This is a genomic window from Brevibacillus sp. NPDC003359, assembly GCF_042878995.1.
Taxonomy (GTDB): Bacteria; Bacillota; Bacilli; order Brevibacillales; family Brevibacillaceae; genus Brevibacillus.
Map to the genome: position 1 here is coordinate 287678 of NZ_JBIAOR010000001.1, position 56774 is coordinate 344451.

At 47.4% G+C, this 56774-nt stretch carries 66 protein-coding genes, 1 tRNA gene and 1 other annotated feature (2 of these 68 running past the window's edge); of the genes, 57 read left to right on the forward strand and 10 right to left on the reverse strand.

Annotated elements, in window-relative coordinates; all coding sequences use genetic code 11:
- The 3 genes in view from ACFYU8_RS01290 to ACFYU8_RS01300 are tightly spaced (at most 14 nt apart) and all read left to right on the forward strand, a layout consistent with a single transcriptional unit that may run on beyond the window.
- Window positions 1-117: the final stretch of a response regulator transcription factor gene (locus ACFYU8_RS01290; protein ID WP_012686105.1), read on the forward strand. It extends 600 nt beyond the left edge of the window; the window shows 117 of its 717 coding nt (coding positions 601-717); its start codon lies beyond the left edge, outside the window; the stop codon is at window positions 115-117.
- A 1-nt stretch (window position 118) separates the two neighbouring features.
- Window positions 119-1903, forward strand: coding sequence for an ATP-binding protein (locus tag ACFYU8_RS01295; RefSeq protein WP_390296551.1), 1785 nt, complete (start codon window positions 119-121; stop codon window positions 1901-1903).
- Between the two features lie 14 nt (window positions 1904-1917).
- Window positions 1918-3045 carry an HAD family hydrolase gene (locus tag ACFYU8_RS01300; RefSeq protein WP_390296549.1) on the forward strand — a complete coding sequence of 376 codons (1128 nt, stop codon included), beginning with the start codon at window positions 1918-1920 and terminating at the stop codon, window positions 3043-3045.
- Window positions 3046-3085: 40 nt separating this feature from the next.
- Here the strand turns inward: ACFYU8_RS01300 and ACFYU8_RS01305 are convergent, their stop codons facing one another.
- The 6 genes from ACFYU8_RS01305 to ACFYU8_RS01330 form a co-directional block, all read right to left on the reverse strand.
- Window positions 3086-3361: a hypothetical protein gene (locus ACFYU8_RS01305; protein ID WP_390296547.1), complete on the reverse strand. Its 276-nt coding sequence runs from the start codon at window positions 3359-3361 to the stop codon at window positions 3086-3088.
- A gap of 12 nt (window positions 3362-3373) precedes the next feature.
- Window positions 3374-4657: an ArsB/NhaD family transporter gene (locus ACFYU8_RS01310; protein ID WP_390296545.1), complete on the reverse strand. Its 1284-nt coding sequence runs from the start codon at window positions 4655-4657 to the stop codon at window positions 3374-3376.
- A 118-nt stretch (window positions 4658-4775) separates the two neighbouring features.
- The gene (gene serA, locus ACFYU8_RS01315) at window positions 4776-6359 is read right to left on the reverse strand and encodes a phosphoglycerate dehydrogenase (RefSeq protein WP_390296543.1); all 1584 of its coding nucleotides are present in this window, start codon (window positions 6357-6359) and stop codon (window positions 4776-4778) included.
- Window positions 6352-7506, reverse strand: coding sequence for a pyridoxal-phosphate-dependent aminotransferase family protein (locus ACFYU8_RS01320; RefSeq protein WP_390296541.1), 1155 nt, complete (start codon window positions 7504-7506; stop codon window positions 6352-6354). Before ACFYU8_RS01320 ends, serA begins: the two co-directional genes overlap by 8 nt.
- A gap of 70 nt (window positions 7507-7576) precedes the next feature.
- Window positions 7577-7825 (reverse strand) — a binding site (T-box leader).
- A 372-nt stretch (window positions 7826-8197) separates the two neighbouring features.
- Window positions 8198-8404: a ferredoxin gene (locus ACFYU8_RS01325; protein WP_007724004.1), complete on the reverse strand. Its 207-nt coding sequence runs from the start codon at window positions 8402-8404 to the stop codon at window positions 8198-8200.
- A 103-nt stretch (window positions 8405-8507) separates the two neighbouring features.
- The gene (locus ACFYU8_RS01330) at window positions 8508-9419 is read right to left on the reverse strand and encodes a hypothetical protein (protein WP_390296539.1); all 912 of its coding nucleotides are present in this window, start codon (window positions 9417-9419) and stop codon (window positions 8508-8510) included.
- 81 nt (window positions 9420-9500) lie between these two features.
- Between ACFYU8_RS01330 and ACFYU8_RS01335 the strand changes: the two genes are divergently transcribed.
- The 6 genes from ACFYU8_RS01335 (at window position 9501) to ACFYU8_RS01360 (ending at window position 15328) form a co-directional block, all read left to right on the forward strand.
- Window positions 9501-10616: a YpbB family protein gene (locus ACFYU8_RS01335; protein ID WP_390296537.1), complete on the forward strand. Its 1116-nt coding sequence runs from the start codon at window positions 9501-9503 to the stop codon at window positions 10614-10616.
- Window positions 10613-12124 (forward strand): RecQ family ATP-dependent DNA helicase, encoded by a 1512-nt coding sequence (locus ACFYU8_RS01340; RefSeq protein WP_390296535.1) that lies wholly within the window; start codon window positions 10613-10615, stop codon window positions 12122-12124. Before ACFYU8_RS01335 ends, ACFYU8_RS01340 begins: the two co-directional genes overlap by 4 nt.
- A gap of 16 nt (window positions 12125-12140) precedes the next feature.
- Window positions 12141-12719 (forward strand): CPBP family intramembrane glutamic endopeptidase, encoded by a 579-nt coding sequence (locus tag ACFYU8_RS01345; protein ID WP_390296533.1) that lies wholly within the window; start codon window positions 12141-12143, stop codon window positions 12717-12719.
- Window positions 12716-13390 carry a LysM peptidoglycan-binding domain-containing protein gene (locus tag ACFYU8_RS01350; protein WP_390296531.1) on the forward strand — a complete coding sequence of 225 codons (675 nt, stop codon included), beginning with the start codon at window positions 12716-12718 and terminating at the stop codon, window positions 13388-13390. The genes ACFYU8_RS01345 and ACFYU8_RS01350 overlap by 4 nt, the downstream gene beginning before the upstream one ends.
- Window positions 13391-13440: 50 nt before the next feature.
- Window positions 13441-14355: an NAD(P)/FAD-dependent oxidoreductase gene (locus tag ACFYU8_RS01355; protein WP_390296529.1), complete on the forward strand. Its 915-nt coding sequence runs from the start codon at window positions 13441-13443 to the stop codon at window positions 14353-14355.
- A gap of 373 nt (window positions 14356-14728) precedes the next feature.
- The gene (locus ACFYU8_RS01360) at window positions 14729-15328 is read left to right on the forward strand and encodes a genetic competence negative regulator (RefSeq protein WP_007723994.1); all 600 of its coding nucleotides are present in this window, start codon (window positions 14729-14731) and stop codon (window positions 15326-15328) included.
- A 72-nt stretch (window positions 15329-15400) separates the two neighbouring features.
- Here ACFYU8_RS01360 and ACFYU8_RS01365 read toward each other — a convergent pair whose 3' ends face one another.
- A complete protein-coding gene (locus ACFYU8_RS01365) occupies window positions 15401-16144 on the reverse strand; it encodes a PIG-L deacetylase family protein (RefSeq protein WP_390296527.1) in 744 nt (247 codons plus the stop codon).
- Between the two features lie 311 nt (window positions 16145-16455).
- Here ACFYU8_RS01365 and ACFYU8_RS01370 point away from each other — a divergent pair, with 311 nt between their 5' ends.
- Window positions 16456-17745: a Glu/Leu/Phe/Val family dehydrogenase gene (locus tag ACFYU8_RS01370; RefSeq protein ID WP_390296525.1), complete on the forward strand. Its 1290-nt coding sequence runs from the start codon at window positions 16456-16458 to the stop codon at window positions 17743-17745.
- Between the two features lie 639 nt (window positions 17746-18384).
- Here the strand turns inward: ACFYU8_RS01370 and ACFYU8_RS01375 are convergent.
- Window positions 18385-19356 (reverse strand): asparaginase, encoded by a 972-nt coding sequence (locus ACFYU8_RS01375; protein WP_390296523.1) that lies wholly within the window; start codon window positions 19354-19356, stop codon window positions 18385-18387.
- Window positions 19357-19438: 82 nt separating this feature from the next.
- Between ACFYU8_RS01375 and prsW the strand changes: the two genes are divergently transcribed.
- The 17 genes from prsW (at window position 19439) to ACFYU8_RS01460 (ending at window position 32563) form a co-directional block, all read left to right on the forward strand.
- The gene (prsW, locus tag ACFYU8_RS01380; RefSeq protein ID WP_390296521.1) at window positions 19439-20113 is read left to right on the forward strand and encodes a glutamic-type intramembrane protease PrsW; all 675 of its coding nucleotides are present in this window, start codon (window positions 19439-19441) and stop codon (window positions 20111-20113) included.
- A 20-nt stretch (window positions 20114-20133) separates the two neighbouring features.
- Window positions 20134-20292, forward strand: coding sequence for a hypothetical protein (locus ACFYU8_RS01385; RefSeq protein ID WP_390296519.1), 159 nt, complete (start codon window positions 20134-20136; stop codon window positions 20290-20292).
- Window positions 20293-20447: 155 nt separating this feature from the next.
- Entirely contained in the window at window positions 20448-20978 is a 531-nt protein-coding gene (locus ACFYU8_RS01390) for a cell wall hydrolase (protein WP_390296517.1), read from the forward strand.
- Window positions 20979-21010: 32 nt separating this feature from the next.
- Window positions 21011-22378, forward strand: coding sequence for a germination protein YpeB (gene ypeB / locus ACFYU8_RS01395; protein ID WP_390296515.1), 1368 nt, complete (start codon window positions 21011-21013; stop codon window positions 22376-22378).
- Window positions 22379-22491: 113 nt separating this feature from the next.
- The gene (locus tag ACFYU8_RS01400) at window positions 22492-23175 is read left to right on the forward strand and encodes a flagellar brake protein (RefSeq protein ID WP_390296513.1); all 684 of its coding nucleotides are present in this window, start codon (window positions 22492-22494) and stop codon (window positions 23173-23175) included.
- 16 nt (window positions 23176-23191) lie between these two features.
- Complete coding sequence (locus tag ACFYU8_RS01405) at window positions 23192-23383, forward strand: hypothetical protein (RefSeq protein ID WP_391365106.1); 192 nt, start codon at window positions 23192-23194, stop codon at window positions 23381-23383.
- A gap of 208 nt (window positions 23384-23591) precedes the next feature.
- Entirely contained in the window at window positions 23592-24263 is a 672-nt protein-coding gene (cmk, locus tag ACFYU8_RS01410; RefSeq protein ID WP_390296509.1) for a (d)CMP kinase, read from the forward strand.
- Complete coding sequence (locus ACFYU8_RS01415) at window positions 24260-24853, forward strand: lysophospholipid acyltransferase family protein (protein WP_390296507.1); 594 nt, start codon at window positions 24260-24262, stop codon at window positions 24851-24853. The genes cmk and ACFYU8_RS01415 overlap by 4 nt, the downstream gene beginning before the upstream one ends.
- Before the next feature lie 196 nt (window positions 24854-25049).
- Window positions 25050-26222, forward strand: a complete 1173-nt coding sequence (rpsA, locus tag ACFYU8_RS01420; RefSeq protein ID WP_390296505.1) for a 30S ribosomal protein S1 — start codon at window positions 25050-25052, stop codon at window positions 26220-26222.
- A gap of 76 nt (window positions 26223-26298) precedes the next feature.
- The gene (gene fni, locus ACFYU8_RS01425; protein WP_390296503.1) at window positions 26299-27351 is read left to right on the forward strand and encodes a type 2 isopentenyl-diphosphate Delta-isomerase; all 1053 of its coding nucleotides are present in this window, start codon (window positions 26299-26301) and stop codon (window positions 27349-27351) included.
- 85 nt (window positions 27352-27436) lie between these two features.
- Window positions 27437-28072, forward strand: a complete 636-nt coding sequence (locus ACFYU8_RS01430) for a YphA family membrane protein (protein ID WP_390296501.1) — start codon at window positions 27437-27439, stop codon at window positions 28070-28072.
- 7 nt (window positions 28073-28079) lie between these two features.
- Window positions 28080-28985, forward strand: coding sequence for a YIEGIA family protein (locus ACFYU8_RS01435; RefSeq protein ID WP_390296499.1), 906 nt, complete (start codon window positions 28080-28082; stop codon window positions 28983-28985).
- A 3-nt stretch (window positions 28986-28988) separates the two neighbouring features.
- A complete protein-coding gene (locus ACFYU8_RS01440) occupies window positions 28989-29171 on the forward strand; it encodes a capping complex subunit for YIEGIA (RefSeq protein ID WP_007716498.1) in 183 nt (60 codons plus the stop codon).
- Between the two features lie 54 nt (window positions 29172-29225).
- The gene (gene der / locus ACFYU8_RS01445; protein WP_390297373.1) at window positions 29226-30539 is read left to right on the forward strand and encodes a ribosome biogenesis GTPase Der; all 1314 of its coding nucleotides are present in this window, start codon (window positions 29226-29228) and stop codon (window positions 30537-30539) included.
- A 15-nt stretch (window positions 30540-30554) separates the two neighbouring features.
- Window positions 30555-31157, forward strand: a complete 603-nt coding sequence (gene plsY, locus ACFYU8_RS01450) for a glycerol-3-phosphate 1-O-acyltransferase PlsY (RefSeq protein ID WP_390296497.1) — start codon at window positions 30555-30557, stop codon at window positions 31155-31157.
- Between the two features lie 32 nt (window positions 31158-31189).
- Complete coding sequence (locus ACFYU8_RS01455; protein WP_390296495.1) at window positions 31190-32218, forward strand: NAD(P)H-dependent glycerol-3-phosphate dehydrogenase; 1029 nt, start codon at window positions 31190-31192, stop codon at window positions 32216-32218.
- A gap of 78 nt (window positions 32219-32296) precedes the next feature.
- Window positions 32297-32563: a stage VI sporulation protein F gene (locus tag ACFYU8_RS01460; RefSeq protein ID WP_390296493.1), complete on the forward strand. Its 267-nt coding sequence runs from the start codon at window positions 32297-32299 to the stop codon at window positions 32561-32563.
- 120 nt (window positions 32564-32683) lie between these two features.
- On the opposite strand, the gene ACFYU8_RS01465 is transcribed toward ACFYU8_RS01460, so the two are convergent.
- Complete coding sequence (locus ACFYU8_RS01465) at window positions 32684-33157, reverse strand: hypothetical protein (protein ID WP_390296491.1); 474 nt, start codon at window positions 33155-33157, stop codon at window positions 32684-32686.
- A gap of 134 nt (window positions 33158-33291) precedes the next feature.
- On the opposite strand from ACFYU8_RS01465, the gene ACFYU8_RS01470 reads away from it, so the two are divergent.
- The 7 genes from ACFYU8_RS01470 to folE all read left to right on the forward strand — a co-directional run bounded on the left by ACFYU8_RS01470 (window position 33292) and on the right by folE (window position 37871).
- Window positions 33292-33480: a DUF2768 family protein gene (locus ACFYU8_RS01470; RefSeq protein ID WP_106837536.1), complete on the forward strand. Its 189-nt coding sequence runs from the start codon at window positions 33292-33294 to the stop codon at window positions 33478-33480.
- A 12-nt stretch (window positions 33481-33492) separates the two neighbouring features.
- Entirely contained in the window at window positions 33493-33789 is a 297-nt protein-coding gene (locus tag ACFYU8_RS01475) for a 2Fe-2S iron-sulfur cluster-binding protein (RefSeq protein WP_390296489.1), read from the forward strand.
- Between the two features lie 16 nt (window positions 33790-33805).
- Window positions 33806-34153: a 2Fe-2S iron-sulfur cluster-binding protein gene (locus ACFYU8_RS01480; RefSeq protein ID WP_390296487.1), complete on the forward strand. Its 348-nt coding sequence runs from the start codon at window positions 33806-33808 to the stop codon at window positions 34151-34153.
- A gap of 16 nt (window positions 34154-34169) precedes the next feature.
- Complete coding sequence (locus ACFYU8_RS01485; protein ID WP_390296485.1) at window positions 34170-34898, forward strand: hypothetical protein; 729 nt, start codon at window positions 34170-34172, stop codon at window positions 34896-34898.
- A gap of 181 nt (window positions 34899-35079) precedes the next feature.
- On the forward strand, window positions 35080-36558 hold the full coding sequence (spoIVA, locus tag ACFYU8_RS01490) for a stage IV sporulation protein A (RefSeq protein WP_106837772.1): 1479 nt from the start codon (window positions 35080-35082) through the stop codon (window positions 36556-36558).
- A gap of 237 nt (window positions 36559-36795) precedes the next feature.
- On the forward strand, window positions 36796-37068 hold the full coding sequence (locus ACFYU8_RS01495; protein WP_005831316.1) for an HU family DNA-binding protein: 273 nt from the start codon (window positions 36796-36798) through the stop codon (window positions 37066-37068).
- Between the two features lie 236 nt (window positions 37069-37304).
- Window positions 37305-37871, forward strand: a complete 567-nt coding sequence (folE, locus tag ACFYU8_RS01500) for a GTP cyclohydrolase I FolE (RefSeq protein ID WP_390297370.1) — start codon at window positions 37305-37307, stop codon at window positions 37869-37871.
- Between the two features lie 33 nt (window positions 37872-37904).
- Here folE and ACFYU8_RS01505 read toward each other — a convergent pair whose 3' ends face one another.
- A complete protein-coding gene (locus ACFYU8_RS01505; RefSeq protein ID WP_390296483.1) occupies window positions 37905-38372 on the reverse strand; it encodes a hypothetical protein in 468 nt (155 codons plus the stop codon).
- Window positions 38373-38662: 290 nt separating this feature from the next.
- Here ACFYU8_RS01505 and ACFYU8_RS01510 point away from each other — a divergent pair.
- From ACFYU8_RS01510 to hisC, 23 genes are all read left to right on the forward strand, one after another.
- Window positions 38663-38739: transfer RNA gene (locus ACFYU8_RS01510), tRNA-Pro, on the forward strand.
- Between the two features lie 152 nt (window positions 38740-38891).
- Window positions 38892-39563 carry a lytic transglycosylase domain-containing protein gene (locus ACFYU8_RS01515; RefSeq protein WP_390296481.1) on the forward strand — a complete coding sequence of 224 codons (672 nt, stop codon included), beginning with the start codon at window positions 38892-38894 and terminating at the stop codon, window positions 39561-39563.
- 37 nt (window positions 39564-39600) lie between these two features.
- Window positions 39601-39831 carry a trp RNA-binding attenuation protein MtrB gene (gene mtrB, locus ACFYU8_RS01520; RefSeq protein WP_390296479.1) on the forward strand — a complete coding sequence of 77 codons (231 nt, stop codon included), beginning with the start codon at window positions 39601-39603 and terminating at the stop codon, window positions 39829-39831.
- A gap of 76 nt (window positions 39832-39907) precedes the next feature.
- Window positions 39908-40423, forward strand: a complete 516-nt coding sequence (locus ACFYU8_RS01525) for a hypothetical protein (RefSeq protein ID WP_390296477.1) — start codon at window positions 39908-39910, stop codon at window positions 40421-40423.
- Between the two features lie 125 nt (window positions 40424-40548).
- Window positions 40549-41385 (forward strand): heptaprenyl diphosphate synthase component 1, encoded by an 837-nt coding sequence (locus ACFYU8_RS01530; protein WP_390296475.1) that lies wholly within the window; start codon window positions 40549-40551, stop codon window positions 41383-41385.
- A 4-nt stretch (window positions 41386-41389) separates the two neighbouring features.
- Entirely contained in the window at window positions 41390-42109 is a 720-nt protein-coding gene (locus ACFYU8_RS01535) for a demethylmenaquinone methyltransferase (protein ID WP_390296473.1), read from the forward strand.
- Between the two features lie 78 nt (window positions 42110-42187).
- Window positions 42188-43057, forward strand: a complete 870-nt coding sequence (locus tag ACFYU8_RS01540; RefSeq protein WP_390296471.1) for a UbiA-like polyprenyltransferase — start codon at window positions 42188-42190, stop codon at window positions 43055-43057.
- Complete coding sequence (locus ACFYU8_RS01545; RefSeq protein ID WP_017248115.1) at window positions 43054-43650, forward strand: UbiX family flavin prenyltransferase; 597 nt, start codon at window positions 43054-43056, stop codon at window positions 43648-43650. The genes ACFYU8_RS01540 and ACFYU8_RS01545 overlap by 4 nt, the downstream gene beginning before the upstream one ends.
- A 4-nt stretch (window positions 43651-43654) precedes the next feature.
- Window positions 43655-44518: a menaquinone biosynthesis protein gene (locus ACFYU8_RS01550; RefSeq protein ID WP_390296469.1), complete on the forward strand. Its 864-nt coding sequence runs from the start codon at window positions 43655-43657 to the stop codon at window positions 44516-44518.
- Window positions 44519-44527: 9 nt separating this feature from the next.
- Entirely contained in the window at window positions 44528-45493 is a 966-nt protein-coding gene (locus ACFYU8_RS01555; protein WP_390296467.1) for a polyprenyl synthetase family protein, read from the forward strand.
- Window positions 45494-45597: 104 nt separating this feature from the next.
- Window positions 45598-46041 carry a nucleoside-diphosphate kinase gene (gene ndk / locus ACFYU8_RS01560; RefSeq protein WP_144616049.1) on the forward strand — a complete coding sequence of 148 codons (444 nt, stop codon included), beginning with the start codon at window positions 45598-45600 and terminating at the stop codon, window positions 46039-46041.
- A gap of 128 nt (window positions 46042-46169) precedes the next feature.
- The gene (locus ACFYU8_RS01565; RefSeq protein ID WP_390296465.1) at window positions 46170-46943 is read left to right on the forward strand and encodes a CheR family methyltransferase; all 774 of its coding nucleotides are present in this window, start codon (window positions 46170-46172) and stop codon (window positions 46941-46943) included.
- A 76-nt stretch (window positions 46944-47019) separates the two neighbouring features.
- Complete coding sequence (locus ACFYU8_RS01570) at window positions 47020-47178, forward strand: hypothetical protein (protein ID WP_173609508.1); 159 nt, start codon at window positions 47020-47022, stop codon at window positions 47176-47178.
- A 228-nt stretch (window positions 47179-47406) separates the two neighbouring features.
- Window positions 47407-48570, forward strand: a complete 1164-nt coding sequence (aroC, locus tag ACFYU8_RS01575; RefSeq protein ID WP_390296463.1) for a chorismate synthase — start codon at window positions 47407-47409, stop codon at window positions 48568-48570.
- Window positions 48570-49670, forward strand: coding sequence for a 3-dehydroquinate synthase (gene aroB / locus ACFYU8_RS01580; RefSeq protein WP_390296461.1), 1101 nt, complete (start codon window positions 48570-48572; stop codon window positions 49668-49670). The genes aroC and aroB overlap by 1 nt, the downstream gene beginning before the upstream one ends.
- Window positions 49671-49672: 2 nt before the next feature.
- Entirely contained in the window at window positions 49673-50050 is a 378-nt protein-coding gene (aroH, locus tag ACFYU8_RS01585) for a chorismate mutase (RefSeq protein WP_106837520.1), read from the forward strand.
- A gap of 288 nt (window positions 50051-50338) precedes the next feature.
- Window positions 50339-51853: an anthranilate synthase component I gene (trpE, locus tag ACFYU8_RS01590; RefSeq protein ID WP_390296459.1), complete on the forward strand. Its 1515-nt coding sequence runs from the start codon at window positions 50339-50341 to the stop codon at window positions 51851-51853.
- Entirely contained in the window at window positions 51847-52872 is a 1026-nt protein-coding gene (trpD, locus tag ACFYU8_RS01595; RefSeq protein WP_390296457.1) for an anthranilate phosphoribosyltransferase, read from the forward strand. Before trpE ends, trpD begins: the two co-directional genes overlap by 7 nt.
- Window positions 52862-53662: an indole-3-glycerol phosphate synthase TrpC gene (gene trpC / locus ACFYU8_RS01600; RefSeq protein ID WP_390296455.1), complete on the forward strand. Its 801-nt coding sequence runs from the start codon at window positions 52862-52864 to the stop codon at window positions 53660-53662. Before trpD ends, trpC begins: the two co-directional genes overlap by 11 nt.
- On the forward strand, window positions 53659-54327 hold the full coding sequence (locus ACFYU8_RS01605) for a phosphoribosylanthranilate isomerase (protein ID WP_390296453.1): 669 nt from the start codon (window positions 53659-53661) through the stop codon (window positions 54325-54327). The genes trpC and ACFYU8_RS01605 overlap by 4 nt, the downstream gene beginning before the upstream one ends.
- Entirely contained in the window at window positions 54290-55510 is a 1221-nt protein-coding gene (gene trpB, locus ACFYU8_RS01610; RefSeq protein ID WP_390296451.1) for a tryptophan synthase subunit beta, read from the forward strand. Before ACFYU8_RS01605 ends, trpB begins: the two co-directional genes overlap by 38 nt.
- A 2-nt stretch (window positions 55511-55512) precedes the next feature.
- The gene (gene trpA / locus ACFYU8_RS01615; RefSeq protein ID WP_390296449.1) at window positions 55513-56331 is read left to right on the forward strand and encodes a tryptophan synthase subunit alpha; all 819 of its coding nucleotides are present in this window, start codon (window positions 55513-55515) and stop codon (window positions 56329-56331) included.
- Window positions 56332-56360: 29 nt separating this feature from the next.
- Window positions 56361-56774: the 5' portion of a histidinol-phosphate transaminase gene (gene hisC, locus ACFYU8_RS01620; protein ID WP_390296447.1), read on the forward strand. Its footprint extends 681 nt past the window's final position; 414 of the gene's 1095 nt are visible here — the first part of the coding sequence; it begins with the start codon at window positions 56361-56363; its stop codon lies beyond the right edge, outside the window.

Consider the following 56774-nt stretch of genomic DNA (forward strand, 5'->3'; position numbering starts at 1 on the left):
ACGGTGGACACGCATATCAAGCGTCTCCGCGAAAAATTGAACCGCGTTTCTCCGCAAGCTGCCAATATGATCGCCACGGTTTGGGGCGTCGGATACAAGCTAGAGGTGCCTAAGTAAAGTGGACGTTATTTTTCGCAGTGTAGTCGGAAAGCTTTGGATGACCATTATTGCCTTATTTGCTCTCGTCTTGACGATATTCAGTTTGTTGCTCGTTCAATCCTTTGACAGCTTTTATAGCAATCGGCAGTCCAAGAATTTGCACGATCTGGCAGATGGTATCGCAATCGGTTTGGCGCAGAGTCCGGATATGACAGCAGCGATGGAGATGGCTTCTAGATTTGGCTTGGTCCATCATACGGGTATGGTCATTCTAGATGAAAAAGGCAAACAAGTCGGTATGAGCGAGGGAGCTGGTCTCCCTCGTATTCCAGTAGAGCAATTGCTCCAAAATCCTGCGTTGCGTTTGCCTGATGCGCTGGCAGGTAAGCATCCTGCACCCAAAACGATTTATATTGATGTGAAGAATTCCGCTGATCAGAAGAACAACAAGCATGAACTGCTTGCGGTCGCTGTGCCTTTAGAAATAGCAGCAGGGAAAACGGGCGCAGTGGTCATGTACCAGGCGATTGAAGATTTTGATGATACGGTTAGTGAAGTCAGATTTTTAATCTTTGTGGTTGGCGTCATCGGATTCGTCTCTACCACTGTATTCGCCTTTTTCCTCTCATCGCGTATAACGATTCCATTACGTCAGATGAAAGAAACGGCGCATCGCATTGCGGAAGGGGACTTTCATGCTGAAATCCCGATCAGGACCCAAGACGAGACAGGTGAACTGGCTGCTTCTTTTAACACGATGGCAAGCAAGCTCAATCAATTAGTAGATGCACTGTCCAAAGAGAAGGAGCAGCTAGCGAGCGTCCTGAGAAGCATGGTAGATGGTGTTGTGATGATAGATGTGAGCGGCAAGCTGGCCGTAACGAATCCTCCAGCAGAACGATTCTTGCGAGATTGGAATTTCGAGCATTCAGAGGAGCCTGTGCCGCTGTTCTCGTTCTATCAGCAGGTATTGCAAACCGGACAGGAAGTAACAGAGGATGTCCCTGTTCAAGGGCGGATATGGTCTGTTGTCATGGCACCTTTGAATGATCGCGATCAAATCCGTGGAGCTGTCGCAGTTCTTCGGGACATCACGCAGGAGCGCAAGCTGGATAAGATGCGGAATGATTTTGTGGCAAACGTATCCCACGAGCTGCGAACACCTCTGTCCATGTTGCAAGGGTACAGTGAAGCGATTGTGGATGATATCGTGGCTACTCCGGAAGAGCATAAAGAATTGGCGCAGATCATCTATGACGAGTCTGCGCGTATGACCAAGCTGGTGAATGAATTGCTCAGTTTGGCGCGGATGGAAGCGGGGCATGTTGAATTGTTCCAGGAGGCGTTGGAGTTGCGTCCATATTTAGAGCGCATTCAACGCAAATTCACCAATTTGGCAAGGGAACGCGAAATCCATCTCTTCCTTGAAATATCGACGACGCATACGCATGTGCTCATTGATCCTGATCGCATGGAGCAAGTGCTAACGAACTTGATCGATAATGCGCTGCAGCATACGCCAAGTGGGGGAAGTGTCACCATTCGGGCGCGCGGGGATAAAACGTTGCTGGTTGAAATAAGCGATACGGGCAGTGGCATCCCGCAAGAAGATTTGCCGTTTGTTTTTGAGAGATTCTACAAAGCTGACAAGGCTCGCACACGTGGGCGTTTAGGCGGAACTGGTCTTGGACTAGCCATTGCGAAAAACCTTGTCGAGGCACATAGTGGTACCATCAGTGTGCAAAGCAAACTGGGTGAGGGCACGACTTTTACAATCGCCATGATGCTGCATAAAAACAAATAGGAGTGTAGAGAGAAATGATCAAAACGATCTTATTTGATGTTGACGGGGTTATGTTGAGTGAAGAGCGTTACTTTGATGCTTCTGCATTGACAGTGTGGGAATTTTTGTACAGCCAGCAGTATGTGGGGCTTGCAGGGGAGGAATTCACACCTGCTCCAGAAGAAGCGCAAATCAGACGAGTGCGCGAGCAAGTTTTCGCTCATGATGAAGTGCTGAATTTCATCAAGTCACGTGGAATCAACTCCAACTGGGACATGGTTTTCCTCGCGTTTTCCTATCAGTTGATTCGTTTGATTGAAGCGGTTAAAACGCAAGTGCCAGAAGCAACGAGCCTTCTCAGCGGACAAATTGATCGACCGCAACTGGCAAAAGTGAAAGAGTGGGCATCCACTTATCCTGATTTCCAAGTAGACTACGCAGCGTTCACCGCTGATTTTGCCAAAGGTTCCGCACAAAAAGCAGAAATGCTGCTCTACTTGAATCAGATTGCGAAAGAGCGTTGCGGTGTTTCAACAGAAATGTTCTCTCGCAATAGTGATCTATGGCAGTTGATTCAAAAGACGTTTCAAGAATGGTATCTCGGTGATGAGCGCGTGGCCGCATCGATTGGACGTGAAACCATGCAGCCAGGCAAGAAGGGCTTCTTGACAGACGAGATTCCGATTGTACCGCCAGCAGAAATGGTCGAGTTGTTCCGCACGTTAAAAGAAAGAGGATATACACTGGGAATTGGAACAGGACGTCCTACCATCGAGACACATGTTCCCCTCAGTGAGATGAATATACTGGAATGGTTCGATCCAAACCGTGTCGTAACTGCCTCTCACGTACTCGATGCGGAAGAAGCATTTCCTAGCTTTGCGCCGATGTCCAAGCCACATCCTTATTCCTATGTGAAAGGGTTGCTCGGACTCGATGCACCGATTAGCGATGCCGTCCATTTTTCATTGCCAATCGAAAATGGAGAAGAAGTGCTGATTGTCGGAGATTCGCTCGCAGATTTTCTAGCGGCTCGCTCGATCGGTTGCAAGTTTGCAGCGACATTGACTGGGCTGTCTGGTCAAGATGCGCGCAGCAAGTTTGAAGAGGAAAAAGCAGATTTTATTCTGGATGATGTTCGCGATATCCTTTCCATCTTGTAAACAAAGAAACACCGCCGTATGTAGAAACGGCGGTGTTTTTTTATTCCCAACAAATCGATTGCAAGCATTTGAAGCGAAAGGCATGAATCAAAAAGGATTCAATCATGTTTGTCCTAACAATTACTTCGAAAGCACCGTCTTCACGAGAAAAAAACATGACATCTGTATAGTCTTTGTTCCCTTCAAAATAACGGCGAACCTCTTTCATGCGCCCTCGCATCGATTCGGTTTTGACGATGATCTCGAAAGTAGCGCCCTGCTCAGAAACATTTTCCTTTATCTCGATTTCCTTTTCATCATAGGTGTAATGGAACAAAGGTATTCCTCCTCACCAAATAAAATAACGCAGGTAAACGTAGACATGAGCAATCATGATAGAGAGGATCATTAACGGGAAGGCGACCTTCATAAAGCTGAAAAAGCCGATATGATATCCTTCCTTTGAAGCCAAGCCAGCAACAATCACGTTGGCGCTGGCCCCAATCAAGGTACCGTTCCCTCCTAAACACGCCCCAAGTGCAAGGCTCCACCAAAGCGGCTCCAAATTGGTGATCCCGAGGGCTCCCATTTCCTTGATCATCGGAATCATGGTGGCAACGAACGGGATATTGTCAACAAAGGCAGAGGCGATAGCGCTCAACCAGAGGATCAACAGGGAGGTCTTCAGTGAATCTCCACCCGTCAGATTTATCGCTTCACTTGCGAGCTTTTTGATCACGCCTGTTTCCACTAAACCAGAGACGAGAACAAACAGGCCGATGAAGAAGAAAATTGTATTCCACTCCACTTTACTGATCGCGTCTTCTAAATAATGCTCTCCAGTAATCAGGAGCAAAAGAAAAGCGCCAGTTAAAGCGATAGTTGCTGATTCCAAATGAAGGGCCCCATGGAGCATGAATCCAATAATGGTTAACCCCATCACAGTCAAAGACTTTTTCAATAAACGGCTGTCGGTAATTTCATCGCGTTCATTGAGCTGCATGATTTTTGCGCTCAACTCAGGTGACGTTGTTAACTGCTTTCGGTAAATCAAGACCAAGCAAACAACGGTTACAGCCATAATCACGATGATAACTGGGCTCAGATTCACGAGAAACTTCATAAAATCAAGCTCGGGTACAGAACTACCAATCATGATATTCGGTGGGTCACCGATCAACGTAGCTGTTCCTCCGGCATTGGAAGCGATAATTTCGCTGATTAAAAAAGGAATCGGATTCAGCTCGAGCTGGCGAGCGATGCTAAACGTCACAGGTACGATGAGAAGTACAGTGGTAACGTTGTCCAGAAAGGCGGAAGCAAAGGCCGTAATCAAGCTCAGGTAGACGAGGATACGAATCGGTTTGCCTTTTGCGACCTTTGCCGCACGGATGGCTACATACTTGAATACGCCGGTCTGCGCCGTAATGGCAACTAAGATCATCATCCCGATAAGTAGGCCAAGCGTGTTAAAGTCGATATGGTGAATCGCTTGTTCCTGTGTGACGATCCCGACCAAGACCATGAGAATTCCGCCAGACATGGCGACGATGGTTCGATGTAACTTTTCGCTAATAATAAATGCATAGGTAACTAAAAAGATAGCAATAGCGAATAATGCCTGGTTCGTCATAAGAAGCTCCTTCCTAGGTGTGTAGAATTATCTTGTCCCATTATAGCTCTAACCAAAATAAGGGTAAAGAAAAAGACCCGGCATTTGGCCAGGTCTGTTCTCGTGTGGAAGGGAGAACCTACAGCTCGATTTGTGTAACGCTTTTCACTTCCGCCAACTCGCCCATCGTATCGAGAAGCTCAGGCGTCAATGGTTTGTCGACAGAGAGCATCATGATCGCGTCTCCACCGATATCACGGCGTCCTACCTGCATCGTTGCGATGTTCACGCTGTTTTCACCCAAGATGGAGCCAACACGTCCGATCACACCAGGACGGTCATTATGGTGAATGTAGAGGAGGTAGCCCTCAGGTGCTACGTCAATCGCAAAGTCGTCAATTTTTACGATACGCGCACCGTAACCATTGAGTCGCGTTCCAGCCACAATACGTGTCTCTTGCGTCGTTTTTAAGCTAACGGTCAGTAAATTCGTAAAGCCTTTGTTTTGCGCTGCCTTTTGCTCAGTTACGGTGATGTCACGTACTTTTGCCAAAATCGGGGCGTTCACATAGTTGACTTCCTCGCCCAAGCGGAAGGACAGCACGCCTTTGAGGACTGTGCGAGTCAGTGGGGACGTGTCTACATCCGTCAGCTCACCGCTATATTTAATCGAAATCTCCGAAATGGAACCTACCGTCACTTGGGCAAGGAAATGTCCGAGCTTTTCACCCAGCGTAAAGTACGGCTGAACTTTTTCCATCACGTGTGCGGGGATCGAAGGTAGATTCACGGCGTTTTTGAATGGTTCGTCACGAAGAACCTTCAGGATTTCTTCCGATACGTCTACGGCCACGTTTTCCTGTGCTTCAATCGTCGATGCTCCTAGATGTGGTGTCGTTACCACTTGTGGCAGACCGACGAGAGGGTTGTCTACAGGTGGTTCTTCTTCGTAAACGTCCAGAGCTGCCCCAGCGACTTTTCCAGTGGTAATCGCCTCATAGAGAGCCTTCTCGTCAATGATTCCCCCGCGAGCGCAGTTGATCAAACGAACGCCATTTTTCATTTTCGCAAATTCACGCGAGCTGATAATATGGTGGGTTTCCTTTGTCAGCGGAGTATGGACGGTAATAAAATCTGCTTTGCGGCAAATTTCATCCACAGTTGCGTTGGTTACCCCCATCTTTTGTGCACGTTCCTCGGTCATGAAAGGATCGAAGCCCAGGACGGTCATGCCAAATGCTTTCGCGCGCTTCGCAACCTCTGAACCGATACGGCCCATACCGATAACTCCCAGTACTTTGTTGTTCAACTCAACCCCTTGGAAGCTTTTACGATCCCATGTACCGTCTACTAGCTTCTTGTGAGCTTGAGGGATGTTGCGAGCGACAGCCATCAGCATCGCAAACGAATGCTCTGCAGTAGAGATCGTGTTGCCGTCTGGAGCGTTGATGACGGGAATACCTGCTTGAGTTGCAGCGTTGATATCAATGTTATCGACCCCAACACCCGCGCGACCGACTGCCTTCAGCTTTTTGCCGGCAGTGAGTACCTCTGCTGTCACTTGTGTTTGGCTGCGCACGAGCAGTGCATCGTAGTCACCAATTACATCGATCAGTTCGGCAGGGGAGAGGTTTGTCTGACGAACTACCTCTACATCAGAAGCGTCCAAGAGTTGTTGGATTCCAAATTCGCTAAGTGGGTCAGTAATGAGTACTTTATACATGTGCAATGAGCACCTCCTGAGCAGCTTTTACACCAGCACCCAATTCAACTGGGGCACCGATTTGGTGAAGCGACATTTCGATAGCAGAAATGACTTGCAGGACATCCAGTGGCTCACAATAGCCCATATGACCGATACGGAAGATCTTGCCTTTTAAGTGCTGCTGACCGCCAGCAATCGTGATGTTGAATTGCTGCGTTAACATTTTGCGGAGAGCTTCTGCATGAAAGACACCAGCAGGGTCGCAAGATGTAACTGTCGTCGATGCGTATTTATCTTCCGCCATCAGTTTTATGTTTAATGCTTTCATCGCTGCGCGAGTCATGTCTCTCATCAGCTCATGACGCTTTACGATAGCTGGCAAGCCTTCTTCCTCCAACATATCCAATACCTCGGCGAGACCGAAAATGAGGGATACAGCAGGCGTATACGGTGTTGTTTGTTCAGCTAAGCTCTTGCGGTATGCTTTCAGGTCCAAATAGAAGGCGAGCGATTTGTTTTGCTCAATCACGTTCCAGGCCCGTTCACTTGCAGCGAGGAAGGCAAGGCCTGTCGGCAGCATGAAAGCTTTTTGCGAGCCGGTTACCACGATATCGACACCCCAAGCGTCCATTTCGCATGGAACCGCGCCGAGGTTGCTTACCGCATCTACAATGAAGAGGGCGTCCGAATGAGTGCGGATTGTTTTCGCCAAGTCTGCAATCGGATTTTCAACGCCAGTGGATGTTTCACAGTAGGTGGCGAATACGGCTTTTACTTGAGGCTTTTTTTGCAGGAATGCTTCAACCAGCTCTGGCGTTATGGCTTCGCCCCAAGGCACTTCCAATCGATGGGCGATTACACCGTAACGCTCGCAAATTTTTGCAAAGCGCTCACCAAATGCACCGCTGATGAGAATGGCAGCTTCATCGCCTGGTTGGAGCGTGTTTACGACACCCATCTCCAGCGCACTCGTTCCGCTACCTGCCAAGATGTATACGTCCTGCTTCGTGCCAAAGTAAGGCTTCAGTCTTTCAGCAGTACGGGCGAAAAGAGCGGAAAATTTGCCGCTGCGGTGTCCAATCATCGGTTGGTTCATCGCCGATTGGACACGTGGTGGAATGGGGGTAGGGCCAGGGATTCTCAAAATCATTTTGTCTGTAAACATGGGTTCTCTCCTCCTATATATGTGCATATCAAAAAACCTCCCGTTCTCACACTGCTCCTATTACAGAACAGTGAGGGACGAGAGGCTTTGCTTCGCGGTGCCACCCTCATTCGCTCTTTTTTTCTCAAAAAAGAGCCTTGGTAGGTACATGACCTATAAGAGATAACGGATCTACCGTTTGCGTCTACTGGGATAGTAAATCCACTTTTCAACGCAGCAGCTCAGAAGTGCTTAACCGTGGGAGAAACCGCCGATTTGCAGCAACCATCGGCTCTCTGGGGATTTCTCATTCACAGCGTTTCTTCGTCGTCGCTGTTGTTTTATAAGGTGTTTCGTAAGATTTGTACTTACGATATCACGTCAAAATATCACCGTCAAGAAGAAAAACAAGAAAAAATGAACATTATTTATTTTATATCAGTTATCGTTCGTGAATAATAGTTAATTTTATGGTTGAAAGTCCTTGGAAACGACCAAAACACGAACGTTAAGATATCAACCTCACAAAAAATGGGAAAAACGCATTTTAATGTTCGGTTTTTGCTGTTGTTTTTATCTTACCGAAAAATCACAAAAGAAGAAACGGAAAGTTATTGATCATTCGTTCAGTGGAGGAGGGGAGGGTAAAATAAAAAACCTCTTACATACCGAAGTACGTAAGAGGTTTCTTTTTCCATTAGTAGATGGAATACTATTCCACTTTAATAGAGTCGGTCGGGCATCCTTCAGCAGCATCACGAACATCGTCATGCAGGATATCCGGGATTTCAACACTGTTAGCGTTGTCATCCAACTTGTTGAACGCAAGGCCCTCATCGTCGTAATCAAAGACGTCAGGAGCCGTGGCGCCACAAGCACCGCAAGCAATACAAGTATCTTTATCTACCCATGTAGTCATCGTGGTTTCACCTCCCATACCGAAGTGGTACGTCCACTATCATAGACCATTGTATGCTCTTGTTGACAAGATTTCAAGATTGAATCAGTCTAAAAATGTACGACTACTTATAAAGAGGGATTTCAGGCGCCTTCAACACGGAGTAGAGCTGCGTATTCAAGCGTTTAAAATCTCCCGCAGATACTGCATCTGTCGCATTCAAAACCTTCACAGCAGCGGTCAAATCCTTGATACCCAGACCTTGAACTTCATTAGAGGCGATGAGCAAATCAAGTCTTGCAGTCAGGTCCTCAGGATTATAGCTGCTCCACTGGGTGCTTGCTGACATAGCAACAGCCGCGAGATAGGTGCGGTAATGAAACGGATACTGCTTCCACTGCGAGGTGTTAACGGTTCCAGGTACTTGCTTTGGCATCGGTTGCTTCACCACATAAGCTGATTCCCAAGAAGCGATGGAGTGATACACCATTTCCTGTGCCGTTAGCCAGTTATTTTGGAAAAGAGTCAGATTCGCTCCGATAGAGGCAGGCGTAGCATTATTTTGATCGGAACGAATCTGCTCCATACTATCCAAATACGCCCGTACACTGTTCGTAAAAGTGGCGTGAGCTTGTCTTAACATGGGTGACGTCGGCAATGGAACGTTTTTCTCCAGCTCTTTCTTTGTCTGGTCAGCTACTTTGCCGAGCTGCTTCAAGCCATCCTTCCGTTCACTTTCGTTCATTTGATTCCATTTATCCATCGTATTAAAATGCGCTTGCTTCAGATCAAGCATCGGTGCATAAACGGCATAGTAAAATCGGATAAAGTCCTGTTCGTTGTACAGCTTTTGCTCACGTAGCAGTTTTTCTTTTTCGGCTTCCTTTTTCTCAGCTTCGAGTACGGCGGCTTGTTCCGACTCCAATTGTGTCTTCATATAATGGGCCCCGAAAAAAAATCCACCAACCGTGCATGCAAGTGTTATGATGATCATATACGCCATCATAAATTCAGTTTTTTTCAATCGTTTTGTCATACCATCCTCCAAATCCAATGATGCAGTTTACTTCGCTTACTTTAAAGCTTTGCAAAATATAGAATGATGTAAGGAGTACCAATGAACAGTCGGAACAGTGCGGCAGAGGAGCAGGACCTTTTATGTGCGGTCGCCTTGAATGCCATGTTACCTCTGGCCAATGAACGAACGCTGCAATCAGCCTACTACATACTGCGTGGCAGAAAAGCCAATCAGACACTGCAAGATGTGCATTTGTATACCCTTTATCCGTATTATCGGATGTTTTCTCGTTTTCCAAGAGAGCATTGGGAGAAAATAGTTTCAACTTTATTTCAGGCAGGCTGGATTTTACCTGTTGATGCAGTTGGAACGAACTCGAAGCCGACATTTACCTTTTCTGATATAGGATTGCAGCATGCCAAACATACGTACCAAACATATCGGTTTGAAGTATGGTTCGCACCTTTTACACAGTCCGATTTGGCGGAGCGAATCGAACCATTTTGGAGCAGGCTTCATCTTATGGTGCAGACGATCTCGCAAATGCATCATGGTGATCTCGGCTTCATTCCGGTCGTTGCGGATAAGACAGCACAGCGTTGGGTAAAAAAACAATTGGCAGATGGGGCCATGCGAAATGCATGGAAACAGCAATTGTCTGACGAGCTATATCGACTGTGGGAGCCCTTGGATGAAGGTGTGCAGGAGCTTTTGTTTTGTCAACTGTCAGGCGCAGGACAAGTGGGCAAGACCATGGGGCAAGTAGCAGAGATTCGCCAAACGAGTCGTAGCTATCTCACGCTGCAATTTCGATACGGACTTGGCGCTTCGATACAGACGCTGCTTGCGAAGAGCAATCATTTTCCTCTTTTATCAAAACTCGTTACAGAAACGCACAAGCTGGATTCACGTCTAACCGAAAGTGCTGCTCGTACATACGCACTTCTTCAGACTGGCTGTGATAAAAAAGAAATAGCGAAGAAACGACAAATGAAAGAAAGTACGATAGAAGATCATTTGGTAGAGATTGCCCTGCGCTGTCCGGAATGGGACATGACAACGTATTTGCCAAATGAGCTGGCTAAAGAGATCGTGGAGACAAGTGAGCGCCTCGATACTAGCAGACTCCGGCTTATCAAGGATCAATTGGAAGCGACAGTAACGTATTTGCAAATCCGATTGGCACTGGCACGCGCGACAAGGGGGGCAAAATGAATAAAGAGCTCATGTACGATAGATTAAAGCTGCATTTTGGATACGACTCATTTCGCCCCGGTCAGGAGTCCATTATTGAACGTCTGTTGCGTGGACGAAGTGTTCTCGGGTTATTAGCAACAGGTGGTGGGAAATCAGTGACGTATCAGCTGCCAGCATTGCTTTTGCCGGGTCTGACCGTCGTGGTTTCCCCATTAATCTCTTTGATGGTTGATCAGGTGCAGCAGCTTCGAGCACGAAAAAAAATTCAGGCTACCTATTTGAACAGCATGCAGGATCCGACAGAGTCCCGTGAAATCTTAAAAGGGCTATCGGAAGGCGCGTACAAGCTGTTGTATGTTTCTCCGGAAAAGCTTCAACAGCCCTATGTTCAACAAGTGTTAAAGCGGGCGAGGGTGTCTCTGATCGCTATAGATGAAGCGCATTGCATCTCGCAATGGGGACATGACTTTCGTACGGATTACTTGCGATTGCCGGAAGTCGTGAAACAATTGGGAGCACCGCCTGTTCTGGCTGTGACGGCAACTGCGACGGCGACTGTTCGTGAGGAAATTTGCAGCTTGTTTTCCATTGAAAAGGAAGACGTCGAGTTGCAGTCGCTTAATCGGGCTAATATCGCCTATGATCTGGTTGAAGTTGCGGAGGAAAGTGACAGGCGTTCTTATGTATTTGATCAGATAGATCGTTTGCAGGGCCCTGGGATCGTTTACTGCAGCACGAGACAAGCTGTAGATGTGTTGGCAGCCTCTTATCAACTCGATGGAAAAAAACGCGTTTACGGGTACCACGGCGGCATGAATAGCATGGAGAGAATGCTGATCCAGTCCCAATTTCTTGCGGGAGAGCTGGATGTTATTATTGCAACCAATGCATTTGGTATGGGAATCGACAAGCCAGATATACGCTACGTCATCCATTATCAGATGCCAGCGAGTCTGGAGGCATACGCACAAGAAATCGGGCGGATCGGTCGTGACGGCAAGCCAGGGTATGCGCTGCTTTTATTTTCGTGGGACGATTTGCAGATTCATCAGCACATGCTGGAGAAGGAGTACCCGACACAAGCGCAAGTTCAGAAGTACGAGCAGTTGTGCAATTCCGGAGTACCCTTGACGAATGAGGCCTTGGCGATGTCGGATATATCCGAAGAAATGGGCGCACTTCTTGCCTTTTATGTGGAAAGGGTGCTGGCCTCATACGAAGTTGCCGCTGCGGGAGAGTCGTATCCGAAGGCTCAAATCATTTGGCAGGAAACGGAAAAAAGAAAAAGCTTTAAACAAAGAAAACTGGCAGAAATGGTGTCTTACGTACGAGGAGAAAACTGTTTGCGTGCGAGCATCAATACGTATTTCAAAGAAAATGATCATCAATTTGATCTGTACTGCTGTAAGAAATGCGGTCTAACGAAGGATGCCTACTTCCAAACGAATGACAATGCAATCGTAAAGAATGAACAAATCAAATGGAATTTGCGGCAGGCGTTAAACACTCTTTTGCCGAACCAATAAAGGAGAGAAACATCGAGTGAGGGAAGATCGGCTAGAGGTGGATGAAGCCACTCTTCGGCTGAATCTATGGTTGACACAAGGAATCGTGATGGGAGTGGCTGCCGCCGGTAGCTTATTGGTACTGGGCTGGGATGCTACCCTTTCCTTGTTTACTTTGCCAGGTTGGATTGCCGTGCTGTGGGCCATGTCTGTAGCAGCAGGCATTATCATCGCGAGTATTGCGATGGATCGTTACTTGCCCAAGCGATGGCAAGATGATGGCAGTATTAATGAAAAAGTTTTTGGGGCCATGTTACCATCCACCACAATTCTCGTCTGTATGGTAGTAGGGGTGGGAGAGGAATGGCTATTCCGTGGAGTCATTCAATCGCTTACCGGGAATTTTTGGAGCAGTCTTATTTTTACACTGATCCACGTACGTTATTTGAAAAAACCGCTCATGATGATAAGTGTATTTGGTACAAGCTGGATCTTAGGACTATTATTTTCCCACTATCAGTCCCTTTGGCCCTCGATTGTAGCTCATATCCTTATTGACGTCATGTTAGCTTTTTATTTACAAAAAACGATCAAGAAAAAGGGGGAGGAAGAGTGAATCTCGAGCATAATCCATTACCACCCCGACGCTCCCGTCATACTCGCCCAAAAGCGTCGTTCTCGTTTAAAAAGTGGATTCAACCGGGATTGTTCTTGTTTGGATTCGTTTTTTTCGGGTTAATTGGTCTTGAGTTGTACAGGGCCAATGTCCCACATGGGTCCGCAGCTACTGGTAGTGTTAAAGTGGAAGAGGTTAATAAGACGAGTACCACTTCGCAAGGAAACAAGACAGGGGAAAAGGAGCCTGTATCCGTAATTCTTCCCTCGACGCCTGAACCCAATGTAAGTGTGACCACCCCACCTGCCAAAGCGAAAACGATCGAAGTAAAGCCAGTTCAGTCTGCAGTGAAGGCGACTGCAAGCGTACAGAAACCTGCTGTGAGCCCAACTCCCCCCCAGACTCCGACTGGTACACCTGTAAACAAGGCAAACCAGAATGCGAGTACTACCAGCAAGGCAGCTACACCGGGAAAACAAGCTTCAACCCCTCCTACAGCAAAATCGAAGGTCGTAAAACATGTGGTGAAGAAGGGCGAAACGTTGTTTATGTTGTCACGAAAGTACTATGGAAACAATTCGAACGTAGGACGAATCGCAAATTATAATGGGCTTCATACAGGATCAGGCCTCGTTGAAGGAAAAGTTGTTTTGGTACCCCTCGCTCAGTAATGAGATCATGCTCCACTGGCAATGCTATCGGGAAAAGGATAAGCAGGTGGATGCGAGTGGAGTATGATACGGTCATTGTCGGTGGGGGGATTGCAGGGCTTCAAACCGCAATCCAGCTTGCAAGATGCCTTCGACGCGTAGTAGTAATTGACATGCCAGGTGGTCGATCAACAGTCGCCAAAGCCTACCGAAACATTCTCGGATTTTCGGAGGGGGTTAGTGGCGATTTTTTGCGTCAAGTAGGCAGGGAGCAAGCACAAAACTACGGCGCTAGCTTTATTGCAGACGAGGTAACAAAGCTTGCTATTGACTCCAACGGCTTATTTTCGGTAGGTACGAAAAGTGGCATACATACACTTACTTCACGGACACTCGTATTGGCGACCGGCATTCGTGATCCATTTCCAACGATCCCTGGCTTCACCGATTGTGTAGGAATATCGATCTTCTTGTGTCCCGACTGTGACGGCTATGAAACAGTAGAGAAAGATACGGCAATCATTGGAGCAGGCCAGAACGCTGTTTCGATGGCAGATGAACTTATTTATTATACAGACAGGTTAACGGTCATTAACCATGCAAAAGTGCAGGTGGATACGCATGCTCTCTCTGGACTGAGCCAAAAAGGGATATTGTATCGGGAGGAAGAAGTATGTACCCTTCATCATACGGCGGGGCAATTGCAAGAAATCGTGCTCTCTTCAGGTGAACGATTGCTTGCAGAAAGAGCATTCCTTGCCTTTCCTGGTGCCCATGCTTTAACAGAGCTTTTACGTGGTTTTTCCGTGCGAATTCATGAAAAGGGCCACATCCATACAAATCCGCGAACAAAAGAAACCGATCATCCCAACATATGGGCTGTTGGAGATATCAATGAGCATTCTCAACAAGTGTCGATTGCCATGGGCGATGGAACACAGGCGGCCATTTGGATTCAAAAGCGACTATGTGAATATGAGACGTAGAAAAACGCCCGATTCTGGGCGTTTTTTCATGTACAAACCCTTATGAATGAGAAGGAACCCGAACTAGCAGGACCAAATATAAATAGGTAAGAAGAACAATGAGGTGGAACGTTTCCTGGGAAAGCGCAGGAAATGACAGACAACAACAAAGTTTCTTTTTTTGTAAGTGAATTCGACCGATACGGGAATGATGCGTAGGTGTCATGGTAGCTTTGTTCCATTAACTAAATGTGGTATGATAGGACTACCCCGTATTTTCCAGTCCATCAAAAAATGGATGAATGCCAACAGGTATTCGCCGGAGAATGTGGAGAACTCTTACAGGCTTACCATCATATTTTGTAGTACGACTGGATGGCGAGGAGGGACAGTCATGCGTGTTGAACGCCTTGGTCAAGATAAAATACGAATCTTTTTAACTTTTGATGACCTCTCAGAGCGCGGGATAGAAAAAGAAGACATGTGGCGTGACATTCCTAAAGTTCATGAACTGTTCAACGACATGATGGAACAGGCTTATCACGAATTAGGATTTGAGGTATCAGGGCCTGTTGCAGTTGAAGTGTTCGCCTTGCCAGCTCAGGGAATGGTCGTAATCGTAACGCGTGGCAAGACGGGCTCAAAGGACGGAAAAGAAGAAGAGTTCGAAGACGAGGATGTATACGAGCTAGAGGTCACGTTGGAAGAAAGCGATTTGATCATGTATGCCTTCCGGGACTTTGAGCATATGGTTGAAGCCGCCCATCGCATTAACGCCCTTTTGACCAATGGCGGAGCTGCCTACTTCTACCAGGGGAAATATCATCTGGTGCTGGAGGAAGTCGACTTGGATCAGGAGCGTTATCACAAGCTAATTGCGATCCTCTCTGAGTACGGAGAAGCGACGCCGATAACGATTTATGTGTTGGAAGAATACGGGAAAGTGATCGTTGCCGACGATGCTGTAAAAGAAATATGCAGGCATTTCACGTAATTGAAATGAAATGTCTGGGAATATAAAACAGCACCTAGTCAACCAACTAGGTGCTGTTGCTGTCTGTACAGATTATGCTAGGCCATCAAAAAAGTCAGCCTCTTTACCTTGAATGGTATAGTTCGGAAGGTTGTGCCAAGCCAATATGTAATGATTGCTTGGCGGAACAGAATCGTGCTTGCCTTTTGTTACCCCAGGGAAAACACGCTCTACCGATAGGTGCTGTGTTCTGTGCGCCCGCAAGGCATCTGCTACTTTCTGCATGTATTCCGGGGCGTGAATGATCGTAGTAATGCTCTCGATTGGATCCGTAAAGGGAGGTTTTATCGAACCAAATCCTTCGTCGGATGAGCGAGTCGCATAATAAAACTTTCGCACACTCGTATCTGGAACTAAAGAAAGGACAGCCTGGGTGGTAGCATGACTAATTGCCAAATGGTCAGGATGTCCGGAGATGCCATGTGGTGCAAACGTGACGACGATTTCCGGTTGGATCTGGTGAATCGCCTGGTGGATACGAGTAACGAGCTCATCTACGGGCACTATGTTTAGGAACTTATCCTCGTATTCCCAGACGTCTACCTGATCGAAACCGAGTATGGCACAAGCGTCGCGAAGCTCTTGCTCGCGAAAGCGGGGGAGTTCTTCCGGTGTGCATAACGGTGGTTCACCAGCTTTCCCAGCTTGCCCTTTTGTTGCACACAATAGATGAGAGCTGGCCATTTTGGTTTCGCTATATTTGGAAATGGAAATCCCACAAGCAAACGTTTCATCATCGGGATGGGCAAAAACAAACAAAATAGACTTTTTTTTCATAAAAACACCTCCATGAATAAACTTCCACCATTACCTTTTCCATTATGGCATAAATTCACTAATCCTGTAATGAAAGAAGTAAGTTTGGGGACAATACAAGCATGATTGGACGTGCGTTTGAAGCTGTTTGTACAAAATGTAATCTGTAAAAGCGATTTCAAAATGAATGGTAAATAATTGAATGATTATGCAAAACAAGGCACGAAAACGTTTTCGAAATGGAAAAAAAACATTTTTAAGCTTCTCATAAATGATACAAGCGTGTATACTAAAGGCGGCATTGACCGAAAACATTTTTGAGGTGGTAAGTAATGGGTAATCAAGACGTGGTAACCGAAAGCACCGAAGGGAAAGAAAAGCAAGAATCATTGAACTTGCTCCATTCAACTCAAACGGTGATCAAGGAAGCACTGGAGAAACTAGGTTACCAAGAATCGATGTTTGAACTCTTGAAGGAGCCGCTACGCGTTTTGACCGTACGCATTCCGGTTCGCATGGATAACGGCGAAGTAAAGGTGTTTACGGGCTATCGTGCACAGCACAACGATGCAGTTGGTCCGACCAAGGGGGGCATTCGTTTCCACCCGGAAGTTACTGAGGATGAAGTTAAAGCACTTTCTATCTGGATGAGCCTCAAAGCCGGTATCGTTGACCTGCCATATGGCGGTGGTAAAGGCGGTATCATTTGCGACCCGCGTGAAATGTCCTTCCGTGAACTGGAAAGACTGAGCCGCGGTTACGTTCGCGCAATCAGCCAGCTTGTGGGCCCTACTAAAGATATTCCAGCTCCGGACGTCTTTACGAACTCACAGATCATGGCATGGATGATGGACGAATATAGCCGTATCCGTGAATTTGACTCGCCTGGTTTCATTACGGGTAAACCAATTGCTTTGGGTGGTTCCCATGGCCGCGAAACAGCAACTGCAAAAGGGGTAACCATTTGCATTCGTGAAGCAGCGAAGCGTCGCAACATCGAAGTAAAAGGTGCTCGCGTAGTTGTTCAAGGCTTTGGTAACGCTGGTAGCTACTTGGCAAAATTCATGCATGACGCAGGCGCGAAAGTCGTAGGTATCTCTGATGCGTACGGTGCCCTGCATGATCCGAACGGTTTGGATATTGACTACTTGCTGGATCGTCGTGATTCTTTTGGTACAGTTACGAAGCTGTTCAATAACACGATTTCGAACAAAGAACTTCTTGAGCTGGACTGCGACATTTTGGTTCCAGCAGCGATCGAAAACCAAATCACAGCTGCAAATGCTCACAACATCAAGGCGCAAATCGTAGTAGAAGCGGCAAATGGCCCAACTACTCTTGAAGCGACTAAGATTTTGACTGAGCGTGGTCTTCTACTGGTTCCAGACGTACTGGCTAGTGCTGGTGGTGTTACTGTTTCCTACTTCGAGTGGGTACAAAACAACCAAGGCTACTACTGGTCCGAAGAAGAAGTAGAAGAGAAGTTGGAAAAAGTAATGGTTCGTTCGTTTGAAAATGTATACTCCATGTCTCAAACTCGTCGCATTGACATGCGTCTGTCTGCTTACATGGTTGGTGCCCGTAAAATGGCTGAAGCTTCTCGCTTCCGCGGTTGGGTATAATTGTTCAAACAACCCTCCATATATTGAGAAAACATGGCTTCGCCAGCTTTGGCGGGGCCTTTTTTTATTGGAGTATGTGGCTGTAGTGGAGAGAAGAATATTTCCAGCCTAGGCTCCAGGCTCCGTCCTGCTGGGGGATATGACTGTCCGCTCCGAAGGGATTCGCGGGGAAACGCAAAAGTGGTAACCGCTTCGACGTAGGAGCAGGTTGCGTTTCTTTTTCCCGCTCATCCCTTCTCCGCTTGGTAGGACTCCACAAGTCGCTACGTCTGGAAATATTCTTCTCTGTCGTATCTGATTACATTCTTCAATCTTTTAAGTCTTTTAAATCAAGGGTAAACAAGGATAGCTCGTAGAGGAAACAGGAGAAAACAGCGAAGATCTTAGGGACACCGACCGAGACGGAATGCAAAAAGCGAAACACGCCCTTAAGCGGCCACCTCTGAGACACATCCTGAGAGGACCACTTTGGCCGCGGTTTCGCTTTTTGCATGGAGGCGGGCAGTCAATCCCGCAGGGGTGGACCTAGAAGCTGAGCGTTTTCTCCTGTTTCCTTCCCACCACTACAGCAACGTACTTTATTTTCATTAAACGAAACGAAAAAACCTCCTAATGTGCAGGAGGCTGTCGTCATATTATTTACTGGTCGAATAACTGCTGAAGCTCTTTGAAATCCCGTGTTTTTTGAAGCGTTACAATTAACTTAAGACGAGCTTTTTGACCGTTCAAACCATTGGAGAAGATGATGCCCATCTCTTTTAGTTTGCGGCCACCACCTTCATAGTCATAGATGTCCTGCACCTGGCCGTTATAGCAGCGGGAGACGAGCACAATGGGCACGCCTTTGTCGAGTAATTGCTGGAGGGTAGGGATGATGGCGGGAGGAAGATTTCCTAATCCAAACGCCTCTACGACGAGTCCATCAATGGATTGCTCCAATAAAAACTGCAACCAAGCGGGCTCCATGCCAGCAACTGCCTTGATCAGCGGCACATTCGCATCAGCATGGGTAATGGCATAATGCTCTCGATCCAATGGAGCATGGTGGTATTGCACAGTTTTTTTCGCAATGGTTCCAATCGGTCCGTATTGAGGAGATTGGAAGGTAGCGACATTACTCGTATGTGTTTTGGTAACGTGACGTGCTGCGTGAATTTCATCATTAAAAACAACGATAACGCCTTTGTTCAGACTTTCGGAGTTAGCAGCTGCACGAACGGAAGAAATGAGATTTACGGGACCGTCAGCCCCGAGTTCATTGCTGCTGCGCATGGCTCCGGTCACGACAATCGGGACGTGAACCGATAAAGTCAAGTCGAGGAAGTATGCGGTCTCTTCCAACGTATCGGTCCCATGCGTAATGACAATGCCATCATAATGATCATGTTGAAAGGCTTCCTCAATATCGAAACGAAGCTGATTCATGATGACAGGAGTCATGTGAGGGCTAGGCAGGTTGAGTACATTTTTCATGGTGACGTCCGCGTGTTTTTCTAAAAAAGGAAGGATTTTGTTGACTGCTTGATCATCCAATGGCTTTACGCCTTCTGAGTCATCGACAGACATGGCAATCGTACCGCCTGTATTCACTACCAAAATTTTTTTTGACATGATCTCTCTCCTGTAGCGGGTTTTCATCAACCAGTATTCATGGTACGATGAACAATAGTCTTGTGTAAAGGAGTAATAAAAGATGATTGCTTTGATCGGCGCGGCAGTTGCCCCCGGTATCGCCATCTTAAGTTACTTTTACCTGCGTGACAGTCTCGAACCGGAGCCGATTTCGATGGTGATCCGGTCGTTTATCTTTGGGATGCTGCTGGTGGTACCGATTATGGTGCTCCAGTACATCATGCAGAATGAATGGAACTGGCGGGATGGCATTGTCGCGGAAGTTTTCCAATCCGCTGTTGTAGAAGAATTTTTTAAATGGATGGTCATCTATTTTACGGTTTATAAACATTTGGAATTTGATGAGCCATACGATGGAATTGTTTATGCTGTTGCGGTGTCTCTTGGTTTTGCTACGTTGGAGAATTTGTTCTACCTCATAATCAATGGAACAAACATTGCCATCTGGCGTGCCTTTTTGCCGGTATCCAGCCATGCGTTGTTTGCGGTGTGGATGGGCTATTATCTCGGAAGGGCAAAGTTTTCCAAAGACGCCAAACATGAGCGGCTTTTTTTATGGATGTCGATTACTTTACCGATCGGCTTGCATGCACTGTACAACGTGATCTTTTTGGCAGTGCAAAACTGGTTGGTAGTGATTCTGCCATTCATGCTCGTTTTGTGGTGGCAGGGCTTAAAAAAGGTACAAAGAGCACACGATTACGGTTCTAAAAATCTCTCTTCACGTCCACAATAGACGGTAAGGAGGAGACGTACGTGTTTAAAACCGAACGAGCAAAAGTGACAATTCAATGCCATGTATGTGGAGAAAAGTTTACACTGCGTGGTCATCGAGAACCTGGAGGGCAAATAGAAACAGGGTTCAAGCAGTGCCTATGTGACAATGACAAGCACTTTCGGATTGACGAGTCCTGATCTCTTCCATTCCCAATTGAAAAAGCGTGACAAATCTATGTGGGCCGATGCAAATAGCATCGGTCTTTTTCTATATCCAGATTTACATGCATAATCCAATCTTCCTCCACTAACACTATGCAAAGATTTCAATACATGCCAAGGAGGATTCAGCCATGCGTACAATCTGGATCGCAGGTGTGTTGGTGATGTTGGTAGCAGCGGGCTTGAGTGGATACAAGGTTGTCTGGAAGGAAAAGAATGTAGCTGCCGTACAAGAAGAGCAGATGGCTGCACCTGCAGCAAAGAAACAAACCGCCAAAACCAAAGCCAGCTTTCATCCATCACGAATCTCTGACAATGATTTGAAAATCATGGCGAATGCTGTTTACGGGGAGGCAAGGGGAGAGCCATTTGAAGGGCAAGTAGCTGTCGCAGCCGTTATATTGAACCGCGTGAAGAGCCCTTCGTTTCCTGATACGCCCTCGGCTGTGATATTCGAACCACGCGCTTTTACAGCAGTTGCTGATGGGCAAATATGGCTTACACCGAATGAAAGCTCAACGAAAGCAGTGAAGAATGCACTAAACGGCTGGGATCCGACAGGAGGCTGCACGTACTATTTTAATCCGGATACAGCAACATCTGGTTGGATTTGGAGTAGGCCACAGGTCAAAAAGATCGGGAAACACATCTTCTGCAGATGATCGATGCGTAATCAAAGGAGGAGTGGCAAGGGATGGTATATGGAGCAACAGCACGCGTTTTATTTCCCGTCGCCCTGGTCGCCTTAATAGGGGCTGGCGTGTGGGGATATCAGGAGCACAATGAGAAGAACTCGGTCCTGATCAAAGCGGAAAACTCATACCAACGAGCTTTTCATGATCTCACGTATCATGTGGACAAGTTGCACGATGAGCTAGGCAAATCGCTTGTGGTCAACTCCCGCAGACAAATGACCCCAATCTTGACGAGTGTTTGGCGGCTTGCCTATGCAGCACAAGCGGATGTCGGACAACTCCCATTGACCTTGATGGCGTTTAGCAAAACCGAAGAAATGCTGTCGAGGGTGGCTGATTTTTCCTATCGCGTAGCTGTACGCGATTTGGATAAGAAACCGTTGAATCAGAGTGAATACAAGACGTTAAAGAGCCTGCACACACAAGCAAAAGATATCCAAGATGAGCTGCGCAAGGTCCAATCACTCGCGATGGACAAACAATTGAGGTGGATGGATGTCGAGACGGCATTAGCGAAAAATAATAACAAAGAGGACAATACCATCATCGATGGTTTCCAAACCATTGAGAAAAAAGTGCAGGAATACCCTGATTTAGACTGGGGCGTCGGGATACAGAGTCTCGATAAGAAAAAGCAGCAGCGAATCAAAGGGATCGATGGCAAACCAGCCACGAAAGAAGAAGCAGAGAAGAGTGCACTGGAATTTCTCGGGATGAAGCCGGGAGAGGCGAAGGTTGAAGTGAACGAGAACGGCAAGGGTCAGGAGTACTCAGCGTATAGTGTGCGCGTCACGCCAAAAGGACACAAGACAGCCGTTAACCTCGATGTCACCAAACGCGGCGGAAAAGTCGTTTGGATGATGAACGAGCGTGCAGTGGGCGAGGAAAAGCTGGACATGAAGCAGGCGGAAGAAAAAGGGCGAGTATTCTTGCGTAACCACGGGTTTGAGAATATGCAGGTCTCCGAGATTGACAGCTACGACCGCAATGCACTCTTTACGTTTGTCCCTGTTCAGGACGGAGTCAGAATCTATCCAGATGGGGTGGTCGTTGAGATTGCGTTGGACAACGGAGACGTTACTGCCTATAACTCGACAGAGTATCTGTTTAATCACAAAAAGAGAATTCTTTCACAGCCCCGTCTCATGAAAGAAGAAGCAAGAAAAAAAGTCAATCCGATCGTAAAAGTGACGGATCAGCGCCTTGCCATCATCGAAGGGAAAAACGATGGGAAAGAAGCGCTGACGTGGGAAATGACAGGCAGCTTTGAAGGGAATTCGTATATGATCTACATCAACGCCTTGAATGGAGAAGAAGAAGAAGTTGTGAAAATGGAAACGGGCTCAGGACAGAACGAAGGACAATAGCATTGAAAAGCATGGGGAAAGCTTGTTTTTTAGCGGCTTTCCCTATTTGCTGATTCGAAACAAAAGGGTATATAATGGAAAGGGTGATAGGGAAGGGGAGGAACATTTACTTTATGATGCTTCCGCGAATAGGACAAACAATCAGACTAAACTTCACGAGTTCCTCAGAAGAAACGGAGCTGCAAACTTTCAAAAGCCGTGTGGCCGATATGAAGGACGATGTAGCATCCATCGAACTGCCAACCAGCGAAAATACTGGACGGACTGGGGTATTTCAACCAGGAACGGAATGCTTGGTTTGGTATGTTGGTGAGGATGGCTCACGCTATGAATTCCGCTCTGCGATTGTCGGCAGGCAAAACAATGACATTCCTGTACTGCTTTTGCAACTGCCGGCCAAAGAGGAGATCGTTCGTACACAGCGAAGAAACTACTTGAGAATTGACACCACGGTAGACATCGCAGTCAAACTGGATGATCCGATTCGACGCTATCATTTTTTGGCACGAACGCTGGATATCAGCGGTGGTGGGCTATCTTTTAGCTGTGAGGAAAGTTATCATTTGAAGGAAAAAGACAGCTTGCATGTCTGGATTGCCCTTCCAAGTAAAAATGGACAGGCCCAGCATGCATTTGTTGAGATGGAAATCGTCAGACAAAAACCGGCTGAAGAAAAAGGTTTGCACCAATGGATTTCAGGTAAATTCACCCAAATCAGTGAGCAAGACCGGGCAAAAGTGGTTAGAGCGTGTTACGAGAGACAGCTAGAGCTTCGCAAAAAAGGCGTTGTGGATTGACGCCTCATCAGAGGAAGTGACCCTATTGACCAGTCAGTACAACGATCGTTTTCGCAGCTTTTCCAAACGGGTAGAAAAAGGCATCATGATTGGAATTGTCATATGCGCGATTGTACTGACTATAGGCGAAATCCTCGTTCAGTACGTACCCGCAAGACTAGTATTAATCGAAACAGAGCGCTTGGAAGGCGTGTCCAGAGAGCCCTAAAGGTTTGCGCATGCTTCCATACTATGGTACTATTATAGATAACATAGAAAACGGTCCTGGATCGTTTTTTATAGACCGCTAGTGGTCACAGCCAAATTCGAAAAACGCAATCGCGTTTTTCAACACACAAAGAATGGGAAAGGGCTTCGACAGAAGCTTTTCTTGTTTTATTCCCATCCGAACTAACGTACATAGCAGGTGAGAAGTAATGAACATTGCCATTGATGGACCAGCGGGAGCAGGCAAGAGCACTGTCGCCCAAAAAGTAGCGGGACAACTGGAATACGTGTACATTGACACGGGTGCCATGTATCGTGCCCTCGCTTGGGCAGTCCACCATCATCAGCTCCCTATCAACGATGAGTCTACAGTTTCCGAACTTTTGCAAAAAAACAAGATTCAACTGGTTCGGGAAAACGGACAGCAACATGTATACTGGAATGAAATCGATGTCACAAGCTGGATACGTTCCACAGAAGTGAGCCAGTACGCCTCCATTGTAGCGAGCTACGGTTCCGTACGTGAACAAATGCTTGTGCTCCAGCGACGATTGGCGACTCAAGGCAATGTCGTCATGGACGGCAGAGATATCGGTACTCATGTTTTGCCTGATGCAGATGTGAAGATATTTTTGACGGCCTCTATCCAAGAGCGTGCAGAACGCCGCTGGAAGGAACTACTCGCAAAAGGTACCCAGACAGACTTGGCTGAGCTGGAAAAAGAAATCGGAGAGCGAGATCGACGGGACATGCAGAGAGAAGTGGCACCGTTGCGCCAGGCGGAAGATGCCGTTTTGGTAGACACAACAGGAATGACCATTGATCAGGTGGTCGATCACATCTTGCAAATCTGCGAGCGAACGGGAGAGTCAACCCATTGAGTTACTATCGTTTATTCAGAGGTTTTTTTCGCATAATTTTTTCGCTTGTCTATCGTTGGCAAGTGATCGGGCGTGAACATATACCTAAGGAAGGCCCAGTGATCCTTTGTGCCAACCATATTTCGTTATGGGACCCACCTCTTCTAGGGAGTGGCATCGAGCGTCAGGTTCATTTCATGGCCAAAGAAGAGCTTTTCAAAATTCCGGTCTTATCCTTTCTCATTACCAAATTCGGTGCATTTCCGGTCAAACGGGGTGCAGGAGATCGTGCGGCCATTCGCACGACTCTCAAATTGCTGGAAGATGGAAAAATCTTTGGAATTTTTCCGGAGGGAACCCGCAGCAAAACAGGGGAACCAGGAGAAGCGATGCCCGGAGTGGCGATGTTTGCTCTCAAGTCAGAAGCCGCGGTCATTCCGGTAGCCATTATCGGGCCATATCGACCGTTTCGTTCCATTAAGATCGTTTACGGAAAACCGATCGATCTGACGTATCTACGTGAGGCCAAATCAAGCGCTGATACGTTGAAGGAAGCGAGCGATCTGATTATGGAGCACATCAAGCAATTACGGAACCAGCATCTCTCTTAGCAAACGGTATAGAATTGCTAAAGGGACGAATACTAAATCTGCTGGAACTTACTGGCTTCATCAGTACTAACTGCCAGCCATCAGGCGACAGTTAAAAATATACATGCTCCCGCTTCGTGTAGCGAGGTTGTACACAACCTGTACACAACCTGTACATAGACGTTTGGGACTGGATGGTATTAAGGAGGTCTTTTGAATGATGGAAGAAACGAACGTAAGCTTGACGGATGCAACAACCATTTCCGTAGGAGATGTCGTAAAAGCAACCGTAACAAAAGTTGAGGACAAACAAGCGCTTGTAGATCTAGGTTACAAGTACGATGGTCTGATTCCTATCAGCGAACTGTCTCCACTGCATGTTGAAAAGGTATCTGATGTAGTAGCGGTTGGTGATACTTTCGAAGTGAAGGTCATTAAGCTAAACGATGAGAAAGAAGAGCTCGTTGTTTCCAAGAAAGCGGTAGCGATGGAATCCTCTTGGTCTGATCTTGAGCAAAAAATGCAAGCTGGTGAAATCATCGAAGCGACTGTGAAAGAAGTAGTGAAGGGCGGACTGGTTGTTGATGTAGGCGTACGCGGCTTCATTCCGGCTTCCATGGTAGAGCGTCATTTCGTTGAAGATTTCTCCGATTACAAAGGCAAAACGTTGGCTTTGAAAGTAGTAGAAATGGATAAGGAAAAGAATAAAGTTATCCTGTCCCATAAAGCAGTTTTGGAAGACGAAGTAAAAGTGCAAAAGCAATCCATTATCGATAAAATCCAAGTGGGTCAAGTATTGGAAGGAACGGTTCAGCGCATGACCGATTTCGGTGTATTCGTGGATATCGGTGGTGTTGATGGATTGGTTCACGTATCTGAACTTGCTTGGAACCGTGTTGATAAGCCGTCCGATGTTGTGAAGGAAGGCGACAAGGTACAAGTGAAGGTCCTCAAAATTGACCGTGAAAACGAGCGCATTGGCCTTAGCATCAAGGAAACGCAAGCAGGTCCATGGGCGAACGTTGCTGAAGATTTCAAAGCGGGCTCTATTTTGAATGGTACTGTAAAACGTTTGGTGTCCTTCGGTGCATTTATTGAGCTGGCTCCTGGAATCGAAGGCCTTGTACACATCTCCCAAATTGCAAACCGCCGGGTGAATACACCAAGTGAGGTGTTGAAAGAGGGCCAAGATGTACAGGTGAAAGTATTGGACGTTGTTCCACAAGAACAACGCATTAGCCTCAGTATCCGTGCAGTAGAAGAAGACCGTGTGGAACAGGCAGAGCGTGCGAGCAAGCGTGAACAGCAACAATTCACGCAAGAAAACAACCAACCAATGGGAGTGACATTGGGCGAGTTGTTCGGTGATCTGAAAGACAAGTTCAAGTAAGATAAAAAGCAGAATTCATGGGGATACGCTCTGGCGTATCCCTTTTTTCTGGGAGTGAAAGTCTAGGAGGGGTACAATGGATCGTCGTTCGATTAGAAAACTAGACCATATTCGAAATGCTCTTGTCAGCGGGGAAGATGGTGCGAATAGCTTTGATGATGTTAGCTTTGTTCCGAACAGCTTGCCGAATACAGCGCTAACTGAAACCTCACTGGACACCGAGATCGCATCCTTGCGACTCTCCTCACCGATTTTGATCAATGCGATGACGGGCGGAGCAGGTGCGACTACGCAGATCAATCAAAAACTGGCGATGATTGCAAGGGAACGCAATCTGGCTATGGCTGTTGGCTCACAAATGGCCGCTCTGCGTGATCCAGAGGTTATGGATAGCTATCGGATTGTCAGACGGGAACATCCACAGGGGATCTTGTTTGCAAACGTTGGGGCGGAGGCGACAGTGGAGCAGGCAACAGCAGCAGTGGAGATGATAGAAGCGAACGGACTACAAATCCATCTGAATGTCATGCAAGAGCTGTTGATGCCTGAGGGGGATCGGGATTTTCGCGGCTATCTCGAGCGTATTCAAGCGATTAGGGAGAGTCTGAATGTGCCGGTCATTGTCAAAGAAGTAGGTTTTGGCATGGCGAAGGAATCAATCGAGAAGTTAATGGAAATCGGGATCAGAACAATTGATGTGGGTGGACGAGGCGGAACAAATTTTGCTCAAGTGGAAAATATGCGAAGTGATCACCCTCACGCGATGTTTGAGGATTGGGGATTTACGACTGTGGAGAGCTTGCTGGAGGCGGATGCTGCCGGTCATCCAGGAATGTCGTACATAGCAACGGGAGGTGTTCGTCATGGACTGGATGTTGTCAAAGCCGCTTCCTTAGGCGCGTCCGCTGTCGGGATGGCAGGGGCAATGCTGCGTCTGGTTCAACGTGAATCTCTGGAAGACTGTTTGGCCACTGTAGATAGATGGCATTATCAAATTCGTGTGGCGATGACGGCACTCGGAATGAAATGTCTGGCAGACGCGGTTTGTACTCCTGTTATGATTACAGGAAAAACAGCGGAGAGAGCTAGGCTTCGTCATAGGCAACTGGAGAGACTGGCGCAACGTTAGTTAGTGGACGAGCATTCGATTCATGAAATTTCCTTGGTTGAGGCATACTTTTGGGGGAGACAACCATCATTTTGAGGAGATGAACATGAACGAGGGAACCGTTGCGATCCTCATCCAGTGGTCATTGTTGTGTCTTGTCTGGATGGGAAGCTTTGACTTGCAGCTGCGAAACATGAAGATGGAGCGTAAACGAGTGCTCGCAGTGATTAGCGCGTTTTTAATTTGCGCGTTTGTTAGCTGGGAAATTTATTTTGCCCCCATCCAAGTTAGTCTAAGTGGAACGATATTGCCACTGATTGCAAGCATTGTCCTTTACACCAAGCTCATGTCCAAAATACGCAGATTGTACTTGCTAAGTGCGCTGGCAACGGCCCTTTTGCTATTTTGGCTGCGATGGCTGTTTTTTACCGATCCGATCTTGCTGTTTTGGGATGAAAGGATCATCGTACCCGCTGTTGGAGTAAGTACGATTTTTTTGATGAGCAGAACAAATCTGGGACAGCTGTTTCAGCTCACGCTCTCCATGCCACTCGCCGATGCGATACATTCGCTATATTTTTGGAAATTGTCGGGTTCCTGTCATTGGGGATCGGAGTATGCGCAAGATCTGCTGTGGAGTGGCATTTCTCTATGGGCTGTCGTCAGCATAGTCTGGACTGCGATTCGTCGTATCCTTGGTAGAACAGAAACAGAGTCTTCCCATTCCGATACGGGCAGGTGACGCTAGGGTGATGAAGGGATTGCTAGCTTATGAATACGTTTTTCCTTTAGTTATGGGTTTCCTATTCGGCATTTTGTGTCGGATTCATCTTTTGCGAACAGATTATCGACAATATCCAACCTATCCACACGGTAAAATCATTCACGTTTCACTTGGGGTGATCGCATCCGCGCTCGGAGCGTTAGCGATTCCTGCCCTGCTTAAAGAGAATTACACAGCCGTAACATTTTTGACGGTGGCTGCTCAACAATTCCGCGATGTCAGGAACATGGAACGCACTACTCTAACAGAGATCGATAAGCAGGAGCTGGTGCCCCGTGGTGGCCCTTATATCGAAGGAATCGCAATGGTGTTTGAAGGGCGCAATTACATGGTCATGTTTACATCTTTGGTGACGACGACGGCTACCATCCTTTTTCATTGGTGGGGCGGAGTCATTGCAGGTGTCATTGCCTTGATGATCTCTCGCAAGCTACGCTCTGGAAAAACGCTGTCGCTGATTGCGGAAATCGAGCCGGGGGAAGTAAGGGTCGAAGGAAGAGACTTGTATGTCAACGACATTTACATTATGAACGTCGGATTGGCAGATGCCCAAGAGATCATACGTGAGCAAGGTGTGGGTTTTATTCTGACGCCGAGGGATGCCAATGCCAAAGTCACGATTGCCCACCCAGGACAGCGGCAAGCGATTCTGCACGATGTTGCGACGCAGCTCGGTGTATATACAGATACGGGAGAGCCATCGCTAACACCCTTGGTAAAACGTGATATACAGTCAGGTAGACTGGGTGTATTTTTATTGCCGCAAGAAAAAGATTTGGAACGCGCAACGTCCGTCATTCGTGCAGTCCCGATTCTCGAAAGCGTCTTCCGAATGCCAACGAAGACTAGAATCGTGAAAAAGGAGCTGTAGGTCATGACAGGATTAATCTTGGCGGTGATTACGACGAACAGAGACAGGATTGCGGGTGGTGTCCCGATTTTTATCGAGTCTACTACGGAGAAGATGCAGCAAACCGCTTTTACTTTGGAAAAGATACTGGACGCGATGGTGCATGAAGTGAGCGACGATACCCTTATCATTGTTCGGCATAAGTAGTGTATGGTATGATTAGCTAGTCAAAACGTAAAATGAGAGAGAGTGTTGTTGATTATGGGATTACCAGTGGTAGCCATTGTGGGGAGACCCAACGTGGGGAAGTCCACGATTTTTAACAGATTGATTGGCCAACGAGTCGCGATCGTGGAGGATATGCCGGGAGTAACCCGTGACCGCCTGTACGGGAAAGGTGAATGGCTAACGCATACTTTCCATGTGATTGATACCGGTGGAATTGAGTTTGGCGAGACCGACGAGATTCTTACACAGATGCGTTACCAGGCAGAGCTCGCGATTGATGAAGCTGATGTCATCATTATGATTGTAGATAGCCGCACAGGTGTGACAGATGCGGACATTGAACTGTCACGGATGCTGAATCGGACAGGAAAACCTGTCGTACTCGCGGTGAACAAAGCGGATAATCCGGAAATGCGTGCGGATATTTACGACTTTTATTCCTTGGGCTTGGGCGAGCCATTCCCTGTCTCGGGTAGCCATGGTCTTGGCTTGGGCGATATGCTGGAAGACGTGGTTCAGTATTTCCCTGCTGAGGATGACGAGGAGAGAAAAGAAGATGTCATTCGCGTATCCATCATCGGTCGTCCAAACGTAGGGAAGTCTTCCTTGACAAATGCGATTCTTGGTGAAGAGCGAGTTATTGTCAGTGATGTTGCCGGAACGACCCGTGACGCTATCGATACGCCGTTTGAACGCGATGACCAAAGCTACATTCTCGTGGATACGGCAGGTATGCGCAAGCGCGGTAAGGTGTATGAAACAACGGAAAAATACAGTGTAATGCGCGCGATGCGTTCCATTGAAGATTCGGATGTTGTTCTTGTTGTCATTGACGGTGAAGAGGGAATAATCGAGCAGGACAAGAAGATCGCAGGTTATGCACATGAGGCTGGTCGCGGTATAATCATTATCGTCAACAAATGGGATGCTGTCGAAAAAGATGACAAAACGATGCAACGCTTCACTGAGTTGATCCGCGAAGAGTTTAAATATCTGCATTACGCACCGATCATGTATGTTTCTGCGAAATCAAAACAACGTGTTCACACGATTCTTCCAAAGGTCAATGAGGTTTCTCAAGCTCATGCGATGCGAGTTCCTACCTCTGTCCTTAATGATTTGGTAACGGATGCGACAATTCGTACCCCACCACCATCTGATCGTGGAAAGCGCTTGAAAATCAACTATACGACTCAAGCGACGGTGAAACCACCGACGTTCATTCTGTTTGTTAACGATCCAGAACTGATGCACTTCTCCTATGAACGTTACATAGAGAACAAAATCCGTGAAGCATTTGTGTTTGAAGGCACGCCAGTACGTATCTGGACGCGGAAAAAAACGTAGGGAGAGAAAAACGCCATGGTGTTATTATCCTGGGTGATTAGCTATTTAATCGGTTCTATTAGCTTTAGCTATCTTATCGCCAAAAAAGTCGCAGGAATTGACATTCGCTCTCATGGCAGCGGAAATGCCGGTGCAACCAATACACTTCGGGTGTTAGGAAAAGGCCCCGGTATCGCCGTTCTCCTTCTTGATGCACTAAAAGGAATAGCTGCGATGGGACTGACTCACCTGATGACAGGGGACCCGGCAGCGTATGCAGTGGCAGGCTTGTTTGCTATCGCCGGTCACAATTGGCCGATCTATTTTGGATTCCGCGGGGGAAAAGGCATTGCGACGACGCTAGGTGTCGTGCTAGGTTTTTCTCCCTTGGCATTTTTGATCGCTGCAGTGCTGGCTGTCATGGTCATTGCGATCACTCGCTTTGTTTCATTAGGATCATTGGTTATCGTAACGGTTATCCCATTTACCCTTTACTTGTTGGACAAACCCATTTCCTTTTTTTGGGCGAGCTTGGCGATCGCAATCTTTGCTTACATTCGTCATTTTAATAATATCCGCAATCTTCTTTCAGGAAACGAACGGAAACTAGGGGACAAGTCCAACCGGAAGCTGGGATAGGGAACGTACTGAGAAAAGTGGAGGGGGACGTATTGGTTCAAAATGTTACGGTCATTGGGGCCGGCAGCTGGGGAACGGCACTTGCAACAGTCTTGGCGGACAACGGGCATCAGGTTACGCTTTGGGTACGGGATAAAAAGCTGGCAGAAGAAATAAACAGGAAGCATGTGAATGAGAAGTACCTGCCGGGAGAAACGCTTTCTGCCAACATTGTGGCGACGACCAATATTCAAGAGGCAGTCATTGGCAAGCGCATTGTTCTTCTCGTTGTTCCTTCACATGCCATGCGTCAAATTTGTCAGCAAGTGGCTCCGTACTTAGAACCGGATGTACTTTTGATCCATGCGACAAAAGGCTTTGAACTGGAAAGCCAGAAGCGAATGTCAGAAGTCATTGCGGAAGAGGTGCCGAAAGAGATTGCGTCCAGATTGGCTGTGTTGTCAGGACCTAGCCATGCCGAGGAAGTAGTCAAACGGCAACCAACGACAATTGTGATGGCATCCGAATCGGAAGAAAGCATGCTCCGCTCTCAGGATTTGCTGATGAATACGAATTTTCGTGTGTACACCAACCCGGATTTGATTGGCGCTGAGATCGCCGGAGCGCTGAAGAACATCATTGCACTTGGTGCAGGGATGTCTGATGGCTTAGGGTATGGAGACAACGCCAAAGCAGCCTTGTTGACCCGTGGCTTGGCGGAAATTAGCCGTCTGGGCATTAAGCTTGGTGCTAAGCCGCTTACGTTTTCAGGCCTGGCTGGTGTTGGCGATTTGATTGCCACTTGTACAAGTAAACACAGCCGAAACTGGCGTGCAGGCTATATGCTCGGTCAAGGAAAAAAACTCGATGACGTACTAGCACAGATGGGGATGGTCGTCGAAGGCGTTCGCACGACGAATGCTGCCTTTTCCTTATCGCAACGCGAGCAAGTTGAAATGCCAATCACTTCTGTTCTGTATGGAATGCTGTTTGAAGGAAAAGAAGCTCGTCAAGGCGTGGAAGAACTGATGGGGCGAGGAAAAACCTTTGAGATGGCGTACCTCAATCCTGATGCGGAATAAGTCATGAATGAAGTATCACCGATTTAGGCTTCTGCACATACGATAGGGTGAAAGCCCATGTGCAGGAGGAGAGTTCACATGAATAATATGTCGAAACGACTTTTTGAGCGCTTGCAAGGAAAAGCAACGGAAAATGTCGATGAAGAAAAGCTTCGCTCACTGGCCGGTCAGGTTAAGCGCAGTGATTTTGAAGACGAGACCAAGCTGCGTCAAATCATTCGCACGCTCGCTACCCTTAGTGGCAAGCAATTAACTCCTGAAAAGGAGGATAAGGTCATTGAAATGTTTCGCAATCAGGAAATCAATCTGGGTGACATGTCCTCCTTGACCAAGCTGCTCAAATAAGAGAAATGGGCGATTATGCCCGTTACCTGCAACAAAAACCGTCATACAGTAAGACTAGGAACAATCATGGCTCTACAGGGACATGGCTGACCTACAGATTGCAAGAAAAAAAGAGGGATCTTATCCCTCTTTTTTTCGTTCCTTGGTGTTGCCGCTAACCTGTGTAATCAGGTTCTGGACCAAAGGCGATTGCAGGAGACCGAGTAATTGACCGATATCTATATTGCCTAACAGGTTGCCTAAGCCTGATTCCTGGGGTGTTTCTGCTGCCTTTTGTGGCTCTGGAGCAGCTTTGCGTTTGCCAGCAGGCTTTTCGGCAACGACTTCAGGCTCAGGTGTGCGTTTCCCGAGGTTCTCAATCATCTCCATCGCCCCGTACAACGAATCCATCGTGTCTTCTACCTGCCGAATCGTGCTGCCGATCCCTTTGATGTTATGGCGCATTTTCGTAACGGAGGTGCGCAAATCGACCGCGGGCAGGATTTTTTTCGGTGTAATGGAAAGGGAGACATTTTCGACTTGGTCGCTCAATTTTTTGCTGGGTATAGGCGCGTAAGGATTCCGCCATTTCCGATTATTTACTTTATTACTCAACGTTTCATCCCTCCAATGGGCGAATTCATCACGATAGTCTATGCGAATGTCTAGTATTAGGTTCGCAAGCGTCAGACGAAGAGGGGGAAGTATGGTATAATAAAGCAAAAAATGCAAAGGATGCTGCAGTCCCGATGTATATTGATCCTATGACAAAGATGAACATTTCCTTGATTGCCATTGGGCTAATGTTCGTCTGCAATTTAATTATGATCTTTGCCAGAAAAATAACCAATACGTTTTTGCGGTTCCTTGTGAAGACCTTCGCATTCTTATTATTACTCGTCGTGCTTGTCATGATTTTAATTGTGATTTTTGTCTAGGGAGGATTATCGATGTCAACGATCACACTACTTACTCGTGCAGGCAGTCATGAAGTCTCGATCGAGTTGAATCAATCGATTGTTGCTCTTGCCAAAAAGAACAACATTGTGTGGGGTCATGCTTGCCAAAGAGGGGTATGTGCACAATGCCGTACGCATGTTTTGGAAGGGGCAGAGTACTTAAACGAAGTGACACCAGAAGAAAAACTGCGATTGCGCAAGGCAGAACGCGCAGAAGGCTACAGATTAGGCTGCCAGACGAAGATTGTTTCACCAGGAACAGTCAAGGTGGCTCATCGGCCTTATTAGTAAAGGAAGTGACGGAATGGGGAAAGTAACCTTTCTCCCGAGCAAGAAGAGTGTGAAGGCGCGGACAGGGCAAACCTTGGTCAGCGTAGCTTCGTCAGCTCGTATCGTAATCCCGCAGAGATGCGGTGGGCACGCATCTTGTCTGATGTGCCGCGTGGTCGTTGAGAATGGCCTCTTGTGCCCGCCAACGGTGCTAGAAAAGCGCAAGCTGCCTGAAAAGGATCTGGATAATGGGATTCGTTTGGCCTGTCAGGCAAAAACGACGGAAAAGGATTGTACGGTCAGGATTCCAGAAAGTAAGTTGAAATCAGTGGTAGCGGCTGCACTCGAGCGACAACGCAAAGAAAATGAAGATGGAATGTAAGAGGTGTGTACATAAGATGTGGCAATCGTGGCGAAAATCGTTCAAGCTTTTGATCAGTTTGACGATTCTGTCTTCCCTTTTATCTGGCTGCTTGTATCCGGATGAGCGCAGGGCAGAGAATCAAATTCCTAGTACATTTTTTGTAGAAGCAACGCAAAAAGCGATTGAGCAATTCCAAAAAGACACAGCAGTATTGCCGATCGTAACGAAATCCCTCGATACTCCTATTTTTGAAAAATACGAGATTGATTTCCGCAAAATGATCCCTAAATACATGCCGGATGTACCTGGGAACGCATTTGAAAAAGGTGGCGTATACAAGTACGTATTGATTGATGTGGATACAAAGCCGACAGTGAAGCTCATTCATTTGACAGCTGTCAGTACGGTAGCAGACGTACAGATCGAAGTAGACCGCTATAAGGGACATTTCGAAAAGCTACCTGTACTCGCTGACTTGGGGAATGGATACTATTCCATCGATCATGACCGGCTCGGGTTAAAAGCGTGGCAGGTGCCGTCTACGATGGGGACTTACTTATTGCCACTGGTCATGAACGCTGAAGGACAAGTCGGAATCGATTATGCTTCGGATATCGCGCAATTGCTTCGGGATACAAAAGTAACCGTGCCAGCTAAAACAGACCCGCGGTACGTAATGGCGCGCAATTCCATGTTCGTTCCCGCGAAATCGTTTCCATATGAAATGGTGAATGGTGAACCGAAGCTTCTCAAACTAAATTAACTTCGTAAAAAACGACTCTCATCAGGGTCGTTTTTTTTGGTTCTAGTTAACGCAAAAATACATATATTTGTACTGTCCACAAAACTAGTACGAGATTCCCTACGAAAATACTGGCGGTCAGGGATAATTCGGAAAATCGGTCATAGTGTAAAAATAGACAAATAGAAGGAGGTCATCGATCGTGGAACGAGTCGACATCTTTAAAGACATTGCCGAACGGACGGGCGGAGACATCTACCTCGGAGTGGTAGGCCCTGTTCGTACGGGAAAGTCGACCTTTATCAAACGGTTTATGGAGCAAGTTGTAATCCCGAATATCAACTCTGAAGCGGAGCGGATTCGAGCTACAGACGAGTTGCCGCAGAGCGCTTCAGGACGAACAATCATGACAACCGAACCCAAATTTGTTCCGAACCAGGCCGTTAACGTACATGTGACAGAAGGACTCAGCATCAATGTCCGCCTCGTTGACTGCGTTGGCTATACGGTACAAGGGGCAAAGGGCTTTGAAGACGACAATGGCCCAAGGATGGTAAATACGCCTTGGTATGAAGAGCCTGTACCATTTGAGGAAGCGGCCGAAGTCGGGACACGCAAGGTTATCCAGGAACACTCAACCATCGGGATCGTTGTGACAACGGATGGCAGCATCGCGGAAATACCGCGTGTAGGATACATCGATGCAGAGGAGCGGGTTGTAAACGAGCTGAAGGAAGTTGGAAAACCGTTCGTGATCGTTGTGAACTCGACGCGTCCGCGCTCCGACGAAGCACAAAACCTTCGCGTACAGCTCCAGGAAAAATACGATGTACCAGTCGTTGCTTTGTCGGTCGATCATATGACAGAGCAGGAAATCTTGCTCCTCATGAGAGAAGTACTGTTTGAATTCCCAGTCCATGAAGTAAATGTCAATCTACCGAGCTGGGTAATGGTGCTGGAAAACGGGCACTGGCTGCGTCAGAACTACGAGGAAGCTGTACGTGAGACCGTGCAGGACATCCGCCGGTTACGCGATGTGGACCGTGTCGTCGGCTTCTTCAACGACTATGACTTTGTAGAGAAAGCCTCTCTTGCTGGCATGCACATGGGGCAAGGGATCGCAGAGATTGACCTCTATGCGCCAGATGAACTGTATGACCGCATCTTGATGGAAATTGTCGGCGTGGAGATAAATGGCAAGGATCACTTGCTGAAAATCATGCAGGAATTCGCACATGCCAAGCGCGAGTTTGATCAGGTAGCGGAAGCATTGCACATGGTCCGAAGTACGGGCTACGGTATAGCAGCCCCGTCTTTGCATGAAATGACCTTGGACGAACCTGAACTCATCCGCCAGGGACCGCGCTTTGGAGTCAGACTCAAAGCAACAGCACCGTCTATTCACATGATTCGGGTGGATGTCGAGTCTGAATTCGCACCGATTATCGGAACAGAGAAGCAGAGTGAGGAGCTTGTCCGCTATCTCATGCAAGATTTTGACAAAGACCCGCTTTCCATCTGGAATTCCGATATTTTTGGACGCTCGCTCCATTCCATCGTAAGAGAGGGTATTCAGGGAAAAATTACCATGATGCCAGACAACGCCAGATACAAATTACAGGAGACATTGGGTCGAATTATCAATGAGGGATCGGGTGGCCTGATTGCGATCATACTCTAATAAATAGTTCCAAAGTCCTATAAACAACAAATATAGGGAAGGCATCTGACATGACGAGATGCCTTTTTTTCTTGTATTTCGTTCAAATTCGACAGGAGGGGCTTGAATTTAAGAAATCGGTGTATTACTATAAGCTTGTCAGATCGGTAAAAACAACCAATCGTGTATAAAACGCTTCGTTTCGGTTAAGAAAAATAATAGCTAGGACTTGGTGTTCTTTGAGGGGAGGTGAAGATAATGAACAAAACAGAACTGATTGCAAAAGTGGCTGAAACCACAGAACTCACCAAGAAAGATGCAACAAAAGCAGTTGATGCAGTTCTTGACGCAATTGCAGATGCATTGAAAACTGGTGATAAAGTCCAACTGATCGGCTTTGGTAACTTCGAAGTTCGTGAACGTGCGGCTCGTAAAGGTCGTAACCCACAAACTGGTGAAGAGATCGAAATCGCTTCCAGCAAAGTACCTGCGTTTAAACCAGGTAAACAACTCAAAGACTCCATCAAGTAGTTGTTTCTTTTGAGAACGAAGCACTTACATAAAAAAATCCACATTGATAAAATGTGGGTTTTTTTCTGTGTACATACAGTTTGCCTATGAAAATACTGGTATATCTTTTTGTCTTTTTTTAAACGATATGGTAAGATTGGCTTTGATCGCGAGCAGGCACTAAGTCTGACAGGAACTTGGCGCAGGCAGACTTTTGTGATGAGAAACAAGGCGTATGCCGTTACATAGGAGGTACAATCATGAACGTCGACTTGGATAAAATACAACAAGCTGTTCGCATGATCCTAGAAGCAGTAGGGGATAATCCTGATCGAGAAGGAGTGCTAGATACCCCTAAGCGAGTTGCGAAAATGTACGCCGAAGTATTCGAGGGCATGCATATAGACGAAGAGAAGTATTTCGAGACTGTCTTCAGCGAAGATCATGAGGAAATGGTTTTAGTGAAGGACATTCCGTTTTACTCCATGTGTGAGCATCACCTGGTTCCCTTTTTCGGCAAAGCGCATGTCGCTTACGTACCGCGTGGGGGCCGCGTGGTAGGACTGAGCAAGCTGGCGCGTGCGGTTGATACCGTAGCAAAACGTCCGCAGTTGCAGGAACGAATTACAGCAACAGTAGCTGACGCGATTATGCGCAAGCTCGATCCGCATGGCGTGGTTGTGGTTGTAGAAGCAGAGCATATGTGCATGACGATGCGTGGTGTGAAAAAGCCAGGCTCGAAAACGATCACCTCTGCTGTTCGCGGGATGTTTGAGAAAGATGCAGCTGCCCGTGCAGAAGTATTTAGTTTGATTCGCTCTTAGCAAACGCATATGCATAGCTGAGAAAGTTAAAGCCTACAAAATACAACACTTCTCATTCGGAAAAATCATTCGGGGAGAGGTGTTTTTATTTAGAGAGTGGCTGATAACGGATGTGAAAGGGAGCGAGATCGTCCCGTTTATTCCGATAAATATTCGAACACTATAATTTGTGGGAACATCAGAGAGAAAACCAAGGCTTGCTATGACCAAATACACACCATCCTGTTTTGGAGTAAAGGCCGATGTGCTCGGATTATACTCATTGTTTAAATCAAATAATTCATCTGGATATTCAATTGTCGTCAGATCAGCAGGTCCCACACGTTGTGTAGTAGTTTGATTGACGGCTCTGAATGCTGAAAATAGTTGACTAGCAGGGCTGATTATATTGATCGTTGGTTTAAACGTATTCGTGACCTTGTTTTGGTTGTTATATTCATTTTTGATTGGACAACAACAAGGCTTTGATTTACAGAGAGAACAACGCTTCTTGTCACTCAATTAATAATCACCTCCTTCACTTCTGTTATTCCTAACATCATATTTGAGGTTGTCTCACGCTGGAACGGTAATTGACATGCGGCTCTCGTACAAATTGATGGGAATGAGAATGACACGTAAGGAAACATGATTTGGTTTTGAAAATGAATCTTCATTCTCTTATAAAATATTCAACGGGATGAAAAAAGATGGAAGATATTAGTTCTTTTATCTTGCAAGGGTGAGCGGCAGTATTGTATAATCAAAAACGTAAGTAGGGAGTAACATTTTCACGACAAACGTGAAAACGTCGGGATGTGGCGCAGCCCGGTAGCGCGCACCCTTGGGGTGGGTGAGGTCCAGGGTTCGAATCCCTGCATTCCGACCATACGCATATAACGAACAGAAGCCTGTAGCTTAGGCTTCTTTTTTTGTGTGAGATTTTTTACTCTCCCAAGTAGTTCCATTTTGCTATTGGCTTCCTGATCTTTCTTTTTTATAATGATAGGTAGACAAGCTAGGGAAGGGTTGTTCAATGCTATGAAGGTGCCTGTATCACTTCAACCATATTTGCAAACATTGCCGCAAACCAATGATGCCACTTCGCTTTCGTATGGAGACGAAGGGCTCTTCTCGGACATCCTGCAGTCCCAGTTAGCAACAACCGGCCAGCGGGTTATCAGTTCGCAGGAGATTTTGGCCAAGCTAGATGGTTCACGGAGCTGGAGGATTCCTGCCCATATTCAAAATGAGCAGTCCCTGTCTTTTGCAAAAGGCGCGTCTGTTCCTACAGCGGAAATCTTGGACAAGATTGATCAGACAGCGAAAGCGATTGGAGTGGACGTTGATCTGGTGAGAGAGGTCGTCAGGGCCGAATCCAATTTCAATCCGAATGTAGAATCTCACGCAGGGGCGAAGGGCTTGATGCAGCTGATGGACAATACGGCAAAAGCCATGCAAGTCCGCAATGTATATGACCCTGATGAAAACCTTGAAGGTGGAACAAAATATTTGAAGACACTTCTGGATCGTTATGATGGAGATGTGAAAGTAGCACTTGCTGCTTACAATGCTGGGCCAGGTCGGATGAGTCGTCTGGGAATCAGCAGTGATGAACAGCTTGAAGCGAAGTTTGACCAATTGCCACAAGAGACACAGCGCTATGTAGACAAGATCACGAGCCGACTGGAGTCAGAAGGGGCATCATACTAGACGTAGGCGCATACCGTATTGGTCAGGAGGAAACATATTGGCACAACCATCGGGTTTTAACCAGGATTATTTCGTAGTCAAAGCGAAGGAAAATGGCGTTCATGTGATCGGGTTAACAAGAGGCACTGATACGCGTTTTCATCATACAGAGAAGCTTGACAAAGGCGAAGTCATGATTTTTCAATTTACGGAGCACACCTCTGCGATTAAGGTGCGAGGAAAAGCAGTGATTTACTCGCAGCATGGCGTCGTGGATACGACCGATTAAAGAGCAAGTCGTTTTGCTAAGAAGCAGGCATAGCCTGCTTTTTTTGTTTGTACAATGGAGGAGAGGAGGGATGTCTATGCCGCGTCAATTGTTGATGGCGATTGCTGTTTCCACTTTCTTGGCTCTGATGCTGTCGCTCGTTCCCACAAATCAGTGGATGCAAGCGGATATACCGACGTTTCAGTCAGCGCGTGCCATTCACTTAAGCGAGCAAAATGCCCTTGATTTGTTTACAAGGATGTCGACGCATTATAATATTAAGCGTATAAAATGGGAAAACCCATCGATCTATGTCGATTTTGTAGTGAAACCTGCCGAAAAAGTAGAGTTAAACACCGTCTATCAAGATTTTTACCGTTTGACATACGACTTGCGTACCTATGCAGACAATGTCGGGCCCGTGTACTATCGCTTGTTAGAAGAGACGGATCCACCAAAAGAATCGAGATTATTGATTGCCATACAATCGACAACGGGAAATCTCGTAGGACATGACAAACCTTTAACCGACCCTTCGGATATCCAGACCTTTGTAAGCAGTACATTTCCTATTCGGATCGAGCCGTATTTTTATGAGCGAATTAGTCCCTGATGGAAGAAGTATGGTATGATAGTAGAGACGGCCTTTTGACCGGACGGTAGAGCAAGATCGAAGAGTAAGGAACAGTACGGAACAGGCAGACATCTATAGGTTGTGCAGCTTGTGGAGGAGGACGCATGAGCAAAGAATTTTCCCCGAATGTAGAAGAAGTTCGGTCCATTATCGAACAAATCTACAAGAGAATCACCCATTCCTATGTAGAACATTATGTTGACGTTCCTTCCATGGCGGAAAATCGTCTAGAGCTGTTGTACCTTTTTTTGCTGGAACAAGACATGCCGAAGGAAAAGGCTTCGGTTTTATGTACTGCAACAGGCCTTGTCCAATTGGGACTCGACACGCATGAGCTCGTGAAAAATGAGTACGATTCCTCACAGAGCGCGGAGCGAAACAGGCAGCTGACCGTACTTGCGGGTGATTATTACAGCAGTCGCTACTATCACCTTCTCGCTTCAGCGGGTGAAATCCAAGCCATTCAAGTGTTGTCAGCAGCAATTCAGCGAGTCAACGAAGCGAAGATGAGACTCTATATCGCGGGGCGAGACAGCAAGAGTTTATCAGATGAAGAGTACTGGGAACTGCGAAATACGATTGATACGGGCTTATACGTGGCTGTTGTAGAGGAGTACGCCGATTCGGCTGATCGCCGTTGCTTCTGGAGCGATCTGATGAAGGAAACAGCCAAGGTAGAGAGTGTGATCGGAGAGTGGGAGCAGCTCAAATGGCAAGAACAAGTCCCTTTTGGTTTTGCCCGTTTTTTGTTGCAAAAACCTGGGGCTACACTCGCGCAAGTTTTGTCTGGCGTTGAGGGGAAAGCCATGGAATTGATCGGTTTATGTGAGCAAATGGTGCGTACGCTGCATCCTGCAGAGACACGTAACATGCTTGCATCCATTACGGCACGGTACTCCCATCGGATCAGTCGCTTGAAGAAGGTAATTGAGGAGATGTAGCCAAGTGAACCAGACACAGATGAATGAGAAAGCAGAGTACGTTCACTCCGTTTTCGAGAGCATTGCAGACGATTACGACAAAATGAATAATGTAATCAGCTTTGGCAGTCATATTGCTTGGCGTAATTACACGATGAAGCAGATGAATATCCAGCCAGGGCATACGGCGCTGGATGTTGCTTGTGGTACAGCAGACTGGACCATTGCATTGGCTAAGGCAGTTGGAAAAGAAGGCAGTGTTGTTGGTCTTGATTTCAGCCAGAATATGCTGGATGTAGGGGCATATAAAGTGGCGAACGCAGGTGTTGGTAACAACGTAAAACTCGTGAACGCAGATGCAATGAATCTGCCATACGAGGATCATACATTCGACTTCGTGACGATCGGGTTTGCCCTGCGCAATGTACCGGATGTTCAGCAGGTCTTGAATGAAATGGCGCGTGTCGTGAAGCCGGGCGGTAAAGTCGTTTCTCTGGAAGTGTCCAAGCCCCCATTCATTCCGTACCGGAAGCTATTTTACTTATATTTCTATAAAATCTTGCCATTGATCGCAAAGCTGACAGTCAACAAGTACGAAGAGTACGCATGGCTGCCGCATTCCCTGACCAATTTCCCGGACAGTCGCGAGCTGGCAAGCATGTTTCAGAAAGCAGGCTTGGACCCGGTTCAGGTCAAATTGTTTATGGGCGGCGTATCAGCCTTGCATATTGGCACCAAGCCATAGCTTGACGTATGCGATGGCGCTAAAACGTGTATATGGGGAGTAAACCGGTATTTCTTCACTAGATAGGAAGTGTCATAGATGGGTCTACGTAAATTGAAAATCATCTTGGAAATGATTAAATTCGAGCATTCCCTTTTTGCCTTGCCTTTTGCTTTTATGGGAGCTGTTTTGGGAAGTATAGTGGTAGAGAATGCATGGCCTACCTGGTCAGAAATTTTTTGGGTGACGGTAGCTATGGTGGGCGCTCGAAGTGCAGCGATGTCTTTAAACCGAGTCATCGACCGGGTTATTGATGCGAAAAATCCTCGGACGGTCACACGAGCGATTCCTGCTGGCCTCATTTCGATTGTGGAAGTCATTTTGTTTATCGTGGTGTCATTTGCGGTGTTGTTCATTGCTGCATTCCAGTTAAATGATTTGGCTGTGAAGTTGTTGCCGCTTGCTGTGTTTGTGCTCGTGCTTTATTCCTATACGAAACGCTTTACTTGGCTTTGCCACTTTGTTCTCGGGGTTTCCCTCGGGTTTGGTCCGTTGGGTGGCTGGGTAGCTACAACGGGGCAAGTAGATGGCGTCGGCCTTCTATTGTTCGCATCCGTTATGTTCTGGACAGCGGGATTTGATATCATTTATGCGTGCCAGGACGCTGAGTTTGACCGAAAAGAAGGGCTACATTCAATGCCGAGCCGCTTCGGAATTGCCAATGCACTTCTGATCGCCCGCGTGTGCCACGTTCTTACTTTCGTTGGCCTGATGTCCCTGTATGTAGTTGCAGACTTGTCTATTTGGTTCCTGGTAGGTGTGCTCATTTCGGGTGCAATTTTGATCTATGAGCATACGTTGGTGAAGCCGACAGATCTGTCCAAGCTGGATATGGCATTCTTCAATATGAACGGCATCTTGAGTGTCGTGATGTTTACTTTTACGATGATTGATTTGGTGATTGCATGAACAAGCAAAAGTGGGCTGTCGGGATAACTGGTGCAAGTGGTGCTATCTATGGTGTTCGAGTCGTCCAGGAGCTTTTACGTGCTGGACATATTGTTCACTTAATGATTACAGAAGCAGGCTGGCAAGTATTTCGTGATGAACTGGATTGGCACACGGATGACAGAGAAGCTCTATTGCAGGAGAAGCTGCAACAAGACTTTTCGGGTGAGCTACATTATTGGGGACTGCGAGATTTCAATTGTCCCGCAGCCAGTGGTTCCTATCGTTGTGACGGTATGATCGTAGTACCGTGCTCGATGGGGACTGTTTCTGGCATCGCACATGGCGCGTCAGGTAATTTGCTGGAGCGTGTTGCTGATGTCATGATCAAGGAAGGTCGGCGCTTGGTCATCGTTCCGAGAGAGACGCCGCTCAATGCGATTCAGCTCGAGAACATGCTCAAATTAAGCCGCCTGGGAGTCAAGATTCTGCCTGCCATGCCAGGCTACTATCAGAAACCGCAAACCATGGATGATCTGATCAATTTTGTTGTAGGGAAAACTTTGGATGCAATTGATGTACCACATTCGCTGTTCCGGCGTTGGGGGGAATAAACGCATGCAAAAGTCTTTGCGTGTTGGACAAATTTTGTATACCAATGTATTGCCGGTTTACTTCTATTTTGATCAGGCGAAATTCGAAGACCGAATCGAATTCATCCGCCAAGTTCCTGCGCAGTTAAACTCTGCAATGGCGAATGGCGAGATTGACTTGGGACCGATTTCTTCGTTTAGCTATGCAGAGCATGCCTCCGAATACGTGGCATTGGCAGATCTGTCTGTCAGTGCCAAGGGGAGAGTAGGCTCCCTTTTCTTGTTCAGCAAAAAGCCGATTGAACAATTAAACGGTGCCAAAATAGCTTTAACCAACACATCGGCTACCACAGTGAACCTCTTAAAGATCATTCTCCATAAGTTTTACGAATATGAGATTTCTTACGTTACACAGGAACCCATTTTGCAAGAAATGCTGGAGGATGCTGATGCAGCACTCTTGATCGGGGATGACGCTATTTCAGCTGAGCGAACGGCCAAAGACCTGTATGTCTATGACTTAGGGGAGCTGTGGCATCAGTTTACGGGCTATTCCATGACCTTTGCCATTTGGGCTCTTCGTCGAGCGGTTATTGCCGACCATCATGATTTGATTGCGGAAGTCCATGTATCCTTTTTAGAGAGCAAAAGGAAAACAAGAGCGAATACAGCCCCATTGATTGACTACGTTCACACACATTTCGGTGGAGAGAAAGAGCAATGGATCCACTATTTCCAAGGATTACAGCACGATTTCGGTGACGTTCAGCGGATTGGACTGGAGTACTATTACCGATGCGCAGCGGAGCTGGGACTTCTATCGGCACCTGCAACCGTCGATCTGTGGCAGGCTGGCGGCCGACAGACCAATACTACGTTGACGAGATAGGTGGAACGGATGAATCTAGTCGATATTTACTTCAAGATGAAAAAAGATGTCCAATACATAGAAGATGAGCTGGAAAAAGCAATTGATACACCGGTTCGAGAGCTGCATCAATCTTCGACTCACTTGCTCAAGGCAGGAGGAAAGCGGATTCGTCCCGTTTTTGTTTTGCTTGGCGGTAAGTGGGGCAATTACGATGTCAAAAAACTAAAGCATGTGGCTGTTCCTCTCGAACTGATCCATATGGCTTCCCTGGTGCATGATGATGTAATTGATGATGCGGATAAGCGTCGCGGGAAAGATACCGTTCGGATGAAGTGGGATAACAAAGTAGCCATGTACGCCGGCGACTATATTTTTGCACGAGCTTTGGCCATTGCCTCTCAACTCCCCATCCCGCAATTGCACCAAATTCTATCGAATGCAATCGTCGAGGTTTGCAAGGGAGAAATCCAGCAAGTAAAAGATTTGAATAACTGGGACCAAAACTTCCGTACGTATTTGCGCAGAATCAAACGAAAAACTGCGCTATTAATTGCGATTAGCTGTCAATTAGGAGCAGTTGCAAGCGGTGCGACAGATGAGATGATTCGCAAAATGTACTGGTACGGCTACAATGTGGGGATGGCTTTTCAAATTACCGACGACATCTTGGATTTTACAGGGACTGAGAAGCAGTTAGGGAAGCCTGCTGGAAGCGATTTGGTGCATGGAAACATTACGTTGCCAGCGCTTTATTCGGCTCATCATGGAAAAGCACGTTTGCAATTCCAGGAATGGATCGCGCAAAATACGTTTTGGGATCATGCGGATGAAGCGATTCGTTTGGTGCGAGAAGATGAAGGCATTGCCTTTTCGCAGCGCCTCGCTGAACGCTATATTGCCCGTGCGCATGCCATTCTCGCAGATTTACCTAATAACCAAGCCAAGACATCTCTGACAGGTATCGCCAATTTTATTATCGATCGCAAATTTTAATGATATTTTGACGCTCTGCCTGTTGCTTGACCACGCTAGTTTTGATAAAATTTTCGTTGGTGTCCTATGCACCAATACATAGCTCTAATGGAGGCATACTTACAATGGAAAAAACATTCCTTATGGTAAAACCAGATGGCGTACAACGCAACCTGATCGGGGAAATCGTATCCCGTTTTGAGAAAAAAGGCTACCAACTCGTAGGCGCTAAGCTGATGACAGTAAGCCGCGAACTGGCTGAAGAACACTATGCAGAGCACAAAGAGCGCCCGTTCTTCGGTGAACTGGTAGACTTCATCACTTCCGGACCAGTATTCGCTATGGTATGGCAAGGTAACAACGTAATCACAACTGCTCGCGCTATGATGGGCAAAACAAACCCAGTAGACGCTGCTTCCGGTACAATCCGTGGCGATTTCGCTACTTCCGTTGGCATGAACATCATCCACGGTTCTGACGCTCCTGAGAGCGCTGAGCGTGAAATCGGCCTGTGGTTCTCCGCTGAAGAAGTTCTCTCCTTCGAGAAAACAATCCAACGCTGGATCTAAGAATGATAAAGAAAACCCCATTTTTGGGGGTTTTCTTTTTTTTGTCAAAATCTTTGTCAAAACAGATAGGATAATGACGAAATATAGCGAATGAAGTTAGGGAGTTTTCAAAGGGGGTACGATTCAGCATGGAAGATAAGGACTTTCTCCAATTTATTGCTAGCGTTAAGAAAATGACTGGAATTGATCTTGCCCTCTACAAGGAAGCACAGATGAAGCGCCGTCTAACCTCGTTGAGACAAAAGCGGGGGTACGACACATTTGCCCAGTATTTCGATGCCATCGCGAAAGACAAGGAGCTTTTCTATGAGTTCCTCGACAGGATGACCATCAACGTATCGGAATTTTTCCGTAACCCAGGCCGATGGGAAGTTCTCGAGAATAAAATTTTGCCACGTTTGGCAAAACAATCGCCGCGGGTGAAATGCTGGAGTGCGGCATGCTCGACAGGAGAGGAGCCGTACACACTCTCGCTGATTTTGCTACGCAAGAAGATGGATGCGACCGTGCTTGCTTCCGATATTGATGAGGGAGCATTGGCAAAAGCGAAACAAGGGGTATATACGGACCGCTCCCTGCAAGATTGTCCGAAAGACCTCGTAACAAAGTATTTTGAAAAGGATACACTCAGCTATCGCATAACGGACGAAGTGAAGAGAAAAGTGACGTTCAAAAAACATAATTTATTGGCGGACTCATTTGATTCTCAATTTGATTTGATTATTTGCCGGAACGTGATGATTTACTTCACCGAGGAAGCAAAGCATGAGCTGTATCATAAGTTTAGCCGGGCACTGAAACCAGGCGGGGTTCTCTTTGTAGGCAGCACCGAGCAAATTTTTCAGCCGCAACAGTATCAACTGGAAACAGAGGATACGTTCTTCTATCGAAAAATGGGTTGATTCATGTTGGCCTTAGTATATCTCTGCTGTTTTTTTCCAAGACTAGGAATACCTACTTTGCAAGAGGAGGCAGCAGATGGATAAACACAAGGTCATCGAAGCATACCGTCGAGGGCTGATCACGTTGCAGGAATGTGGTCAGATATTAGGGGCGGAGAGGACACAACTAGATGATTTGTTACGCGTGGATCACACTCGAAAACCGCTGAGCCCCAATCCTTTTTTCAACGTGTAGGTATGTCAATCCTGAATCATTCGCGATAGCGTAAAGAGAGCGCTTCTCCTTATACGGAGGGGCGTTTTCCTGTAAGCAGAAAAGGTTTTTCGCAGACGTTTGCCACTTTTGTATTTCCACGGCGTACTAGGTATGATATTATAGCGCTTAAAAGTGATAAAGGACAGCACCCCGAAAAGAGTACCGGTAGGGGGTAAAGGCTGCCTGGAGGATGGAGGAAGGATAGAGATGCGTTACTTGACAGCAGGGGAATCCCACGGGCCGCAATTAACAGCTATCATCGAGGGCGTACCGAGCAATTTGCCGATTTCCATTGAGGAAATTAATGAGCAGTTGGCACGTCGTCAGAAAGGCCATGGTCGCGGCAGAAGAATGCAGATTGAAAAGGATCAGGTGAAAATTCTTTCTGGTGTCCGTCATGGATATACAACCGGAGCTCCTATCACACTGGTCGTTGAAAATAATGATTGGACGCATTGGCAAGGAATCATGAGTGCTGAGCCTGTAGAGGAAGGCGCTGAAGAAAAGCGTCGGGTTTCCCGTCCACGCCCTGGACATGCTGATTTAAACGGGGCTATTAAGTATCACCAACGCGATATGCGCAATATTCTAGAACGCTCCAGTGCTCGTGAGACTACTGTTCGCGTAGCTGTTGGTGCAGTAGCCCGTCAATTGCTGGCTGCATTTGGTATCCGTATTGGTGGACAGGTACTCCAGATCAATGAGATCGTGGCGAAGCGACAAGAAGTGAGTCTGGACGAGCTGATTGCGCGCACTGAAGAATCGCCAGTACGCTGCTTGGACAAAGAAGCAGAGCCACTGATGATGGCAGCGATTGACAAAGCAAAAGAAGACGGGGATTCCCTTGGTGGTACCGTAGAAGTTATCGTAGAAGGCGTGCCGATTGGATTGGGTAGCCATGTGCAATGGGACCGCAAGCTGGATGGACGTCTTGCACAAGCGATTATGAGCATTCAGGCTTTCAAAGGTGTCGAAATCGGTATCGGTTTCGAGGCATCCGGTCTGAAAGGCTCGCAAGTTCATGACGAGATTATTTGGAACGAAGAAACAGGTTACAGCCGTAAAACGAATCGTGCAGGTGGACTCGAGGGCGGAATGACGACAGGAATGCCTGTAGTAGTACGCGGTGTTATGAAGCCGATCCCTACCTTGTACAAACCGTTGATGAGTGTGGATATTGACTCCAGAGAGCCATTCTCAGCGAGCATTGAGCGTTCCGACAGTTGTGCTGTTCCAGCGGCAAGTGTGGTTGCGGAGGCAGTTGTAGCGTGGGAGATCGCGAATGCGATGTGCGAAAAATTCCCTTCTGATTCTCTTGACGACATGGCAGAAAACGTACGTCAATACCGTGCGTACACGGAGAAATTCTAATGAGTGTAGAGAAGCTGACTGTTGAGCTGGGGGAGCGTTCCTACCAGATTGTGATTGGCGACGGTCTTTTGCACCAGGCAGCAGCGTTGCTAGTAGAGGCAGGAATTGCTTCTACTAGCAAGCTGATGATTATCACAGATGAGAATGTGGCCGTTCATTACTTGGAGCCTTTGCTCGATATTCTGCGGCAGAATGGGTATCAGGCCCACTCTGCAATCGTCCCTGCTGGAGAACAATCAAAGAGCCTGGCTGTCTACGAACGTTTGATGACAGAGGCGATTGAAGCAGGACTGGACAGGAAGTCTGTTGTATTGGCTCTCGGTGGTGGAGTCGTAGGAGACTTGGCTGGATTTGTGGCTGCCACGTACATGCGCGGCATTGATTTCGTTCAAATGCCGACCACCTTGCTCGCACACGACAGTTCGGTTGGTGGAAAAGTAGCCATCAATCATCCGCTCGGAAAAAATCTCATTGGTGCTTTCCATCAGCCAAAAGTCGTCATTTACGACACGAAAGCTTTGCGCAGCTTACCGAAGCGTGAAGTCGCAGCAGGATTTGCAGAGGTTGTGAAGCACGGACTCATCGCAGATGCTGCCTTTGTCGATTGGCTGGAAGACAACGCTGATTTGCTATGGCAACTCGATTCAGAATTATTAGGGAAAGCCATTGAAAAAGGTTGCGCAGTGAAAGCGGCTATTGTTTCTCAAGACGAGACAGAGCAAGGGCAGCGTGCATTGCTCAATTTGGGTCATACGTTTGGTCATGCGTTTGAAGCGCTCTCTGCCTACTCCACTCTGAATCATGGAGAAGCCATCTCGATTGGGATGTGCTTAGCAGCAAAGGTAGCGGAACGTATTGGTTTTGCCGAGACAGGTGTATACAATCGCACGAAACGGATGCTGGAATTGTTCCATCTGCCAACTGCGTGGCCAGGTAACCTTTCTCCAGATGCTGTGCTGGAAGCCATGAAACGAGACAAAAAGACCGTAGGTGGAAAGCTGGCATTGGTGTTGCCGAGGGCAATCGGGCAGGTTGAAGTCGTCAAAAATATAGAAGAAGAACTCATACTGGGAGTCATGAGAGAAGAAGTGGAGGGATAAGGATGGGAATGAGAGGAATCAGAGGCGCGGTCACGGTGGAAGCCGATACGCGTGAAGAGATTGTCTCCTCTACCAAATGGTTGTTAGAGGAAATGGTAAGCCACAATGAAATAAATCCCGAAGACATTGGCAGCATTATTATCACGACGACAGAGGACCTCTGTGCGACCTTCCCTGCTCAAGCGGCCCGCCTGCTTGAAGGAGAAGCTTGGCAATATGTACCGCTCATGTGCGCAAGAGAAATCCCGGTGCCGGGTGGCTTGCCGCTTTGTATCCGTGTCATGATGCATGTGAATACGGACAAGACAGCAAAAGACATTCATCACGTCTTTTTGCGTGAAGCAGTCAAGCTACGCCCGGATTTGACAAATCGCGGTTGACAATTATGGCGCTCTCTTTTACCATAAGTGAAACGAGAGCGCCTTGTTTTTCCGGTAATAAGCAAAAGCCGGCTGAGAGCAGAGAATGAGTAGAGCAGAGTTGAGATGAGTTAGGTCGAGGAGAGAAGAGAAGGCTGGGTACATATTGACACCCAATCCAGGTCTCTTTGTCTGGATTTTTTTGTATACAAAAAATTCTCCCCCTACCTCTCGCTCTAGGAAGCGGGTGTAGAAAAGGTGGATGTCTCATTCCCTTTTCTCTCCCACTAATTGAGGAGATGAGAGTCCATGTATTTCCCTTCCCTTGCCGAGGTTAAGACCCTCTCGGCGTCGTATTCCCTTATCCCTGTAAGCATGAAACTGTTGGCGGATCAGGAAACACCGATTCGCTTGTATCAGAAGATTCGCACGAGTGATTCCTTTTTATTGGAAAGTGTAGAAGGTGGTGCGCGTTGGGCGCGTTTTTCTTTCATTGGTATGAATCCTTTTCAGATCGTGGAAGCAAAAGGTGAAGAAATCACCGTTTCCTATCGCACTGGTGAAAAGCTTGTCCAGACAGGAAATCCCGTGTCCTTTTTGCGTGAAGAAACCGATCGCTACAAAAGCCCGAAGCTGCCGGGGCTGCCTCGTCTCAGTGGAGGTGCAGTAGGCTTTTTCGGCTACAATACGCTGCGCTACTTCGAAAATTTGCCTGCGCATCGCAAGGAAGCTGTACGAGTGCCGGATATGCGCTTTCTGTTCGTAGACGAGATGATCACATTTGATCACTTGAAGCAGGAAATTCAATTGATTGTGAACCTTCATGTGGAGCCAGGCGATACCGCAGACATCATTGGCGAAAAATACAAGCAAGTCTGTGAACGAATCGAGGAACTGGCTACAAAAGTTTCGGCTCCGCTTGAAATGGATCAACGTATTCAAGTAGCGGCAGATACACCAACGCCATTGACCGTACAGCCAAATATGACGCGTGAGCAATACGAGCAGCTAGTCGTGCAGGCGAAAGAATACATCGCAGCCGGCGATATTTTTCAAGTCGTGTTGTCCCAATGTTTTTCTGTAAAGACAGATGTCGATCCTTTTGCGGTGTATCGATTGCTGCGTACGTTGAATCCTTCACCGTATATGTACTATCTCGAATACGAGGGCGAGACAGTGGTCGGGACATCACCAGAACTGCTCGTGCGTGTAGAAGATGAAAAAGTAGAGATGCGGCCGATTGCAGGAACGCGAAAAAGAGGGGCGACCCCACAAGAAGATGCTGCGTTGGCGGCGGATCTTTTGGCAGATAAAAAGGAGAGAGCCGAGCACTACATGCTGCTGGATTTAGGTCGCAACGATGTAGGAAAGGTCTCTGCTTACGGAAGCGTGAAAGTGGAAGAAGCATTGGTTATTGAAAACTACTCCCATGTGATGCATATGGTTTCGCATGTGACTGGCAAGCTTCGTGAGGGACTGCACGCTTTCGATGCATTGCTGAGTGCCTTTCCGGCTGGTACGGTATCTGGTTCACCCAAGCTGCGGGCAATGGAAATTATTGCAGAGCTCGAGCCTGATGCACGCCATCTGTATGCGGGAGCCATCGGCTACATTTCGTTTGATGGTTCTCTCGATAGCTGCATCACGATTCGAACCTTGTTCTTTCAGGATGGTTACGCACATGTACAGGCAGGTGCAGGCATCGTAGCGGATTCGGTCCCAGCGAGTGAATATCAAGAAACGGTGAACAAAGCAGCAGCGATGCTCTCTGCGTTAGAAAAAGCTGAACAGATGTTTGTCAGAAAGGTGGAGTTGTCATGCTAACATACGCGCTGGAACAAATTCTGCTTGGCAAGAACTTAACACGAACGGTTGCAGAAGAGGCCATGGGCGAGATTATGGACGGAAAGGCAACTCCGGCTCAAATTGGTGCATTTTTAGCGAGTCTTCGCTTGAAGGGCGAGCAAGTGGAAGAGATTATCGGTTTTGCCAAAGCCATGAGAGCGCGGGCGATGAGTTTTCCGATCGATCTGCCAGGCTTGGTAGACACCTGCGGAACAGGCGGCGACGGTAGCCATACCTTTAATATTTCGACGGCGAGTGCACTTGTCGCAGCAGCTGACGGGGTACGCATCGCCAAGCATGGCAATCGTGCGGTTTCCAGCAAAAGCGGTAGCGCTGATGTGTTGGAAGCGTTGGGAGTGCCAGTCAATTTATCTCCAAAGGACGCGGCAGACTGCCTGCGTGCGACCAATCTTTGCTTCCTGTTCGCTCCCCTGTACCACCAAGCGATGAAGCATGCGGCAGGCCCACGAAAAGAATTGGCGATTCGCACGGTGTTTAATTTACTTGGACCATTGACGAATCCAGCAGGTGCCAGCCATCAGCTGATGGGCGTCTATGATGCCAAATTGCTTCCAAATGTAGCCGCAGTCTTGAATGAGCTGGATGTGAACAGAGCGCTCGTTGTCGCAGGCTCGGATGGTTTGGATGAATTGACGGTCACGGGAACGAGCCATGTTGCCGAGTTGCGGGATGGACGTATTTTGACTTATGAAATCGAGCCTGAGCAGTTCGGTCTGCGCAGACACGAAAAGGATGCTTTGCGCGGCGGTGATGCGAATGAGAATGCCAAGATCATTCACGATGTGTTTTCCGGTGCACGCGGGGCAGCACGCGACATCGTTTTGCTGAATGCGGGAGCGATCCTTTACCTTGCAGATCGTGTTAGCTCGATTGAAACAGGGGTTATACGTGCAGCGGAACTAATCGACGGCGGACTGGTAATGCGCAAGCTCGAGCACGTTCGTCACATCGCAGGAGGAATGATTCATGCTTCGTAAAATCGTAGAAAAGAAACGCGAAGAGATCGCACGTCTTTATACAGAAACAACGGTTTCAGCATTGCTTTCAGCAACGAAAGAAGTCCAACGTCCACGTGGGTTTCGTCACGCTTTGGAGACGAGTATACGGCCTGTAAGCGTGATTGCCGAAGTGAAAAAAGCATCTCCGTCCAAAGGATTAATCCGACCTGATTTCCAGGCAGTAACCATAGCGAAGGCTTATCAGGCGGCTCAGGCAGAATGCTTGTCTGTTTTGACAGACGAGTCCTTTTTTCAAGGGAGCTTGAGCTATCTGCGGCAAATTCACGAGGCAATCGATCGGCCATTACTCAGAAAAGACTTTCTTCTTGATGAAATACAAGTCGTCGAAGCAAGGGCAGCTGGCGCAGATTGTGTGTTGCTCATTGCTGCCATTCTCGATCAGGAAATGCTTCGTCACCTGAACCAAACTGCCGAGGAGCTGGGTATGGATGTACTGGTTGAGGTCCATGACAAACGTGAATGTGAGCTTGTTTTTCAAGCGATGGAACCCAAATTGCTCGGGATCAACAATCGAAACTTAAATACGTTTCAAACTGACCTTGCCGTTACGCATGAGTTGATTGCAGAACTACCTACATCATTGACGGTCGTTAGCGAGAGTGGGATTTCGACACCAGCGGATATTGAGAATGTACGAAAAGCAGGAGCCAGGGCTGTGTTGGTTGGAGAGCATTTTATGCGACAAAAAGACGTAGAGCGCGCAGTCATTGATCTCGTGGGAGAAGTAGCACCGGGGGTGCGTGTATGACTCGTTTAAAAATATGTGGGATTAAGCGAGCGGAAACACTTTCGCTGTTAAAAGAGCTGGATGTCGATTACGTAGGCCTTGTTTTTGCGTCAAGTAAGAGACAAGTTGATGCACAAACTGCTGGAGAATTACTTGCAGCTGTTCCGGGCCATCCTCCCGCTGTAGGTGTGTTCGTGAATCCTACGATGGAAGAGCTGGAGGAAGTACTATACGAGGCGCCTTTATCCGTGATCCAGTTGCATGGACAGGAGACGCCACAATTTTGCCAACAAGTCCGGGAGCGGTTTGCTACTCCGGTATGGAAGGCGTTGGCAGTAGGCGGAGAAGAGGATGCTGCTCAAGCAATCCAATCCTATCAAGGCATTGTCAGTGCCTTTTTGTTTGATACGTATGATCCTAGTCAAGCAGGTGGAACAGGGAAAAAGTTTTCGTGGGAGCAAATCCCTACTTTGCAAACAGCATGCAAGGAAGCAGACTGCATTATCGCTGGAGGGATTCATGCGGAGAATGTAGGAGAATTAATGGGACAGTATCAAGCAGGGATTGTCGATGTGTCCAGTGGAGTAGAGACGGATGGCGAAAAAGACGCCGAAAAAATAAAAGTATTGGTGGAGAGGGTGAAGGCGCATGAACAACAGTCAAACAACTACGCGAGTCGTGCCTGACGAAAACGGGCGATTTGGTGCCTTCGGAGGCAGGTTTGTTCCGGAAACTTTGATGAATGCAGTGACACAGCTCGAGATCGCTTTTGAAGAAGCTCGCCGTGACCCGGCATTTGTTCAGGAATTGAACGGACTTCTCAGCGAGTATGCTGGACGCCCAACCCCGCTTACTTATGCAGATCGTTTGACGAAAGCGGTCGGTGGTGCTCAAATTTATTTGAAAAGAGAAGATCTCAACCATACAGGCGCACATAAATTGAACAATGCTTTAGGCCAAGCACTGCTTGCCAAACGGATGGGCAAAAAATCAATTATTGCAGAAACGGGCGCTGGTCAGCACGGAGTAGCAAGTGCAACGGTTGCGGCAAAACTCGGACTCTCTTGCAAGGTGTTCATGGGGGAAGAAGATATTCGCCGCCAGTCATTGAATGTTTTTCGGATGAAGCTGCTTGGTGCCGAAGTCATCCCTGCGGTTTCCGGCTCACGTACACTGAAAGATGCGACAAACGAAGCGATTCGCCATTGGGTTTCTCACGTAGATGAAACGTTTTATGTCATCGGATCTGTGGTTGGCCCACATCCGTATCCGTACATCGTACGCGAATTCCAGAAAATTATCGGAGAAGAGACTCGCAGTCAAGTCCTGCAAATGCTCAAAAGGCTTCCGGATGAGGTCGTTGCTTGCGTAGGTGGCGGCAGTAATGCGATTGGCATGTTTTATCCGTTCATTCAGGATGAGTCTGTCGCGCTCAGAGGGGTAGAAGCGGCAGGCAAAGGAATCGATACCGAAAAGCATGCGGCAACACTAACACTTGGACGTCCGGGAGTCATCCACGGTTCCTTGACCTACTTGTTGCAGGATGAATGCGGACAGGTGCAAGAAGCTCATTCGATTTCGGCTGGCTTGGATTATCCAGGAGTAGGACCTGAGCACGCTTATCTCAAAGACAGTAGAAGAGTGACCTATACATCGGTATCGGATGCGGAAGCACTCGAGGCAGTACAAGTGCTTTGCCAAACGGAAGGCATCATCCCAGCATTGGAGAGCGCACATGCGATAGCGGAAGCGATAAAACGTGCGAAAGAGATGTCATCAGACAAAATACTCGTTATTTGTTTGTCCGGTCGAGGCGACAAGGACGTACTGACTATTCAAGAAGCGCTGACAACAGGAGGGGGAGAGTAATCATGACGACAGCTCTTAATAGAATCGATCAATTATTCGCCGATCGAGATCGCAAGCGATTCATCCCGTTCCTAACGGTAGGCGATCCTTCCATAGAAGCAACCTTCCACCTGGTAAAAGCGATGGTCGAAGCGGGCGCTGATCTCATCGAGCTCGGTGTCCCTTATTCCGATCCTTTGGCAGATGGACCAACGATACAACGTGCTTCAGAGCGCGCGCTGGAAAATGGCGTGACGATCGGAGATGCTTTGCAATTAGTCAAAAGGCTCCGCGAATCAGGCATGGAGGCTTCCATCGTCCTGTTTTCCTACTTCAATCCGGTTTTACAATATGGTATCGAGCGCTTCTTTGCCGATCTCGCTGTCTTTGGTGCTGACGGTGTTGTCATTCCTGATTTGCCCATTGAGGAAAACGGTCCGGCAGTAACCGCAGCAAAACAGCATGGCATTCATGTCATTTCGCTCGTGGCACCAACTTCCAATTCCAGAATCAATACGATCGGCGCGCAAGCAACCGGATTCCTCTATTGTGTATCATCGCTCGGTGTGACAGGTGCCCGCGTGGACCTGCGAGAGGATTTGGCAGATTTTCTGGAACGAGTAAAGGCGAGCACAACAGTTCCTACTGCGGTAGGCTTCGGAATTTCCACGCCGGATCAGGTAAGAGCAGTAGCACCCCATACAGATGGAGTGATTGTGGGAAGTGCCATCGTACAGCAGATCGAGAAGCATGTTGAAGAGCTGAAAGACCCCAAACAAATGCCGCAAGCTGTAGAAAAAATAAAAACCTTTGTACATCAGTTAGCCAGTGCGCTACAATAGTGGGAAAAATGTGACTGGAGTGAACGTGGATGCAACCGAAACAACGCATACTCAATGCCCCGGTTTATCAACCTGGCAAGCCCATTGATGACGTCAAACGTGAATTTGGTTTGACTGAAGTCATCAAGCTGGCGTCCAATGAAAATCCTTTTGGTTCCTCACCGAAGGCGAAAGCCGCCATTACGGAACAATTGGATAATTTGGCCCTTTATCCAGACGGTGCAAGCCTTAATCTGCGCTGGGATCTTGCTGATTTCCTCGGGGTCAAACCAGGCCAATTGTTTTTCGGCAACGGGTCTGATGAAATTCTGTTGATGATCTCTCGTGCTTTTCTGGGCGAAGGAACAAACGCAGTCATGGCGACGCAAACGTTCTCGCAATATCGCTCGAATGGGATCATTGAAGGAGCGGACCTGATTGAGGTGCCGTTGAAAGATGGCGTT

Coding starts and splice junctions, on each gene's coding strand:
- ACFYU8_RS01550 (WP_390296469.1), top strand. CDS start 43,655: ATGCAAAAGTCTTTGCGTGTTGGACAAATTTTGTATACCAATGTATTG.
- ACFYU8_RS01330 (WP_390296539.1), bottom strand. CDS start 9,419: ATGACAAAACGATTGAAAAAAACTGAATTTATGATGGCGTATATGATC.
- trpA (WP_390296449.1), top strand. CDS start 55,513: ATGACGACAGCTCTTAATAGAATCGATCAATTATTCGCCGATCGAGAT.
- ACFYU8_RS01340 (WP_390296535.1), top strand. CDS start 10,613: ATGAATAAAGAGCTCATGTACGATAGATTAAAGCTGCATTTTGGATAC.
- rpsA (WP_390296505.1), top strand. CDS start 25,050: ATGATGGAAGAAACGAACGTAAGCTTGACGGATGCAACAACCATTTCC.
- ACFYU8_RS01565 (WP_390296465.1), top strand. CDS start 46,170: ATGGAAGATAAGGACTTTCTCCAATTTATTGCTAGCGTTAAGAAAATG.
- fni (WP_390296503.1), top strand. CDS start 26,299: ATGGATCGTCGTTCGATTAGAAAACTAGACCATATTCGAAATGCTCTT.
- ACFYU8_RS01300 (WP_390296549.1), top strand. CDS start 1,918: ATGATCAAAACGATCTTATTTGATGTTGACGGGGTTATGTTGAGTGAA.
- serA (WP_390296543.1), bottom strand. CDS start 6,359: ATGTATAAAGTACTCATTACTGACCCACTTAGCGAATTTGGAATCCAA.
- ACFYU8_RS01370 (WP_390296525.1), top strand. CDS start 16,456: ATGGGTAATCAAGACGTGGTAACCGAAAGCACCGAAGGGAAAGAAAAG.
- trpD (WP_390296457.1), top strand. CDS start 51,847: ATGCTAACATACGCGCTGGAACAAATTCTGCTTGGCAAGAACTTAACA.
- ACFYU8_RS01320 (WP_390296541.1), bottom strand. CDS start 7,506: ATGTTTACAGACAAAATGATTTTGAGAATCCCTGGCCCTACCCCCATT.
- trpC (WP_390296455.1), top strand. CDS start 52,862: ATGCTTCGTAAAATCGTAGAAAAGAAACGCGAAGAGATCGCACGTCTT.
- prsW (WP_390296521.1), top strand. CDS start 19,439: ATGATTGCTTTGATCGGCGCGGCAGTTGCCCCCGGTATCGCCATCTTA.
- ACFYU8_RS01525 (WP_390296477.1), top strand. CDS start 39,908: ATGCCGCGTCAATTGTTGATGGCGATTGCTGTTTCCACTTTCTTGGCT.
- ACFYU8_RS01360 (WP_007723994.1), top strand. CDS start 14,729: ATGCGTGTTGAACGCCTTGGTCAAGATAAAATACGAATCTTTTTAACT.
- ACFYU8_RS01365 (WP_390296527.1), bottom strand. CDS start 16,144: ATGAAAAAAAAGTCTATTTTGTTTGTTTTTGCCCATCCCGATGATGAA.
- ACFYU8_RS01495 (WP_005831316.1), top strand. CDS start 36,796: ATGAACAAAACAGAACTGATTGCAAAAGTGGCTGAAACCACAGAACTC.
- aroB (WP_390296461.1), top strand. CDS start 48,570: ATGAGTGTAGAGAAGCTGACTGTTGAGCTGGGGGAGCGTTCCTACCAG.
- ACFYU8_RS01400 (WP_390296513.1), top strand. CDS start 22,492: ATGATGCTTCCGCGAATAGGACAAACAATCAGACTAAACTTCACGAGT.
- ACFYU8_RS01335 (WP_390296537.1), top strand. CDS start 9,501: ATGAACAGTCGGAACAGTGCGGCAGAGGAGCAGGACCTTTTATGTGCG.
- ACFYU8_RS01440 (WP_007716498.1), top strand. CDS start 28,989: ATGACAGGATTAATCTTGGCGGTGATTACGACGAACAGAGACAGGATT.
- ACFYU8_RS01515 (WP_390296481.1), top strand. CDS start 38,892: ATGAAGGTGCCTGTATCACTTCAACCATATTTGCAAACATTGCCGCAA.
- plsY (WP_390296497.1), top strand. CDS start 30,555: ATGGTGTTATTATCCTGGGTGATTAGCTATTTAATCGGTTCTATTAGC.
- trpB (WP_390296451.1), top strand. CDS start 54,290: ATGAACAACAGTCAAACAACTACGCGAGTCGTGCCTGACGAAAACGGG.
- ypeB (WP_390296515.1), top strand. CDS start 21,011: ATGGTATATGGAGCAACAGCACGCGTTTTATTTCCCGTCGCCCTGGTC.
- ACFYU8_RS01310 (WP_390296545.1), bottom strand. CDS start 4,657: ATGACGAACCAGGCATTATTCGCTATTGCTATCTTTTTAGTTACCTAT.
- ACFYU8_RS01355 (WP_390296529.1), top strand. CDS start 13,441: ATGCGAGTGGAGTATGATACGGTCATTGTCGGTGGGGGGATTGCAGGG.
- ACFYU8_RS01470 (WP_106837536.1), top strand. CDS start 33,292: ATGTATATTGATCCTATGACAAAGATGAACATTTCCTTGATTGCCATT.
- ACFYU8_RS01555 (WP_390296467.1), top strand. CDS start 44,528: ATGAATCTAGTCGATATTTACTTCAAGATGAAAAAAGATGTCCAATAC.
- ACFYU8_RS01605 (WP_390296453.1), top strand. CDS start 53,659: ATGACTCGTTTAAAAATATGTGGGATTAAGCGAGCGGAAACACTTTCG.
- ACFYU8_RS01460 (WP_390296493.1), top strand. CDS start 32,297: ATGAATAATATGTCGAAACGACTTTTTGAGCGCTTGCAAGGAAAAGCA.
- ACFYU8_RS01325 (WP_007724004.1), bottom strand. CDS start 8,404: ATGACTACATGGGTAGATAAAGATACTTGTATTGCTTGCGGTGCTTGT.
- ACFYU8_RS01390 (WP_390296517.1), top strand. CDS start 20,448: ATGCGTACAATCTGGATCGCAGGTGTGTTGGTGATGTTGGTAGCAGCG.
- ACFYU8_RS01430 (WP_390296501.1), top strand. CDS start 27,437: ATGAACGAGGGAACCGTTGCGATCCTCATCCAGTGGTCATTGTTGTGT.
- ACFYU8_RS01570 (WP_173609508.1), top strand. CDS start 47,020: ATGGATAAACACAAGGTCATCGAAGCATACCGTCGAGGGCTGATCACG.
- ACFYU8_RS01375 (WP_390296523.1), bottom strand. CDS start 19,356: ATGTCAAAAAAAATTTTGGTAGTGAATACAGGCGGTACGATTGCCATG.
- ndk (WP_144616049.1), top strand. CDS start 45,598: ATGGAAAAAACATTCCTTATGGTAAAACCAGATGGCGTACAACGCAAC.
- ACFYU8_RS01480 (WP_390296487.1), top strand. CDS start 33,806: ATGGGGAAAGTAACCTTTCTCCCGAGCAAGAAGAGTGTGAAGGCGCGG.
- ACFYU8_RS01545 (WP_017248115.1), top strand. CDS start 43,054: ATGAACAAGCAAAAGTGGGCTGTCGGGATAACTGGTGCAAGTGGTGCT.
- der (WP_390297373.1), top strand. CDS start 29,226: ATGGGATTACCAGTGGTAGCCATTGTGGGGAGACCCAACGTGGGGAAG.
- cmk (WP_390296509.1), top strand. CDS start 23,592: ATGAACATTGCCATTGATGGACCAGCGGGAGCAGGCAAGAGCACTGTC.
- ACFYU8_RS01485 (WP_390296485.1), top strand. CDS start 34,170: ATGTGGCAATCGTGGCGAAAATCGTTCAAGCTTTTGATCAGTTTGACG.
- aroC (WP_390296463.1), top strand. CDS start 47,407: ATGCGTTACTTGACAGCAGGGGAATCCCACGGGCCGCAATTAACAGCT.
- aroH (WP_106837520.1), top strand. CDS start 49,673: ATGGGAATGAGAGGAATCAGAGGCGCGGTCACGGTGGAAGCCGATACG.
- trpE (WP_390296459.1), top strand. CDS start 50,339: ATGTATTTCCCTTCCCTTGCCGAGGTTAAGACCCTCTCGGCGTCGTAT.
- ACFYU8_RS01530 (WP_390296475.1), top strand. CDS start 40,549: ATGAGCAAAGAATTTTCCCCGAATGTAGAAGAAGTTCGGTCCATTATC.
- ACFYU8_RS01475 (WP_390296489.1), top strand. CDS start 33,493: ATGTCAACGATCACACTACTTACTCGTGCAGGCAGTCATGAAGTCTCG.
- ACFYU8_RS01540 (WP_390296471.1), top strand. CDS start 42,188: ATGGGTCTACGTAAATTGAAAATCATCTTGGAAATGATTAAATTCGAG.